Origin of the sequence: Streptomyces sp. NRRL F-5727 (assembly GCF_000719555.1) — a bacterium.
In the GTDB taxonomy this organism is placed as follows: Bacteria; Actinomycetota; Actinomycetes; order Streptomycetales; family Streptomycetaceae; genus Streptomyces.
Window position 1 is genome coordinate 57,137 of the sequence record NZ_JOGX01000010.1, and the last position, 56,482, is coordinate 113,618.

48 protein-coding genes and 2 pseudogenes (2 of these 50 cut by a window edge) are annotated in these 56,482 nt (G+C 74.3%); 27 read left to right on the forward strand and 23 right to left on the reverse strand.

What is annotated here, in order from left to right; all coding sequences use genetic code 11:
- The 3 genes in view from IF73_RS0110385 to IF73_RS0110395 are tightly spaced (each overlapping or abutting the next) and all read left to right on the forward strand, a layout consistent with a single transcriptional unit that may run on beyond the window.
- On the forward strand, positions 1-251 hold the final stretch of the coding sequence (locus IF73_RS0110385) for a Gfo/Idh/MocA family protein (protein ID WP_031005887.1). It extends 901 nt beyond the left edge of the window; 251 of the gene's 1,152 nt are visible here — the last part of the coding sequence; its start codon lies off the left edge, out of view; the stop codon is at positions 249-251.
- Entirely contained in the window at positions 248-1,402 is a 1,155-nt protein-coding gene (locus IF73_RS0110390) for a dihydrodipicolinate synthase family protein (RefSeq protein WP_031005889.1), read from the forward strand. Before IF73_RS0110385 ends, IF73_RS0110390 begins: the two co-directional genes overlap by 4 nt.
- Positions 1,399-2,202, forward strand: coding sequence for a sugar phosphate isomerase/epimerase family protein (locus IF73_RS0110395; RefSeq protein WP_031005891.1), 804 nt, complete (start codon positions 1,399-1,401; stop codon positions 2,200-2,202). The genes IF73_RS0110390 and IF73_RS0110395 overlap by 4 nt, the downstream gene beginning before the upstream one ends.
- Positions 2,203-2,280: 78 nt before the next feature.
- Here IF73_RS0110395 and IF73_RS0110400 read toward each other — a convergent pair whose 3' ends face one another.
- Entirely contained in the window at positions 2,281-2,745 is a 465-nt protein-coding gene (locus IF73_RS0110400) for a DUF937 domain-containing protein (protein WP_031005893.1), read from the reverse strand.
- Between the two features lie 100 nt (positions 2,746-2,845).
- On the opposite strand from IF73_RS0110400, the gene IF73_RS0110405 reads away from it, so the two are divergent.
- Together IF73_RS0110405 and IF73_RS0110410 are read left to right on the forward strand one after the other, a co-directional pair.
- Positions 2,846-5,077, forward strand: coding sequence for an ATP-dependent RecD-like DNA helicase (locus IF73_RS0110405; protein WP_031005895.1), 2,232 nt, complete (start codon positions 2,846-2,848; stop codon positions 5,075-5,077).
- Between the two features lie 178 nt (positions 5,078-5,255).
- Positions 5,256-6,545: a citrate synthase gene (locus IF73_RS0110410; protein WP_031005896.1), complete on the forward strand. Its 1,290-nt coding sequence runs from the start codon at positions 5,256-5,258 to the stop codon at positions 6,543-6,545.
- Positions 6,546-6,968: 423 nt separating this feature from the next.
- On the opposite strand, the gene IF73_RS0110415 is transcribed toward IF73_RS0110410, so the two are convergent.
- From IF73_RS0110415 to IF73_RS0110425, 3 genes are all read right to left on the reverse strand, one after another.
- Positions 6,969-9,173: a heavy metal translocating P-type ATPase gene (locus IF73_RS0110415; protein WP_031005897.1), complete on the reverse strand. Its 2,205-nt coding sequence runs from the start codon at positions 9,171-9,173 to the stop codon at positions 6,969-6,971.
- A 72-nt stretch (positions 9,174-9,245) separates the two neighbouring features.
- Positions 9,246-9,470 (reverse strand): heavy-metal-associated domain-containing protein, encoded by a 225-nt coding sequence (locus IF73_RS0110420; protein ID WP_031005898.1) that lies wholly within the window; start codon positions 9,468-9,470, stop codon positions 9,246-9,248.
- A gap of 47 nt (positions 9,471-9,517) precedes the next feature.
- Positions 9,518-10,465: a PrsW family intramembrane metalloprotease gene (locus IF73_RS0110425; protein ID WP_031005900.1), complete on the reverse strand. Its 948-nt coding sequence runs from the start codon at positions 10,463-10,465 to the stop codon at positions 9,518-9,520.
- A 64-nt stretch (positions 10,466-10,529) separates the two neighbouring features.
- On the opposite strand from IF73_RS0110425, the gene IF73_RS0110430 reads away from it, so the two are divergent.
- Positions 10,530-11,738, forward strand: coding sequence for a cation:proton antiporter (locus tag IF73_RS0110430; RefSeq protein WP_031005912.1), 1,209 nt, complete (start codon positions 10,530-10,532; stop codon positions 11,736-11,738).
- Here IF73_RS0110430 and IF73_RS0110435 read toward each other — a convergent pair.
- Positions 11,716-12,375, reverse strand: a complete 660-nt coding sequence (locus IF73_RS0110435; RefSeq protein WP_037878797.1) for a TetR/AcrR family transcriptional regulator — start codon at positions 12,373-12,375, stop codon at positions 11,716-11,718. The genes IF73_RS0110430 and IF73_RS0110435 overlap by 23 nt on opposite strands.
- A gap of 165 nt (positions 12,376-12,540) precedes the next feature.
- Between IF73_RS0110435 and IF73_RS0110440 the strand changes: the two genes are divergently transcribed.
- Positions 12,541-14,817: an MMPL family transporter gene (locus IF73_RS0110440; RefSeq protein ID WP_031005914.1), complete on the forward strand. Its 2,277-nt coding sequence runs from the start codon at positions 12,541-12,543 to the stop codon at positions 14,815-14,817.
- Positions 14,818-14,894: 77 nt separating this feature from the next.
- On the opposite strand, the gene IF73_RS0110445 is transcribed toward IF73_RS0110440, so the two are convergent.
- Positions 14,895-15,092 carry a helix-turn-helix transcriptional regulator gene (locus IF73_RS0110445; RefSeq protein WP_031005915.1) on the reverse strand — a complete coding sequence of 66 codons (198 nt, stop codon included), beginning with the start codon at positions 15,090-15,092 and terminating at the stop codon, positions 14,895-14,897.
- A gap of 275 nt (positions 15,093-15,367) precedes the next feature.
- Positions 15,368-16,282: a sugar phosphate isomerase/epimerase family protein gene (locus IF73_RS0110450; protein WP_031005916.1), complete on the reverse strand. Its 915-nt coding sequence runs from the start codon at positions 16,280-16,282 to the stop codon at positions 15,368-15,370.
- 179 nt (positions 16,283-16,461) lie between these two features.
- Between IF73_RS0110450 and iolC the strand changes: the two genes are divergently transcribed.
- Genes iolC through mmsA form a run of 4 tightly spaced genes read left to right on the forward strand, consistent with a single transcriptional unit; the run spans position 16,462 to position 21,648 of the window.
- Entirely contained in the window at positions 16,462-17,451 is a 990-nt protein-coding gene (gene iolC, locus IF73_RS0110455; RefSeq protein ID WP_051716670.1) for a 5-dehydro-2-deoxygluconokinase, read from the forward strand.
- Positions 17,448-18,263: a 5-deoxy-glucuronate isomerase gene (iolB, locus tag IF73_RS0110460; protein WP_031005921.1), complete on the forward strand. Its 816-nt coding sequence runs from the start codon at positions 17,448-17,450 to the stop codon at positions 18,261-18,263. The genes iolC and iolB overlap by 4 nt, the downstream gene beginning before the upstream one ends.
- Positions 18,260-20,122 carry a 3D-(3,5/4)-trihydroxycyclohexane-1,2-dione acylhydrolase (decyclizing) gene (iolD, locus tag IF73_RS0110465; RefSeq protein WP_031005923.1) on the forward strand — a complete coding sequence of 621 codons (1,863 nt, stop codon included), beginning with the start codon at positions 18,260-18,262 and terminating at the stop codon, positions 20,120-20,122. The genes iolB and iolD overlap by 4 nt, the downstream gene beginning before the upstream one ends.
- A 23-nt stretch (positions 20,123-20,145) precedes the next feature.
- Complete coding sequence (gene mmsA / locus IF73_RS0110470; protein ID WP_031005925.1) at positions 20,146-21,648, forward strand: CoA-acylating methylmalonate-semialdehyde dehydrogenase; 1,503 nt, start codon at positions 20,146-20,148, stop codon at positions 21,646-21,648.
- A 69-nt stretch (positions 21,649-21,717) separates the two neighbouring features.
- Here mmsA and IF73_RS40940 read toward each other — a convergent pair whose 3' ends face one another.
- A complete protein-coding gene (locus IF73_RS40940; protein WP_158821969.1) occupies positions 21,718-21,894 on the reverse strand; it encodes a hypothetical protein in 177 nt (58 codons plus the stop codon).
- Positions 21,895-22,117: 223 nt separating this feature from the next.
- Here IF73_RS40940 and IF73_RS0110480 point away from each other — a divergent pair, with 223 nt between their 5' ends.
- Both IF73_RS0110480 and IF73_RS0110485 read left to right on the forward strand, forming a co-directional pair.
- Positions 22,118-24,811 carry an alpha/beta fold hydrolase gene (locus IF73_RS0110480; RefSeq protein WP_031005926.1) on the forward strand — a complete coding sequence of 898 codons (2,694 nt, stop codon included), beginning with the start codon at positions 22,118-22,120 and terminating at the stop codon, positions 24,809-24,811.
- A complete protein-coding gene (locus IF73_RS0110485) occupies positions 24,808-25,683 on the forward strand; it encodes an ABC transporter permease (RefSeq protein WP_031005928.1) in 876 nt (291 codons plus the stop codon). Before IF73_RS0110480 ends, IF73_RS0110485 begins: the two co-directional genes overlap by 4 nt.
- A 19-nt stretch (positions 25,684-25,702) precedes the next feature.
- Here the strand turns inward: IF73_RS0110485 and IF73_RS0110490 are convergent, their stop codons facing one another.
- Positions 25,703-26,419 (reverse strand): hypothetical protein, encoded by a 717-nt coding sequence (locus IF73_RS0110490; protein ID WP_031005930.1) that lies wholly within the window; start codon positions 26,417-26,419, stop codon positions 25,703-25,705.
- 290 nt (positions 26,420-26,709) lie between these two features.
- On the opposite strand from IF73_RS0110490, the gene IF73_RS0110495 reads away from it, so the two are divergent.
- The 4 genes and pseudogenes from IF73_RS0110495 (at position 26,710) to IF73_RS0110510 (ending at position 32,455) form a co-directional block, all read left to right on the forward strand.
- Positions 26,710-28,311, forward strand: a complete 1,602-nt coding sequence (locus tag IF73_RS0110495) for a vWA domain-containing protein (protein WP_031005932.1) — start codon at positions 26,710-26,712, stop codon at positions 28,309-28,311.
- 86 nt (positions 28,312-28,397) lie between these two features.
- The gene (locus IF73_RS0110500) at positions 28,398-28,865 is read left to right on the forward strand and encodes a DUF1772 domain-containing protein (RefSeq protein ID WP_031005934.1); all 468 of its coding nucleotides are present in this window, start codon (positions 28,398-28,400) and stop codon (positions 28,863-28,865) included.
- Positions 28,866-29,193: 328 nt separating this feature from the next.
- A pseudogene (locus IF73_RS0110505) lies at positions 29,194-30,066 on the forward strand (AfsR/SARP family transcriptional regulator); the annotation flags it as partial.
- Positions 30,067-30,415: 349 nt separating this feature from the next.
- A complete protein-coding gene (locus IF73_RS0110510) occupies positions 30,416-32,455 on the forward strand; it encodes a helix-turn-helix domain-containing protein (RefSeq protein WP_031005939.1) in 2,040 nt (679 codons plus the stop codon).
- A gap of 18 nt (positions 32,456-32,473) precedes the next feature.
- Here IF73_RS0110510 and IF73_RS0110515 read toward each other — a convergent pair whose 3' ends face one another.
- A complete protein-coding gene (locus IF73_RS0110515) occupies positions 32,474-33,688 on the reverse strand; it encodes a transposase (protein WP_051716656.1) in 1,215 nt (404 codons plus the stop codon).
- A 548-nt stretch (positions 33,689-34,236) separates the two neighbouring features.
- Here IF73_RS0110515 and crcB (IF73_RS0110520) point away from each other — a divergent pair.
- Genes crcB (IF73_RS0110520) through crcB (IF73_RS0110530) form a run of 3 tightly spaced genes read left to right on the forward strand, consistent with a single transcriptional unit; the run spans position 34,237 to position 35,365 of the window.
- Positions 34,237-34,650 carry a fluoride efflux transporter CrcB gene (gene crcB, locus IF73_RS0110520; RefSeq protein WP_031005943.1) on the forward strand — a complete coding sequence of 138 codons (414 nt, stop codon included), beginning with the start codon at positions 34,237-34,239 and terminating at the stop codon, positions 34,648-34,650.
- Positions 34,647-35,015 (forward strand): DUF190 domain-containing protein, encoded by a 369-nt coding sequence (locus IF73_RS0110525; protein ID WP_031005944.1) that lies wholly within the window; start codon positions 34,647-34,649, stop codon positions 35,013-35,015. Before crcB (IF73_RS0110520) ends, IF73_RS0110525 begins: the two co-directional genes overlap by 4 nt.
- Entirely contained in the window at positions 35,012-35,365 is a 354-nt protein-coding gene (crcB, locus tag IF73_RS0110530) for a fluoride efflux transporter CrcB (protein WP_031005947.1), read from the forward strand. Before IF73_RS0110525 ends, crcB (IF73_RS0110530) begins: the two co-directional genes overlap by 4 nt.
- Positions 35,366-35,443: 78 nt before the next feature.
- On the opposite strand, the gene IF73_RS0110535 is transcribed toward crcB (IF73_RS0110530), so the two are convergent.
- Both IF73_RS0110535 and IF73_RS0110540 read right to left on the reverse strand, forming a co-directional pair.
- On the reverse strand, positions 35,444-36,616 hold the full coding sequence (locus IF73_RS0110535; protein WP_031005949.1) for a winged helix DNA-binding domain-containing protein: 1,173 nt from the start codon (positions 36,614-36,616) through the stop codon (positions 35,444-35,446).
- 45 nt (positions 36,617-36,661) lie between these two features.
- Positions 36,662-37,876 carry a saccharopine dehydrogenase family protein gene (locus IF73_RS0110540; RefSeq protein WP_031005952.1) on the reverse strand — a complete coding sequence of 405 codons (1,215 nt, stop codon included), beginning with the start codon at positions 37,874-37,876 and terminating at the stop codon, positions 36,662-36,664.
- 126 nt (positions 37,877-38,002) lie between these two features.
- Between IF73_RS0110540 and IF73_RS0110545 the strand changes: the two genes are divergently transcribed.
- The 4 genes from IF73_RS0110545 to IF73_RS0110560 all read left to right on the forward strand — a co-directional run bounded on the left by IF73_RS0110545 (position 38,003) and on the right by IF73_RS0110560 (position 41,864).
- Positions 38,003-38,722 (forward strand): TetR/AcrR family transcriptional regulator, encoded by a 720-nt coding sequence (locus IF73_RS0110545; protein ID WP_031005954.1) that lies wholly within the window; start codon positions 38,003-38,005, stop codon positions 38,720-38,722.
- Positions 38,723-38,873: 151 nt separating this feature from the next.
- On the forward strand, positions 38,874-39,725 hold the full coding sequence (locus IF73_RS0110550; protein ID WP_037878807.1) for an MBL fold metallo-hydrolase: 852 nt from the start codon (positions 38,874-38,876) through the stop codon (positions 39,723-39,725).
- Between the two features lie 394 nt (positions 39,726-40,119).
- Positions 40,120-41,220 (forward strand): sensor histidine kinase, encoded by a 1,101-nt coding sequence (locus tag IF73_RS0110555; protein ID WP_063833417.1) that lies wholly within the window; start codon positions 40,120-40,122, stop codon positions 41,218-41,220.
- Positions 41,217-41,864 (forward strand): response regulator, encoded by a 648-nt coding sequence (locus IF73_RS0110560; protein WP_031005960.1) that lies wholly within the window; start codon positions 41,217-41,219, stop codon positions 41,862-41,864. Before IF73_RS0110555 ends, IF73_RS0110560 begins: the two co-directional genes overlap by 4 nt.
- Before the next feature lie 38 nt (positions 41,865-41,902).
- On the opposite strand, the gene IF73_RS0110565 is transcribed toward IF73_RS0110560, so the two are convergent.
- Together IF73_RS0110565 and IF73_RS0110570 are read right to left on the reverse strand one after the other, a co-directional pair.
- A complete protein-coding gene (locus tag IF73_RS0110565) occupies positions 41,903-42,838 on the reverse strand; it encodes a UbiA prenyltransferase family protein (RefSeq protein WP_051716657.1) in 936 nt (311 codons plus the stop codon).
- A 123-nt stretch (positions 42,839-42,961) separates the two neighbouring features.
- Complete coding sequence (locus IF73_RS0110570) at positions 42,962-44,548, reverse strand: MFS transporter (RefSeq protein WP_031005964.1); 1,587 nt, start codon at positions 44,546-44,548, stop codon at positions 42,962-42,964.
- Between the two features lie 204 nt (positions 44,549-44,752).
- Here IF73_RS0110570 and IF73_RS42720 point away from each other — a divergent pair.
- A pseudogene (locus IF73_RS42720) lies at positions 44,753-44,920 on the forward strand (ArsR/SmtB family transcription factor); the annotation flags it as partial.
- Between the two features lie 13 nt (positions 44,921-44,933).
- Here IF73_RS42720 and IF73_RS39455 read toward each other — a convergent pair.
- The 8 genes from IF73_RS39455 to IF73_RS0110620 form a co-directional block, all read right to left on the reverse strand.
- On the reverse strand, positions 44,934-45,704 hold the full coding sequence (locus IF73_RS39455; RefSeq protein WP_158821971.1) for a 4'-phosphopantetheinyl transferase family protein: 771 nt from the start codon (positions 45,702-45,704) through the stop codon (positions 44,934-44,936).
- A complete protein-coding gene (locus IF73_RS0110590; RefSeq protein WP_031005972.1) occupies positions 45,701-46,507 on the reverse strand; it encodes an AfsR/SARP family transcriptional regulator in 807 nt (268 codons plus the stop codon). Before IF73_RS0110590 ends, IF73_RS39455 begins: the two co-directional genes overlap by 4 nt.
- A gap of 191 nt (positions 46,508-46,698) precedes the next feature.
- Positions 46,699-47,919 (reverse strand): cytochrome P450, encoded by a 1,221-nt coding sequence (locus IF73_RS0110595; protein ID WP_031005974.1) that lies wholly within the window; start codon positions 47,917-47,919, stop codon positions 46,699-46,701.
- Positions 47,920-47,953: 34 nt separating this feature from the next.
- Positions 47,954-48,622, reverse strand: coding sequence for an HAD-IA family hydrolase (locus IF73_RS0110600; RefSeq protein WP_031005976.1), 669 nt, complete (start codon positions 48,620-48,622; stop codon positions 47,954-47,956).
- 59 nt (positions 48,623-48,681) lie between these two features.
- Positions 48,682-49,671 (reverse strand): AfsA-related hotdog domain-containing protein, encoded by a 990-nt coding sequence (locus IF73_RS0110605; protein WP_051716658.1) that lies wholly within the window; start codon positions 49,669-49,671, stop codon positions 48,682-48,684.
- Between the two features lie 101 nt (positions 49,672-49,772).
- Complete coding sequence (locus IF73_RS37575; RefSeq protein ID WP_037878810.1) at positions 49,773-50,963, reverse strand: beta-ketoacyl synthase N-terminal-like domain-containing protein; 1,191 nt, start codon at positions 50,961-50,963, stop codon at positions 49,773-49,775.
- On the reverse strand, positions 50,960-52,198 hold the full coding sequence (locus IF73_RS0110615) for a beta-ketoacyl-[acyl-carrier-protein] synthase family protein (RefSeq protein ID WP_051716659.1): 1,239 nt from the start codon (positions 52,196-52,198) through the stop codon (positions 50,960-50,962). The genes IF73_RS37575 and IF73_RS0110615 overlap by 4 nt, the downstream gene beginning before the upstream one ends.
- Positions 52,191-52,463: an acyl carrier protein gene (locus IF73_RS0110620; RefSeq protein ID WP_031005983.1), complete on the reverse strand. Its 273-nt coding sequence runs from the start codon at positions 52,461-52,463 to the stop codon at positions 52,191-52,193. Before IF73_RS0110620 ends, IF73_RS0110615 begins: the two co-directional genes overlap by 8 nt.
- Before the next feature lie 318 nt (positions 52,464-52,781).
- Between IF73_RS0110620 and IF73_RS0110625 the strand changes: the two genes are divergently transcribed.
- Together IF73_RS0110625 and IF73_RS0110630 are read left to right on the forward strand one after the other, a co-directional pair.
- Positions 52,782-53,834, forward strand: coding sequence for a ketoacyl-ACP synthase III family protein (locus IF73_RS0110625; RefSeq protein ID WP_031005985.1), 1,053 nt, complete (start codon positions 52,782-52,784; stop codon positions 53,832-53,834).
- A 71-nt stretch (positions 53,835-53,905) separates the two neighbouring features.
- Positions 53,906-54,610: an SDR family oxidoreductase gene (locus IF73_RS0110630; protein ID WP_031005986.1), complete on the forward strand. Its 705-nt coding sequence runs from the start codon at positions 53,906-53,908 to the stop codon at positions 54,608-54,610.
- Positions 54,611-54,808: 198 nt separating this feature from the next.
- On the opposite strand, the gene IF73_RS0110635 is transcribed toward IF73_RS0110630, so the two are convergent.
- Positions 54,809-56,482, reverse strand: the 3' portion of a protein-coding gene (locus IF73_RS0110635; RefSeq protein ID WP_078868006.1) for a heavy metal translocating P-type ATPase. The gene runs 372 nt beyond the window's last position; 1,674 of the gene's 2,046 nt are visible here — the last part of the coding sequence; the start codon falls outside the window, past its right edge — the gene reads right to left on this strand; its stop codon occupies positions 54,809-54,811.

Here is a 56,482-nt window from a genome sequence, read left to right on the forward strand (position 1 = left end):
CCAAGCCGGTCTGGAACCCCGACATCCCCGCCACCTACTCCTTCCGCGAGCAGTGGCAGGAGGTCCCCGACAACGCCGACTTCGACAACGGCTTCAAGGCCCAGTGGGAGCTCTTCCTCCGGCACGTCGCCCTCGACGAGCCCTACCACTGGGACCTGCTCGCCGGCGCCCGCGGCGTCCAGCTCGCCGAACTCGGCCTGAAGTCCGCCGCCGAGGGCCGACGCCTCGACGTCCCGGAGGTGTCGCTGTGACCCTCCGCCTCCCGATCCCCGGCGGCGGCACGCGCGCGTACCAGCCCCGCACCGAGCCGCTCGCGCCCGCCGCGGCCGGCCCGCTCACCTCCCGTACGGTCTTCTCCGCCGCGCACGTCGTCGCCGACCCGTACGCCGACACCACCCCCGACGGCCCCGCCGCCGTCGACTGGGACGCCACCCTCGCCTTCCGCCGCCACCTGTGGTCCCACGGCCTCGGCGTCGCGGAGGCCATGGACACCGCCCAGCGCGGCATGGGCCTCGACTGGTCCGGCGCCGCCGAACTGATCCGCCGCAGCGCCGCCGAGGCGAGGGCCGAGGGCGGCCGGATCGCCTGCGGCGTCGGCACCGACCAGCTCACCGGCCCGGCCTCGCTGCCGGAGATCCGGGCCGCGTACGAGGAGCAGCTCGCCCTCGTCGAGGAGTCCGGCGCCCAGGCCGTCCTCATGGCCTCCCGCGCCCTCGCCGCCGCGGCGACCGGCCCCGAGGACTACCTCGACCTCTACGGCCACCTGCTGCGCCAGGCCGCCGAACCGGTGGTCCTGCACTGGCTGGGCCCGATGTTCGACCCGGCCCTGGAGGGCTACTGGGGCTCCGCCGACCTCGACGCGGCCACCGAGACCTTCCTCGACGTCATCGCCGCGCACCCCGACAAGGTCGACGGCGTCAAGATCTCCCTCCTCGACGCGGGCCGCGAGATCGCACTCCGCCGCCGCCTCCCCGAGGGCGTCCGCTGCTACACCGGCGACGACTTCCACTACCCGGAACTGATCGCGGGCGACGACCAGGGCTTCAGCCACGCCCTGCTCGGCATCTTCGACCCGCTCGGCCCGCTGGCCGCGGAGGCCGTCCGGGTCCTGGACACCGGCGACACGGCGGGCTTCCGCAAGCTCCTCGACCCGACCGTCGCCCTCTCCCGGCACCTCTTCGAGCCGCCGACCCGCTACTACAAGACGGGCGTGGTCCTCCTCGCCTGGCTCGCCGGCCACCAGGAGCACTTCACCATGGTCGGCGGCCTCCACTCGGCCCGCTCCCTGCCGCACCTGGCCCGCGCCTACGAACTCGCCGACGGACTCGGCCTCTTCCCGGACCCGGCCCGCGCGGAGTCCCGGATGCGCGCCCTCCTCACCGTCCACGGAGTGCCCCAGTGAACCCCGACCGCTTCAGCATCAACCAGATGACGGTGCAGCAGCTCCCGCTCCCCGAACTGGTCGCGGAGTGCGTCCGCCTCGGCGTCCCCGGGATCGGCCTGTGGCGCGATCCGGTGAAGGAGTACGGCGTCGACGAGACCGCGGCCCTGATCCAGGAGGCGGGGCTGACCGTCACCACCCTCTGCCGGGGCGGCTTCTTCACCAGCGACGGCTGGGAGGCCGACAACCGGGCGGCGATCGACGAGGCGGCGGCGCTCGGCACCGACACCCTCGTCCTGGTCTCCGGCGGCCTGCCCGCCGGCAGCCGCGACCTGCCCGGCGCCCGCGCGCGCATAGCCGACGCGATCGGCGTCCTCGCCCCCTACGCGGGCGAACGCGGGGTGCGGCTCGCCATCGAACCCCTCCACCCCATGTACGCCTCCGACCGGTGCGCGATCTCCACCCTGGACCAGGCCCTGGACATCGCCGAGCGCCACCCGGCGGAGCAGGTGGGCGTCACCGTCGACACGTACCACCTGTGGTGGGACGAGAACGCCCCGGCCGCGGTCGAACGCGCCGCCGCCGGCGGCCGCGTCCACTCCTTCCAGCTCGCCGACTGGACGACCCCCCTCCCGGAGGGCGTCCTCAACGGCCGGGGTCAGCTCGGCACGGGGGCCATCGACCTCACCTGGTGGGCGGCCCTCCTCGAACGGGTCGGCTACACGGGCCCGGTAGAGGTCGAACTCTTCAACGACGCGCTGTGGGCGAGGGACGGCGTCGAGGTCCTGGAGGAGACCCTGGAGGCATTCCTCAAGGTCTGACCCGCGCCCACCGGAACCAGGCCCCCGCGTGCGCGGCGGGGGCCCTCCCGGCCCGGCCCCGTGTGCGGCGGGGCCGGGCTACTTCGTCCCGCCGTCCAGCAGGCCGCCGAGGCCGCCGCCCTTCTTCGCGGCGGCCCGCCTGGTCAGCACCGCCAGGACGACCGGGACCAGCAGGTCGACCGCGCGGCGGGCGGTCGCGGGCGGCAGGCCGGTGCGCCGGGCGACCGCGTCGGCGGCGGGCTTCGCCAGCCTGCCGAGGACGCCGGCCAGCAGGCCGCCGGCCGCGAGGCCCCCGAAGCCGGCGACGCCCTGGAGGGGCGCCTCCGCCGACGCGGCCTCGTCGACGGCGGCCTGCACGTCGGCGGCGCTGCCCGGTTCGGCCGCCGCCTCCCGCAGGTTGCCCGAGAGTTCCGCGACCGAGCCGTCCACCAGGGCCCGGGCGCCGGCCGGGTCGGTGCCGGCGAGGTCGGCGATCTCCGCCAGACGGTCCTCGCCGAGTTCGGCCAGGACCTCGTCGCGGAAGGAGTCAGTGCTGTCGCTCATGTCCGAAACGCTACGGTCCCTCCCCGTGTCCGGCACCCCGGCCCGGGAGTTGTCCACAGCCCCGCCCCCCGCTGTCGGCGGCCTTCGCTACGGTCGGTGCATGTCCAACGAGGGTCAGCCGTACCGCCCCGCCGTCCTGGAGGGCGTGCTGGAGAGGATCACGTACGCCAACGAGGAGAGCGGCTACACGGTCGCCCGGGTCGACACCGGCCGGGGCGCCGGGGAGCTGCTCACCGTCGTCGGCGCGCTGCTCGGCGCCCAGCCGGGGGAGTCGCTGCGGATGGAGGGGCGGTGGGGGTCGCACCCGCAGTACGGGCGCCAGTTCCACGTGGACAACTACCAGACCGTGCTCCCCGCGACCATCCAGGGCATCCGCCGCTATCTCGGCTCCGGCCTGGTCAAGGGCATCGGCCCGGTCTTCGCCGACCGGATCACCACCCACTTCGGCCTGGACACCCTCGACATCCTGGAGGAGGCCCCGGGCCGGCTGATCGAGGTCCCCGGCCTCGGGCCGAAGCGGACGAAGAACATCACCGCCGCCTGGGAGGAGCAGAAGGCGATCAAGGAGGTGATGGTCTTCCTCCAGACCGTCGGCGTCTCCACGTCCATCGCCGTCCGCATCTACAAGCAGTACGGCGACGAGTCGATCTCCGTCGTGCGCGAGCGGCCCTACCGGCTCGCCGCCGACGTCTGGGGCATCGGCTTCCTCACCGCCGACCGGATCGCCCAGTCCGTCGGCATCCCGCACGACAGCCCGGAGCGGGTGAAGGCCGGCCTGCAGTACGCCCTCTCCCAGTCCGCCGACCAGGGGCACTGCTTCCTCCCCGAGGAGCGGCTGATCGCCGACTCGGTGAAGCTGCTCCAGGTGGACACGGGGCTCGTCATCGAGTGCCTCGCCGAGCTGGCCGAGGACCCGGAGGGGGTCGTCCGGGAGGCGGTCCCCGGCCCGGAGGGCGAGCCGGTCACGGCCGTCTACCTGATCCCCTTCCACCGGGCCGAGCTCTCCCTCGCCGGGCAGCTGCGGCGCCTGCTGCGCGCCCCGGAGGACCGGATGCCGGCCTTCCGGGACGTGGCCTGGGACAAGGCGCTGGCGTGGCTCGCGGACCGCACGGGGGCCACGCTGGCGCCCGAGCAGGAGCAGGCCGTCCGGCTGGCCCTGACGGAGAAGGTCGCGGTCCTCACCGGCGGCCCCGGCTGCGGCAAGTCCTTCACGGTGCGGTCCGTCGTGGAGCTGGCCCGGGCCAAGAAGGCCAAGGTGGTCCTCGCGGCGCCGACCGGTCGCGCGGCCAAGCGGCTCGCCGAGCTGACCGGCGCCGAGGCGTCCACCGTCCACCGGCTGCTGGAGCTGAAGCCGGGCGGGGACGCGGCGTACGACCGGGACCGGCCGCTCGACGCCGACCTCGTGGTGGTCGACGAGGCGTCGATGCTCGACCTGCTGCTCGCCAACAAGCTGGTCAAGGCGGTCGCGCCGGGAGCCCATCTGCTTCTGGTGGGGGACGTGGACCAGCTGCCCTCGGTCGGCGCCGGGGAGGTCCTGGGCGACCTGCTGGCCCCCGGCAGCCCGGTCCCCGCCGTCCGGCTGACCCGGATCTTCCGCCAGGCCCAGCAGTCCGGCGTGGTCACCAACGCCCACCGGATCAACGGCGGGCTGCCGCCCACCACCACCGGCCTGCCGGACTTCTTCCTCTTCGCGGAGGAGGAGACGGAGGACGCGGCCCGGGTCGCCGTCGAGGTCGCCGCGCGGCGCATTCCGGCCAGATTCGGCCTCGACCCGCGCCGGGACGTGCAGGTCCTGGCCCCCATGCACCGCGGCCCGGCCGGCGCGGGCGCGCTGAACGGGCTGCTCCAGCAGGCCATCACCCCGGCCCGCCCGGACCTCCCGGAGAAGCGGTTCGGCGGCCGGGTGTTCCGGGTGGGTGACAAAGTGACCCAGATCAGGAACAACTACGAGAAGGGGGCGAACGGGGTCTTCAACGGTACGGTCGGGGTGGTGACGGCGCTGGACCCCGTGGAGCAGCGCCTGACCGTCCGGACGGACGAGGACGAGGAGGTGCCGTACGGCTTCGACGAACTGGACGAGCTGTCCCACGCGTACGCGGTCACCATCCACCGTTCGCAGGGCAGTGAGTATCCGGCCGTGGTGATCCCGGTCACCATGAGTGCGTGGATGATGCTCCAGCGGAACCTGCTCTACACGGCCGTGACCCGGGCGCGGAAGCTCGTCGTCCTGGTCGGTTCGCGTCGCGCGATCGCCCAGGCGGTCCGTACGGTCTCGGCCGGCCGGCGCTTTACCGCACTGGCTCACCGGCTCACAGGGCCTGCCCCCGTGTGAAAGATCACGGAGGACTACCGGAACCGGGGCGAAGGGGGCAGGATGAGCAGGTTGGCGGCACTGAGTGCCGCCGATTGGCCCAATGGCGACCCCGAGTGCACTCTCCTGAGCCAAGTGGGGGATGGTAGAGACAGTCAGGGCACCTCGAAGAAGAGGCACTACGTCGGTGAGGGATGACGTGAGCGACAACTCTGTAGTACTGCGGTACGCGGACGGTGAATACACCTACCCGGTGGTCGAGAGCACCGTCGGCGACCAGGGCTTCGACATCGGGAAGCTGCGAGCCCAGACGGGCCTGGTCACCCTGGACAGCGGATACGGCAACACCGCCGCCTACAAATCCGCGATCACCTACCTCGATGGTGAGCAGGGCATCCTGCGGTACCGCGGTTACCCCATCGAGCAGCTGGCCGAGCAGTCCACCTTCCTGGAGGTGGCGTACCTGCTGATCAACGGCGAGCTGCCGAAGGCCGACGAGCTCGCCGTCTTCCAGAACGAGATCACCCAGCACACGCTGGTCCACGAGGACGTCAAGAACTTCTTCCGCGGCTTCCCGCGGGACGCCCACCCGATGGCGATGCTGTCCTCGGTGGTCTCCGCGCTGTCCACCTTCTACCAGGACAGCCACAACCCGTTCGACGAGCGTCAGCGTCACCTGTCGACGATCCGGCTGCTCGCGAAGCTGCCGACGATCGCGGCGTACGCCTACAAGAAGTCGATCGGCCACCCGTTCGTCTACCCGCGGAACGACCTCGGCTACGTCGAGAACTTCCTGCGCATGACGTTCTCCGTCCCGGCCCAGGAGTACGAGCTCGACCCGGTCGTCGTGTCGGCGCTCGACAAGCTCCTCATCCTGCACGCGGACCACGAGCAGAACTGTTCGACCTCCACCGTGCGTCTGGTCGGCTCCTCGCAGGCGAACATGTTCGCCTCGATCTCGGCCGGCATCTCCGCGCTGTGGGGCCCCCTGCACGGCGGCGCCAACCAGTCCGTGCTGGAGATGCTGGAGGGCATCCAGGCCAACGGCGGCGATGTCGACTCCTTCATCCGCAAGGTGAAGAACAAGGAGGACGGCGTCCGCCTGATGGGCTTCGGCCACCGGGTGTACAAGTCCTTCGACCCGCGCGCCAAGATCATCAAGGCGGCGGCGCACGACGTCCTCTCGGCCCTCGGCAAGTCCGACGAGCTGCTGGACATCGCGCTCAAGCTGGAGGAGCACGCGCTCTCCGACGACTACTTCGTCTCGCGCAACCTCTACCCGAACGTGGACTTCTACACGGGCCTCATCTACCGCGCGATGGGCTTCCCGACCGAGATGTTCACCGTGCTCTTCGCGCTCGGCCGCCTCCCCGGCTGGATCGCCCAGTGGCACGAGATGATCAAGGAGCCCGGCTCCCGCATCGGCCGTCCGCGCCAGATCTACACCGGCGAGGTCCTCCGCGACTTCGTCCCGGTCGACGAGCGCTGAGCCGACCCCGCACAGGTCTGCTGAGAGCTCCGGAGCGCCCCGGAGGCGAACCGAGCCTCGAGAAACGCCCCGGAGGCGAACCGAGCCCCGAAAACAAAGAAGCGCCCCGCTCTCCGATCCCCCCACGGGTCGGCGAGCGGGGCGCTTCCCATATCCCCGGTGCGGATTCCCCCCACGGGATCCGGGCCGGGCGTCCGGTGCGCGGTCTGCCGGGGTACGTACGGGAGGGCCGCTCAAGCTCCCCGCTGCACGTGCCCCGGCCGCGCTTGCCTGTCGGGACGTCCCCCAAGACATCCCGGCGAACGTCCCCCAAGACGTTCTGGCATCGCCCACTTAGACTCGCGAACAGCCCAGATGGTTACCCCCCAATATCTGTGATCTAGGTCTCTTTGTGAAGGACTTGTGCGTCACGTGTAGGTGAAATCAACGGAACCGCCGCAGGCGCAGGCTGTTCGTCACGACGAACACGGACGAGAAAGCCATGGTCAGACCGGCGATCATCGGGTTGAGCAGACCGGCCGCGGCGAGCGGCAGCGCGGCCACGTTGTAGCCGAAGGCCCACGCCAGGTTTCCCTTGATCGTCGCCAGGGTGCGGCGGGAGAGCCGGATCGCGTCGGCGGCCACCCGCAGGTCGCCCCGGACCAGGGTGAGGTCGCTCGCCTCGATGGCGGCGTCCGTCCCGGTGCCCATCGCGAGCCCCAGGTCGGCGGTGGCGAGCGCGGCGGCGTCGTTGACGCCGTCGCCGACCATGGCGACGGTACGGCCCTCGGCCTGGAGCCGCCGGACCACGGCGGCCTTCTCCTCGGGCAGCACCTCGGCGATCACCTCGTCGATGCCGACCTGGGCCGCGACGGTCCCGGCGACGGTCCGGTGGTCGCCGGTGAGGAGCACCGGCCGCAGCCCGAGGGCGCGGAGCCGGGTGACGGCCTCGGCGCTGGTGTCCTTGACGGCGTCGGCGACGGTGAGGGAGCCGCGCAGCACCCCGTCCCAGGCGACGAGCACCGCCCCGGCCTCGACGCCGTCCGGCACCGGCACCTCCTCGGCGGCGAGCAGCGCGGCCCGCCCGGCGAGGACGAGCCGGCCGTCGACGGAGCCGCGGACGCCGAGCCCGGGGACGTTCTCGAAGCCCTTGGGGACGGGCAGCTCGCCGACGGGGATCCCGAGCCGTTCGGCGGCCCCGGCGGCGACGGCGCGGGCGACGGGGTGCTCGGAGGAGTGCTCCAGGGCCCCGGCGAGCCGCAGCAGCTCCCGCTCGTCGGTGGAGCCGGCCGGGTGGACGCCGGTGAGGGTCATCCGGCCGGTGGTGACGGTGCCGGTCTTGTCGAGGACGACGGTGTCGACGCGGCGGGTGGACTCCAGGACCTCGGGGCCCTTGATGAGGATGCCGAGCTGGGCGCCGCGGCCGGTGCCGACGAGCAGCGCGGTGGGGGTGGCGAGGCCGAGGGCGCAGGGGCAGGCGATGATCAGGACGGCGACGGCGGCGGTGAACGCGGCGGTCGCGCCGGCGCCGGAGCCGAGCCAGAAGCCGAGGGTGGCGAGGGCGATCAGCAGGACGACGGGGACGAAGACGGCGGAGACCCGGTCGGCGAGCCGCTGCACCTCGGCCTTGCCGCTCTGCGCCTCCTCGACGAGCTGTGCCATCCGGGCGAGCCGGGTGTCGGCGCCGACCCGGGTGGCCCGGACGACGAGCCGGCCGGAGACGTTGACGCAGCCGCCGCTGACGGGGGAGCCGGCGGTGACGTCGACGGGCAGCGACTCGCCGGTGAGCAGGGAGGCGTCGACGGCGGAGGCGCCCTCGGCGACGGTGCCGTCGGTGGCGATCTTCTCGCCGGGGCGTACGACGAAGAGCTCGCCGGTCCGCAGGTCGGCCACCGGCACCCGTACCTCGCCGGCTTCCCTGAGGACGGCGACGTCCTTGGCGCCGAGGTCCATCAGAGCGCGGAGGGCGGCGCCGGCCTTCCGTTTGGCGCGGGCCTCCAGATAGCGGCCGAGGAGGATGAAGACGGTGACGCCGGCGGCGACCTCCAGGTAGATCGTGGAGGAGGCGTCGGCGCGGTCGACGGTGAGGTCGAAGCCGTGCCGCATCCCGGGCATGCCGGCGTCGCCGAGGAAGAGCGCCCACAGGGACCAGCCGTAGGCGGCGAGGGTGCCGACCGAGACGAGGGTGTCCATGGTGGCGGCGCCGTGCCGGAGGTTGGTCCAGGCGGCCCGGTGGAAGGGGAGGCCGCCCCAGACGACGACGGGGGAGGCGAGGACGAGGGAGAGCCACTGCCAGTTGTCGAACTGGAGGGCGGGGACCATGGCGAGCAGGACGACGGGGGCGGCGAGGACGGCGGAGACGGTGAGCCGGCCGCGCAGCGCGGCGAGCTCGGGGTCGGCGTCCGGTTCCGCGGGCGCCTCGGGCTCCGGCGGTGCGGGCTCCTCCGCGGTGTAGCCGGTCTTCACCACGGTGGCGATGAGCGCGTCGACGCCGACCTCGGGGGCGTGTTCGACGTGCGCCTTCTCGGTGGCGTAGTTGACGGTCGCGGTGACGCCGTCCATCCGGTTGAGCTTCTTCTCGATGCGGGCCGCGCAGGAGGCGCAGGTCATTCCGCCGATGGTCAGCTCGGTGACGGTGGTGCTGGGCATGTGCGGTTCCAAAGGGGAGCAGGGCCGTACCCGTAACGGTACGACCCTGCTCGGACAGTCGGCGGCCGGCGGTCAGACCAGCTCGTAGCCGGCCTCGTCGACGGCGGCGGCGACGGCCTCGCGGTCCAGGGGGGCGGTGGAGACCACGGTGACCTCGCCGGTCTTGGCGACGGCGGTGACGGAGGAGACGCCGGGGATCGCGGAGATCTCGCCGGAGACGGCGCCCTCGCAGTGGCCGCAGGTCATGCCCTTGACCTGGTAGACGGTGGTGAGTTCGGTCTGCGTCTCGGCGGCCATGGTGGTCTCCTCGTTCGGTCGGAGTCGTACGACTCGATGCTATACCCCTAGGGGGTATAAATTCCAGTCCGGTCGGGCTCGCGCCGCGCCAGCGATCTCAGCCACGCCAGCCCCACCAGCGTCACCAGCACCAGGCCGCCCACCGAGAAGAGGGTGAAGAGGTGCTCCTGCTCGGAGGTGGGCCGCGGGATGTAGCCCTGGGCGAAGAGGGAGCGGTCCAGGTCCGTGGTGGTCAGCTGGAGGACGAGCCAGAGCGCGATCCCGTGCATCGAGTCCCAGAGCGCGTGCAGCACCGCCACCCCCAGGTAGGTGCCGACGACGGGGCCGGTGAGGCGGAAGCGGCCGTCGGGGCGGCGGTGGGAGAAGAGCACCGCGCCCGCGACGGCCGTCCACAGGCCGTGGCCGAAGGGGGCGAGCAGTCCGCGGAGGACCTCCGTCTCCAGGAGGGAGCGCAGGTCGATGCCGTCCATGGTGACCGCGGCGTTGAAGGCGTACCCCGCGCTCTCGAAGGCGGCGAAGCCGAAGCCGACCGTGCCGCCGAGCACCAGACCGGCGCGCCGGCCGCGCAGATACGGGCGGTGCCGGACGACGAACATCAGGGCGGCCAGCTTCACCGCCTCCTCGATCAGCCCGACCCCGAGGAACATCCACAGGGAGGGGTGGAGGAGGTAGTACTCCATGACCGAGGCGCCGAGGACGCCCAGGACGCCGCCGGTGACGAAGCAGCCGAGGATCACCGGCAGCCCGAGGTCGCGGCCGTGCCGCTCGTACGCCCACAGGACGAAGACGCCCGGGACCAGGAAGCTGCCCAGCAGGATCAGGGTGGGCAGCAGGGTGGTGTTGGCGGTGGCGTACGTGACCACCGCGGTCAGCGCCCACAGGGCCAGGCCGCCCCCCAGGCACCGCTTCCACAGCCCGGGCCGCGGCCCGGCGGGCTCGGGGGGAGCCGGAGGCGGCGGGGGAGGGGTCTGGGGGGTGGACCGGTACTCGTACATCCGCGGGCCTCCAAGTCCCTCCGCCGACAGGGCATCTGACCGGAGCTTATGGTAGATACCCGATATGTCGCATTCGGGGAGCACGCTCGTCCTGATCATGGTGATCGCCGTCCTGGCGCCCCTGCTGGCGTACTGGGTGGGGCGCCGGATCCCCGTGCCGCTCGCCGTCTTCGAGATCCTCCTCGGCATCGTCATCGGCCCCGACGTCCTCGGCTGGGCCCACTCGGACGAGCTGATCGACGGCCTCTCGGAGCTCGGGCTCACCATGCTGATCTTCCTCGCCGGGTACGAGATCGAGTTCGGCAAGGTCCGCGGCGACACGCTCAGGCGCTCGGTGTGGGCGTGGCTGGCCGCGCTCGCCCTCGGGCTCACCGCCGGCGTCCTACTCGGCGGCGGCTACTCCACCGGGGTCTTCATCGGCGTGGCCCTCACCAGCACCGCCCTCGGCACCGTCCTGCCCGTGCTGCGGGACTCCGGCGGGCTGCGCGGCCGCTTCGGCTCGGTCGTCATGGCCTTCGGCGCGGTCGGCGAGTTCGGGCCGATCATCGCCATGGCGCTGCTGCTCAGCGGGCGCACCGCCGCCGAGTCCACGGTGCTGCTCGCGGTCTTCGCCGCGCTCACCGCGGCCGCCGTCTCCTGGGCACTGCGGCCCCGCCCGCCGTGGTTCGCCGCCGTCATCGCCAGGACCCTGCACACCAGCGGCCAGTTCGCGGTCCGCTTCGTCTTCCTGCTGCTCGCCCTGATGCTCGGGGCCTCGACGGCGCTCGGCCTCGACGTCCTGCTCGGCGCCTTCGCCGCCGGGCTCATCACCCGGCTGGTGCTCACCGGGGCGGCGCCCGAGGCCGGCCCGGAGATCCTGGCGAAGGTCGAGGGGGTCGGCTTCGGCTTCCTCGTGCCGGTCTTCTTCGTCGTCACCGGCATCGAGTTCGATCTGGACTCGCTGCTCTCCGGCGGCCGGGCGCTGCTGCTCCTGCCGGTCTTCCTGCTGCTCTTCCTGGTGGTGCGCGGCGGTCCGATGTGGTTCCTCGCCCCGCGCGACCTCGACCGGACGGACCGCGGCGCGCTGGTGCTGTACGGCTCCACCGCGCTGCCGCTCGTCGTCGCCATCACCACCATCGGCCTGGACGACAGGGCCCTGTCGGCGGGCGAGGCGGCGGCGCTGGTGGGCGCCGGGATGGTCTCCGTCCTGGTCTTCCCGCTGCTCGCGATGCGGCTGCGGGCAGGCCGGGAGCCGGTGCCGGAGGAGGTGGTCAGTGAGTCGGAGCCGTGGTGACCGCCGCGCCGGCCGGCGTCTCGCCGACGATCGGGGCCAGATAGCGGAACAGCACCTTCTTCAGCTCGGCCACGGCCGCGTCCCGCACCGGGCCCTCGGGGGCGGCGACGATCAGCGCGAGCCCGCCCTTGAAGACGGCGAAGGCCATGTCGGCGACCCGGTCCAGCTCGGCGGCGCCGAGCGGCGGGACGGCCCGCGCGCCGATCGTCTCGCGGACCTGGGAGAGCAGCGAGGCGTGCAGCTCGTCGTGCTCCTCGGCGATCCGGCCGGGGACCTCGGAGCCGTGCATCAGGGCGAGGAAGGCCGGGTTGAGGCAGTTGAACTCGATCATCGGGTCGAGCACCGCGTCGATCAGCTCCGGCAGCGGCAGCGCCATGTTGGCCGGGGTGAAGACCTGGCCGTGGGTCTCGCGCATCTGCTGGATGAGCCGGCCGCCGAGCTCGATCGCGATCGCTTCCTTGTTCGGGAAGTACTGGTAGAGCGTGCCCGGCGAGACCTGGGCCTCTCGGGCGATCGCGTTGGTGCTGGTGGCCGTGTAGCCGTTGGCGCAGAACACGTCGGCGGCCGCCTGGAGCAGCTGGGAGATGCGGCGCTCGCCGCGGGCCTGTCGGCGGCGCGGCTTCGGGTCCTCGGGCATGGCTGTCCCCAGTCCTCCTCGATACGCGTTGACAAATGCGAGAGGTCGCTCGCATTCTTGGATAACGCGAGCGATCACTCGTGTTTGCCAGTCTATGGCAATGGGCGGCCCCCGCGACCTGCCGGGAAGCGAGAGCGGGGGCCACGGTGAAGGGGACACCGCGTGATGTCCGAAGTCAAGAAAACACCCCCCGCACCGGGCGGGGGAGCGGGGGAAAGCCCTGGTGGGCGCCGGGATCCGGGCGGGGGATGGACGCGGTTCGTGACCGCGCGGCCCCGGCTCACCCTGCTCGTCGCCCTCGTCCTCACCGCCCTCGCGGTCCTCGCCGGCGGCGGTGTCGCCGACCGGATGGGCAGCGGCGGCTGGGAGGACCCGGCCGCCGAGTCCAGCTACGCCACCGGGGCCCTGGAGCGGGAGTTCCCCGGCTCCCAACCGAACGTGCTGCTCCTCGTCGACGCCGGGAAGGCCGGGGTCGACGACCCCGCCGTGGCCGCCGAGGCCCGCCGGCTCACCGCACGGCTCGCCGCCGAGCCCGGCGTCGAGGGCGTCGGCTCCTACTGGGCCGGCGGCTCGCCCGCCCTCCGCTCCGAGGACGGCACCAAGGCCGTCGTCGCCGCCCGGATCGCCGGCGAGGAGAAGGCCGCCGGCGACATCCTCGACCGCATCGCCCCCGCCTACCGGGGCACCCACGGGCCCGTCGAGGTCACCCTCGGCGGCGGCCTCGCCGTCCGCCACGAGATGCAGACGATCATCCAGGAGGACCTGCTGCGGGCCGAGCTGATCGCCCTGCCCGTCACCCTGGTCCTGCTCGTCATGGTCTTCGGCAGCGCCGTCGCCGCCCTGCTGCCGCTCGGCGTCGGCATCGTCGCCATCCTCGGCACCAACGCGGTGCTGCGCGGGATCACCGAGTTCACCGACGTCTCCGTCTTCGCGCAGAACCTCACCACCGCGCTCGGCCTCGGACTCGCCATCGACTACGCCCTCTTCGTCGTCCGCCGCTACCGCGAGGAACTGGCCGCCGGAGCCGAGCCGCCCGCCGCCGTCCGCACCACCCTGCGCACCGCCGGGCGGACCGTGCTCTTCTCCGCCCTCACCGTCGCCGTCTCGCTCGCCGCCATGCTCGTCTTCCCGCAGTACTTCCTGCGCTCCTTCGCCTACGCGGGCATCGCCGTCGTCCTGCTCGCCGCGGCCGCCGCCCTCACCCTGCTGCCGGCCGCCCTCGTGCTCCTCGGCCACCGCGTCGACGCCCTCGACCTGCGCCGGCTCCTCCGGCGCCGCCGGGCCCCCGCGCGGGACACCGGGGCGGCCACCGGCTGGTCCCGGGCGGCCGACCTGGTGATGCGCCGGGCCCCCGTCTTCGCCGTCCTCACCACCGCCGGCCTCGTCCTGCTCGGACTGCCCTTCCTCGGGGTGAAGTTCGGCACCGCCGACGACCGGCAGCTGCCCGCCACCGCCACCTCCCGGATCGTCCAGGAGGAGCTCCGCGCCGGCTTCCCCGGCGACCCCGGCGGCAGCCTCACCGTCCTCGCCGAGGGCCCCGCCACCCCCGCCGAGTACGGCGCCTACCGCGAGCGCGTCGCCGCCCTCGACGGCATCGTGCGGGTCGACGGCCCCGTGGTCTCCGGCACCGGCGCGGACACCCACGCCTACTACAGCGTCGTCCCCGACGGCCCGGCCACCGGCGAAGGGGCCCAGCGCGCGGTCGGTGAACTGCGCGCCGCCGACGCCCCCTTCACCACCTCCGTCACCGGCCAGGCCGCCGTCCTCGTCGACTCCAAGGACGCCATCGCCGACCGGCTTCCCTGGGCCGCCGGCATCATCGTCCTCGTCACCCTGCTGCTGGTCTTCCTGCTCACCGGCAGCGTCCTCATCCCCGTCCAGGCCGTCGTCCTCAACGCGCTCAGCCTCACCGCCATGTTCGGCGCCGTCGTCTGGGTCTTCCAGGACGGACACCTCTCCGGCCTCCTCGGCTTCACCGCCACCGGCGACATCGAGACGACCCTGCCGGTCCTCATGTTCTGCGTCGCCTTCGGCCTCTCCATGGACTACGGCGTCTTCCTGCTCTCCCGCATCAAGGAGGAGTACGACACCACCGGCGACCACGAGGGCGCCGTCCGCTTCGGCCTCGCCCGCACCGGCGGGCTCATCACCGCCGCCGCCGTCATCCTCGCCGTCGTCATGGTCGCCATCGGCACCTCACGGGTCACCAACACCAAGATGCTCGGCCTCGGCGTCGCCCTCGCCGTCCTCATGGACGCCATGGTGGTCCGCAGCCTCCTCGTCCCCGCGGTCATGAAGCTCACCGGCCGGCTCACCTGGTGGGCCCCCGGCCCGCTGCGCCGCTTCCACGACCGCTTCGGCATCAGCGAGTCCGGGCAGCCGCCCGCCGCCGCGACCGACACCCCCGAGGAGAGACGCGAACCCGTCGGCGCCCGCGGCTAGCGCCCGTCCCGCACGCGACGCGGCGCCGCCCCCGGGCTCCACCGGAGGACGGCGCCGCGCGCGGCGGACGGAGCGGATCAGTCGCGGCGCGCCCGGTTGCCGGGACGGCTCGCGACCCAGGCACGGACGGTGTCCGCGTACCAGAAGGGCTTGCCCGACTCGACGTGATCGGGCGGCGGCAGCAGCCCGTGCTTCCGGTAGGACCGCACCGTGTCCGGCTGCACCCGGATGTGCGCGGCGATGTCCTTGTACGACCAGAGGCTTCTGTCCGTCATGCCTGTACCTCCCTCACGCCCCGTGCCGCGCAGCGGTGGCGGGGGTGCCGTTCGGGGGCGCTGCGGGCGGTGGCGTCGGTGATCACTGAGCCTGTGCCCCGAGAACGACCCGCCCGGACGGCCGGGCCGCGGCTGTCGAACGCCTGTGACGAGGAACCCGCGTAACCGCGACATGTGTGACCGGGTCGCGACCCCCGTGACGGAAGTGACGAACGGTCACGACGGCGCGCCCGCGTGCGCCGGAGCGCGCGAGGGGTCCGCGGCGGGCCGTGCGGCTACAGACCGCAGGAGCGGAGGTAGTCGCGGGTGCGCAGCGCGATCGGGAAGGGCGCGTCCGGCTCGCACGGGTACATGTCCTGCTCCACGATCGCGAAGAGCTCCACGTCCAGCGCCGCCGCGGCCGCGAGCACCGGCTCCAGGGCCGGCACCCCCGCCGGCGGCTCGCACATCACCCCCCGCGCCACCGCCGGGCCGAACGGCAGGCCCTCGGCCCGCACCGCCGCCAGCACCGCCGGATCCACCTGCTTCAGATGGAGGTAGCCGATGCGCTCCCCGTAGCTCTCGATCAGCTTGACGCTGTCCCCGCCCGCGTACGCGTAGTGCCCGGTGTCCAGACAGAGCGCCACCGCCTCCGGATCGGTGGCGTCCAGGAAACGGGTCACGCTCTCCTCGTCGTCGAGATGGGTGTCGGCGTGCGGATGGACCACGATCCGCAGCCCGTACCGCTCCCGCACCTCCCGGCCCAGGCGCTCCGTCAGCGCGGTCAGATCCCGCCACTGCCCCGCCGTCAGCACCCGGTCCTCCAGGACCTCGCCGGTCCTGTCGTCCCGCCAGAAGGACGGGATCACCACCAGATGCCCCGCGCCCATCGCCTGCGCCAGCGCCGCGTTCTCCGCGACGTGCGCCCAGGTCCGCTCCCACACGGCGGGACCGTGGTGCAGCCCGGTGAAGACCGTGCCGGCCGACACCCGCAGCCCCCGCCGCGAGGTCTCCTCGGCGAGCAGCGCCGGATCGGTGGGCAGATAGCCGTACGGACCCAGCTCGATCCACTCGTAGCCGGCCCCCGCCACCTCGTCCAGGAACCGCTGCCACGGCACCTGCCGGGGATCGTCGGGGAACCACACCCCCCAGGAGTCCGGGGCGGAACCGATCCGGATGCGGGCGGGCGACGGCGGCGACGGCTTCGTCATGCCAGCCACCTTGACCGCGCCCCGGAGCAGCGTCAAGACACCCGCCGGACCCACGGGGCATCCGTCCGAATGTCCGGACATATCGTTGACACGCCGCCCGGCGGAGGGCTAGACCTGGGAAGGGACACCGGAGTCGAGAGGTGGCACGGGTGGAGTCGGAGCCGTACGACCTGATCACCATGGGGCGGCTCGGCGTGGACCTCTACCCCCTCCAGAGCGGCGTCGGACTCGACCGGGTCGAGACCTTCCGGCGCTTCCTCGGCGGCTCCCCGGCCAACGTGGCCGTCGCCGCCGCCCGCCTCGGCCGGCGCACCGCCCTCGTCAGCCGCACCGGAGCCGACGCCTTCGGCGGCTACCTCCGGCGCGAGCTCAAGGAGTTCGGGGTGGACGGCCGCTGGGTCACCGAGGTCCCCGACCTCCCCACCCCCGTCACCTTCTGCGCCCTCTTCCCGCCCGACGACTTCCCCCTCACCTTCTACCGCCGCCCCAAGGCCCCCGACCTGGAGATCCACCCGCACGAGCTCGACCTCGACGCGATCCGCGCCGCCCGCGTCCTGTGGACCACCGGCACCGGGCTCAGCGAGGAACCCAGCCGCGCCGCCACCCTCACCGCCCTGCGGGCCCGCGCCGGCCGCGCCCCCACCGTCCTCGACCTCGACTGGCGGCCCGCCTTCTGGTCCGACCCGGCCACCGCCCGCCCCCACTACGCCGAGGCCCTGCGACACGCCACCGTCGCCGTCGGCAACGCCGAGGAGTGCGAGGTCGCCACCGGCGAACGCGACCCGGAGGCCGCCGCCCGCGCCCTCCTCCGCCTGCTCGCCCCCGGCACCCCCGGCGACCCTGCCGGCGTCCCCCTCGCCGTCGTCAAACGCGGACCCGAAGGCGTCCTCGCGCTCGCCGCCGACGGGCGCCGCGCCGCCGTCCCCCCACTGCCCGTCGACGTCGTCAACGGCCTCGGCGCCGGGGACGCCTTCGGCGGCGCCCTCGTCCACGGCCTCCTCGCCGGCCTCCCCCTGGAGGACACCCTCCGCCGCGCCGGCGCCGCCGGCTCGATCGTCGCCGGCCGGCTGGCCTGCGCCCCCGCCATGCCCGACGCCGCCGAGATCGACCGCGCCCTCGCCGCCGGCTCGGGCACCCTCCCCCAGCGTCCGGAGGACGACCCCCGGTGACCACCCGCCGCCTCCACCTCCCCGCCGGGACCGCCGCGCGGGGGCCGTACGCCCTGGACATCGACCCCGGGACGGCCGGATGGAGCCGCTCCGCACTCCGCGTCCTCGACCTGCCGCCCGGCGCTACTCACAGCTTCGACAGCGCGGATGCCGAATGGGTGGTGCTTCCCCTCGCCGGGGGCGGTACCGTGCGCGTCGACGGGGAGTTCTTCGAACTCGGGGGCCGCGCCGACGTGTTCGCCTCCGTGACCGACTTCGTCTACGTACCGCGCGACGCCCACGCCCAGATCGCCTCCGGCGCGGGAGGCCGCTTCGCTTTGGCAGGAGCGAACTGCGAGCGACGACTCCCCGCCCGCTACGGCCCCGCGCCGGAGGTTCCCGTGGAGGACCGCGGCAGCGGCGACCGCGCCCGCCGGGTGCGGAACTTCGCCTCCGCCGACGCCTTCCCCTGCGACCGGCTGATCGCCGTCGAGGTGATCACCCCCGGCGGCCACTGGTCCTCCTACCCGCCGCACAAGCACGACGAGCACCGCCCCGGGACCGAGTCCGTCCTGGAGGAGATCTACTACTACGAGATCGCGGACCCGCGCGGCTACGCCTACCAGCGGATCTCGCCCTCGCGGGCGGGCGGCGCCGACCTCCTCGCCGAGGTCCGGCACGGCGACGCCGTCCTCGTCCCCGACGGCTGGCACGGCCCCTCCATCGCCCAGCCGGGCCACGACCTCTACTACCTCAACGTCATGGCGGGCCCCGGCCCCGAACGGGAGTGGAAGATCAGTTTCCACCCCGACCACACGGAGGGATACGCATGAGGCTCACCGTGGCCCAGGCCCTCGTCCGCTTCCTCGCCGCCCAGTACACCGAACGCGACGGCGAACGGCACCGGCTGATCGCCGCCACCTGGGGCGTCTTCGGCCACGGCAACGTCGCCGGGATCGGCCAGGCGCTGATCGAGGAAGACGGCATGCCCTTCCACCAGGGCCGCAACGAACAGGCCATGGTGCACGCCGCCGTCGGCTACGCCCGCCAGCGGAACCGGCTCTCCGCGCACGCCGTCACCACCTCCATCGGCCCCGGCGCCACCAACCTCGTCACCGGCGCCGCCCTCGCCACGATCAACCACCTCCCGGTCCTGCTCCTGCCCGGCGACACCTTCGCCACCCGCCCCGCCGACCCCGTCCTCCAGCAGCTCCAGGTGCCGCACGCCGGCGACGTCTCCGTCAACGACTGCCTGCGCCCCGTCTCCCGCTCCTTCGACCGGATCGTCCGCCCCGAGGCCCTGATCCCGGCCGCGCTGGAAGCCATGCGGGTCCTCGCCGACCCGGCCGCCACCGGCGCCGTCACCCTCGCCCTCCCGCAGGACGTGCAGGCCGAGGCGTACGACTGGCCCGCGAGGTTCTTCGCCGAGCGGACCTGGCGGATCCGCCGGGCCTCGCCCGACGAGGCCGAACTCGACGCGGCCGTCGCGGCGATCGCCGGGGCCGCCCGGCCGCTGATCGTCGCCGGCGGCGGCGTCCGGCACAGCCGCGCCGAGGAGGCGCTCGCCGACCTCGCCTCGCTCACCGGCATCCCCGTCGCCTCCACCCAGGCGGGCAAGGGCGTCCTGCCCCACGGCCACCCCCAGGACGTCGGGGCCGTCGGCCACACCGGTACCGCCGTCGCGAACCACCTGGCCCGCACCGCCGACGTCGTCCTCGGCGTCGGCACCCGCTGGACCGACTTCACCACCGCCTCCGGAACCCTCTTCGGCCACCCCTCCGTCCGCTTCGTCAACCTCAACACCGCCGCCTTCGACGCGCACAAACAGACCGCCCTGCCGCTGGTCGCGGACGCCCGCGAGGGGATCGAACAGCTCCACGCGCTCCTCGACCCGCACCACGTGCCCGCCCACTACGTCCACGAGTACGCCGAGGAGAAGCTGCGCTGGGAGGCCCGCGTCACCGCCGCCTACGCCGCCCCCGACGAGGACGCCCGCCCCACCCAGACCCAGGTCCTCGGCGTGCTCGACACCCTGGTCGACGCCGACGACATCCTGATCAACGCCGCCGGCTCCCTCCCCGGCGACCTCCACAAGCTCTGGCGGACCCGCTCCCGCGACCAGTACCACGTCGAGTACGGCTACTCCTGCATGGGCTACGAGATCCCCGCCGCGATTGGCGTCCTCCTCGCCGCCCCCGGCCGGCCCGTCTGGGCCCTCGTCGGCGACGGCACGTATCTGATGAACCCCACCGAGATCGTCACCGCGGTCCAGGAACGCCTCCCGCTGAAGCTGGTGATCCTCCAGAACCACGGCTACGCCTCCATCGGCGGCCTCTCCGAGGCCGTCGGCGCCGAGCGGTACGGCACCGACTACCGGCTGCGGGCCGCCGACGGAGGCTTCACCGGCCCCCCGCTCCCCGTCGACCTCGGGGCCAACGCGGCGTCCCTCGGGATGCGGGTGCTGCGCCCCCGCACCATCCGTGACCTGCGGGAAGCCCTCGCCGACGCCCGGGCCGCCACGGATCCCACATGTGTCTACGTCGAGACCGAAACGGCAGACAGTGTGTCGGGCCCGCCCCCGGCCCAGGCGTGGTGGGATGTGCCCGTGGCCGAGATCTCGACCCGCCCGTCGGCGGTCAAGGCCCGCGAGGAGTACGACCGGCACGTCACCGCCCGACGCCGCCATCTCTGAAGGCCCCGAAGGAGTAACACGTCATGACGAAGAGCGTCCACCACTGGATCGGTGGCAAGACCGTCGAGGGCACGTCGGGCAACTGGGGCCCGGTCACCGACCCGGCCACCGGTGCCGTCACCACCCAGGTCGCCCTCGCCTCCGTGGAGGAGGTCGACGCGGCCGTCGCCGCCGCGAAGGACGCCTTCGCCACCTGGGGCACCTCCTCGCTGGCCCAGCGCACCACGATCCTCTTCAAGTTCCGCGCGCTGCTCGACGCCAACCGCGACGCGATCGCCGAGCTGATCGTCGCCGAGCACGGCAAGGTCCACTCCGACGCCCTCGGCGAGGTCGCCCGCGGCCTGGAGATCGTCGACCTGGCCTGCGGCATCACCACCCAGCTCAAGGGCGAGCTCTCCACCCAGGTGTCGAACCGGGTGGACGTGGCGTCGATCCGCCAGCCCGTCGGCGTCGTCGCCGGCATCACGCCCTTCAACTTCCCGGCCATGGTGCCGATGTGGATGTTCCCGATCGCCATCGCGACCGGCAACACCTTCGTCCTCAAGCCGAGCGAGAAGGACCCGTCGCCGTCCCTGAAGATCGCCGAGCTGCTCGCCGAGGCCGGCCTGCCGGACGGCGTCTTCAACGTCGTCCACGGCGACAAGGTCGCCGTCGACCGCCTCCTGGAGCACCCGGACGTCGCCGCGATCTCCTTCGTCGGCTCGACCCCGATCGCCCGGTACATCCACACCACCGCCTCCGCGAACGGCAAGCGCGTCCAGGCGCTCGGCGGCGCCAAGAACCACATGCTGGTCCTCCCGGACGCCGACCTCGACGCCGCCGCCGACGCCGCCGTCTCCGCCGCCTACGGCTCCGCCGGCGAGCGCTGCATGGCGATCTCCGCCGTCGTGGCCGTCGGCGCGATCGGCGACGAGCTGGTCGAGAAGATCCGCGAGCGCGCCGAGAAGATCAAGATCGGCCCCGGCACCGACCCGACCTCCGAGATGGGCCCGCTCATCACGGCCGTCCACCGCGACAAGGTCGCCTCCTACGTGCACGGCGCCGAGGCCGAGGGCTGCCGGGTCGTCCTCGACGGCACCGGCTACACCGTCGAGGGCCACGAGAACGGCCACTGGATCGGCCTCTCCCTCCTCGACCACGTGCCGACCACCGCCAAGGCGTACCAGGACGAGATCTTCGGCCCGGTCCTGTGCGTGCTGCGCGCCGAGACGTACGAGGAGGGCCTCGCCCTCATCAACGCCTCGAAGTTCGGCAACGGCACCGCGATCTTCACCCGCGACGGCGGCGCCGCCCGCCGCTTCCAGCTGGAGGTCGAGGCCGGCATGGTCGGCGTCAACGTGCCGATCCCGGTGCCCGTCGGCTACCACTCCTTCGGCGGCTGGAAGGACTCCCTCTTCGGCGACCACCACATCTACGGCAACGACGGGGTGCACTTCTACACCCGCGGCAAGGTTGTCACCACCCGCTGGCCCGACCCGGCCGACGCCCCCGCCGGCGTCGACCTGGGCTTCCCGCGCAACCACTGACCCCGCGCAGGACGTACGGCGGCCCCCGGTGCGCACTCCGCACCGGGGGCCGCCGGCCCGACCGGGGGCTCAGCCCACGTGCCAGCAGGTGGCGTCGAAGTCCGACACGTGGACGCTGCCCGCCGAGGCTTCGACCGCGCTGAACCAGCAGCCGTCCACGTCACCGGCGTGCGCGGCCGCGGGGGAGGCGGCGATGAAGCCGACCGCGAGCAGACCGGCCAGAGCGATCGAGATGCGCCGAAGCATGTTCTCTCCTTCGAGTGGGGGGGGACTCGCCACGACTCTTCGGTACTCTCCGGCCCGCCGCACCCCGGGGGGTGCGATCGGGTGGACCCCACCGCCCTGCGGCGGGTTTCCGGCGTACCGCGACCGCTGTACGCGGACCGTGCCGCGTACGACTCCAGGAGGCGGCGGATCTCCGCCCCGGGGCCGCAGCCCGTCCCCGGCCCGTCCGCCTAGGCTCGGGGGCATGCGACTCCGACTTCCCCGGTGGGCCGCGGTCACCGCCGTCCTCACCGTCCTCGCGGGCGCCGGCACCTTCACCGCCGTCGCCCAGGACGAACCCCCGCCCGTGCAGCGCGAGGACCGGGCCCTCGACCTCGACGGGGTGCGGATCGACACCTCGTACTTCACCGGCGCCGGTACCGGCCGCCGGCCCGCCGTGCTGCTCGCGCACGGCTTCGGCGGCTCCAAGGACGACGTCCGCCCGCAGGCCGAACGGCTCGCCCGCGACGGCTACGCGGTCCTCACCTGGTCCGCCCGCGGCTTCGGCGCCTCCGGCGGGAAGATCGGCCTCAACGACCCCGAGCACGAGGTCCGGGACGTCCGGAAGCTCCTCGACTGGCTCGCCGCCCGCCCCGAGGTCCTCCTCGACAAGCCCGGCGACCCGCGCGTCGGCGTCTCCGGCGCCTCCTACGGCGGCGCGATCTCCCTCCTGGCCGCCGGACACGACCCCCGCGTCGACGCGATCGCCCCCGAGATCACCTACTGGAACCTGGCCGACGCCCTCTTCCCCCAGGGCGTCTACAAGAAGCTGTGGTCCGGCATCCTCTTCTCGATGGGCACCGGCCCCGGCGGCGACGCCTGCGGCCGCTTCGCCCCCGAGATCTGCGCCCTCAAGGAGCGCGTCGCCGTCTCCGGCCGGCCCGACGCCGCCGCCCGCGCCCTCCTGGAGGCCCGCAGCCCCTCCGCCGTCGGCGACCGCATCAAGGTCCCCACCCTCATCGTCCAGGGCCAGACCGACTCCCTCTTCACCCTCGACCAGTCCGACGCCATGGCCCGCGCCGTCGCCGCCAACGGCGCCCCCGTCGCCGTCGACTGGGCCGCCGGCGGACACGACGGCGGCGACCGCGAGACCGGCCGCGTCGAGGACCGCGTCGGCGCCTGGTTCGACCGCTGGCTGAAGCGGGACGCCTCCGTCGACACCGGCCCCGCCTTCCGGGTCAGCCGCACCGGCGGCGTCGACTCCACCGACGGCCGCGCCACCCTCCGCGCCGCCACCGCCGACCGCTACCCGGGCCTGCGCGCGGGCACCCGCGAGCTCGCCCTGGCCGGACCGTCGCAGCGCTTCACCAACCCGGCCGGCGGCGCCCCGCCCGCCGTCTCGGCCGTCCCCGGCCTCGGCGGCGGCCTCTCCGGCCTCTCCTCCTCCCTCGGCGTCGGCATCGCCCTCGACTTCCCCGGCCAGCACGCCCGCTTCGACGCGGCCCCGCAGACCGCGCCGCTCCGCGTCACCGGCACCCCGACCGTCCGCGTCAGGGTCACCTCCACCGCCGCCGACGGCTCCGCCGTCCTCTTCGCCAAGGTGTACGACGTCGGGCCCGACGGACGGCAGCAGGTGCTGCCCGCCCAGCTGGTCACCCCGGTCCGCGTCGACGACGCCGCCGAGGGCCGCCCGGTCACCCTCACCCTGCCCGCGATCGACCACGAGGTGGAGGCCGGCCACCGGCTGCGGCTGGTCGTCTCGGCCACCGACCTCGGCTACGCCTCCCCGGTCACCACCGCCGGCTACACCGTCGCCGTCGAGGGCCCCCTCACCGTGCCCACCGCGCCCGCCGTCACCACCCAGGCCGCCGCCCTGCCCTGGTGGGTGTGGGGCCTGCCGCTCGCCGGCCTCGTCGTCGCCGCGGCCCTCCTGCTGACCGCCCGCCGCCGCACGGCGACCCCGGCCCCGGACCCGGAACTCGCCTCCGTGCCCCTCCAGATCACCGGCCTGTCGAAGAAGTACAAGGGCGGCGAACGGTACTCGGTCCGCGAGCTCTCCTTCCGGGTCGAACAGGGCCAGGTCCTCGGCCTCCTCGGCCCCAACGGGGCCGGGAAGACCACCACCCTGCGCATGCTGATGGGTCTGATCACCCCCGACGAGGGCGAGATCCGCGTCTTCGGCCAGGCCATCCGCCCCGGCGCCCCGGTCCTCTCCCGGGTCGGCTCCTTCGTCGAGGGCGCCGGCTTCCTGCCGCACCTCACCGGCCGGGAGAACCTGGAGCTGTACTGGAAGGCCACCGGCCGCCCCGCCGAGGACGCCCACCTGGACGAGGCCCTGCGCATCGCCAACCTGGGCGGCGCCCTCGAACGCGCCGTCCGCACCTACTCGCAGGGCATGCGGCAGCGCCTCGCCATCGCCCAGGCCATGCTCGGCCTGCCCGACCTCCTCATCCTCGACGAACCCACCAACGGCCTCGACCCGCCGCAGATCCGCGAGATGCGGGAGGTGATGATCCGGTACGCCGCCGGCGGCCGTACCGTCATCGTCTCCAGCCACCTCCTCGCGGAGGTCGAGCAGTCCTGCACCCACCTCGTCGTCATGGACCGCGGACAGCTCGTCCAGGCCGGCCCGGTCGCCGAGATCACCGGCGCCGGCGACTCCCTCCTGGTCTCCCTGGGCGCCCCCGTGTCCGACGCGCTCGTCGAGAAGATCGCCGCCCTGCCCGGCGTCGGTTCGGCGGTCCGCGCCGACGGCGGCCTCCTGGTCCGCCTCGACAGCCGCGACGGCACCACCGACGACACCCCCGACGGCGTCCCCGTCGGCACGGCCGCCGACACGGCCGCCGGCACGACCGCGCTGATCGGCGAACTCGTCCGCCTGGACGTCCCGCTGACCGGCGTCGGGCCGCACCGCCGCCTGGAGGACGCCTTCCTCACCCTGATCGGAGGATCCGCATGACCGCGACGGCCACCGGCCCCGGCCCCGAGGCCCTCGCCCCCGGCTACCGCCCCGGGCGCACCCTGCCGCTGCGCGTCGAGGCCCTGCGCCAGTGGAAGCGCCGCCGCACCCTGGTGATGGCCGGGGTGCTCGCCGCCCTGCCCTTCGTGCTGATCGTCGCCTTCGCCATCGGCGGCCCCGACGCCGACGACCGCGGCGGCCGGATCACCCTCATCGACACGGCGACCGCCTCGGGCGCCAACTTCGCGGCGACCTGCCTGTTCGTCTCGGCCGGTTTCCTCCTCGTCATCCCCGTGGCGCTCTTCTGCGGCGACACCGTCGCCTCCGAGGCCGGCTGGTCCTCGCTCCGCTATCTGCTGGCCGCGCCCGTGCCGCGCTCCCGGCTGCTCGCCGCCAAGCTGACGGTCGCGCTCGGCTACAGCGCCGCGGCGCTCTTCCTCCTTCCGCTGCTGGCCCTCGGCGCCGGCACGGTCGCCTATGGCTGGGGCCCGCTCCAGCTGCCCACCGGCGGCTCGCTCCCGGCGGGGGAGTCCGTCCTCCGGCTGCTCATCGCCACCTCCTTCGTCCTCGTCTCCCAACTGGTCACCGCGGGGCTCGCCTTCTGGCTGTCGACCCGCACCGACGCCCCGCTCGGCGCGGTCGGCGGCGCCGTCGGCCTGACCATCGTCGGCAACGTCCTGGACGCGATCACGGCCCTCGGCGACTGGCGCGACTTCCTGCCCGCGCACTGGCAGTTCGCCTGGATCGACGCGCTCCAGCCCCGCCTGGAGTGGGGCGGGATGGCGCAGGGCGCGGCGGTCTCCGTCACCTACGCCCTGGTCCTCTTCGCGCTCGCCTTCCGCGGCTTCGCCCGCAAGGACATCGTGTCCTGAGACGGGACCCCGGCCGGTCTCACAACCACCCCCTCCGAGCCGCTTCCGCGCCCGCGCGGAAGCGGCTCGTCGTCCCCAGGGCCGCCATCAGCTCGCCCACCCGCCGGCTGTACGTCCGCGCCGACATGCCGAGCCGGGCCGCGGCCGTCTCGTCCGTCAGCCCCGACAGCAGCGCCTCCAGGACCGGCCGCAGCTGTTCCGGCGGCCCGCCCGGAGGCCGCGGCGGCGGGAGGTGGCTCAGCTCCTCGGCCATCGTCCAGCAGGCGTGATGGGCCCGTACCAGGGCCTGCACCACCACCGGGTCCCGGATGAGCAGCAGCCCGTTGTAGAGCAGCTCCAGATCGAGCGGGACCGCCGCGACCGTCCGGTCCACCACGATCAGCTTGAACGGGATCGCGTCGGCGAACCGCGCCCGCCCCGGTATCGGCGGCCCGTCCTCCAGCCGGGGCAGCGCGTGCCGGGGCACGATCCTCCGCACCTCCCCGGCCCGCTCCGCCGCCGCGCGCATGCACGCTCCCGCCAGCTCCAGGAACGGCTCGGGGATCGCGCGGTCCGCCGAGGCCACCGGATCGTCGAAGGTCAGCAGCTCGTGCCGGGTCGAGGCGGCCAGCCCGGCGAGCGCCGCGCTGATGCGCCGCGCCCCCCGGACCGGGCGCCCCGCCGGCCGCTGTCCCTCGGTCGCGGCCCGGTTCATCGCCGAACGGGCGAGCACCACGGAGCCCGCGCTCTCTGCCACCGCTGACCACCCCCGCCCGATCGATGTCCACTCCATGTACGCATGTGACTCCGCACGGTGACAAGCCCTGTGGACAAACCTGGCGTCTCCATGCCATGACCCCCCTATCCGGCCCACTCTTCCCTTCCCCGTCCGCGTCCCGTTGCCACATCGAGATCCATCCGCAACTCCTTCGCGGGGTCCGCGCGCGCCTCCCGTTCGTCACAGTCGCAGGAGCCGGGCGCGGCTCCCGCCGCCCCGGCGGATTCCCGCGCCCGGCACAAGGTCCGTACCGAAACGGGGAGTTGTCCATGAACCGTGCTCACAGGAGAACCGGCGTCCTCGCCGCGGCGCTCGCCGCCGGGCTCCTCCTCGGCGGCTGCGCCGGCGGGGCGAAAGACGCGAGCGGCGACCACCGGAAGGCGGCCCCCGACGGCGGCCGCACCGCCGCGCCCGCCCCCTCGGCCGCCGCCCCCTCCGCCCCCGCCGACGGACGGCAGGCCGACGGGAGCGCCACCCGCGGCCCCGAGGGCGAGCAGCGGGCGCCCAGCCCCGCCCCCGACTACCTCTCCACCTTCGCCCTGGACGTCGACACCGCCTCGTACGGCTACGTCCGCCGCGCGCTCGCCGACGGCCGGCTGCCCGACCCGTCCACCGTGCGGCCCGAGGAGTTCGTCAACAGCTTCCGCCCCGACTACCCGCGCCCGGCCGACGACGGCTTCAGCGTCACCGTCGACGGCGCCGACACCGGCGCCGAGGGCTGGTCGCTGGTCCGGGTCGGCCTCGCCACCCGGGCCGCGGACCGCGAGGGCGAACGCCCGCCCGCCGCGCTCACCTTCGTCGTCGACGTCTCCGGCTCGATGGGCGAGCCCGGCCGCCTCGGCCTCGTCCAGCACTCCCTGCGGCTCGCCGCCGACGAGCTCCGCGACGACGACTCGGTCGCCCTGGTCGCCTTCAGCGACGAGGCCGAGACCCTTCTGCCGATGACCCGGCTCGGCGAGGCCCGCCACCGTCTCCGCGAGGCCGTCGACTCGCTCGCCGTCCGCTCCTCCACCAACCTGGAGGCGGGTCTGCGCACCGGCTACGACGTGGCGTCCGAGGGGCGCCGCGAGGGCGCCACCAACCGGGTCGTGCTGCTCTCCGACGCCCTCGCCAACTCCGGCGAGACATCGGCCGACGCCCTCCTCGCCCGCGTCGACGAACAGCGCAGGGAGCATGGCATCACCCTCTTCGGGGTGGGCGTCGGCAGCGACTACGGCGACGCGCTGATGGAGCGGCTCGCCGACCGGGGCGACGGCCAGACCGCGTACGTCTCCACCCAGGAGCAGGCCCGCAAGGTCTTCGTCGACCAGCTGCCCGCCCAGGTCGAGCTGCGCGCCCGGGACGCCAAGGCGCAGGTCGCCTTCGACCGGGCGACCGTGGAGCGGTTCCGGCTGATCGGCTACGAGAACCGCGAGGTCGCCGACGAGGACTTCCGGGACGACCGGACCGACGGCGGCGAGGTCGGCGCCGGCCACACCGTGACCGCCCTGTACGTGGTGAAGACCCGGCCCGGCGCGAGCGGCCGGATCGCCACCGCCACCGTCCGCTGGCTGGACCCCGACTCCCGCTCCCCGCGGGAGCGTTCGGGCACCGTCGAGGCCGCCGCGCTGCGCGCCGGGCTCTGGGGCCCCGGCCACGACAGCCTGCAACTCTCCGCGATCTCCGCCTACTTCGCGGAGCAGCTGCGCGGCGGCTCGCTGCCCGGGGCCCCGCGCCTCGGTGAACTGGCCGCGCACGCGGACGGCATCCGGGACCGGTCGGGCTCGGCGGTGGTGGGGGAGCTGGCCGAGGCGGTGCGCCAGGCGGACCGGCTGATCGGCGAACGTCCTTCGGAGGAAGGGGAGTTCCGGTCCTCGGACCCGTACGCCTGAGCGTCGGGGCGGCTCCTCACGCGCGCGTGGGCGAGCCGCCCGGAGGGGAACGGGCGGCTCCGCCCGAGGGGCGGCATCATGAGCCCATGGCCACCCTGCTGCTCGCCCTCGCCGTCGGAAGCACCGGCCTCTACGCCGGATTCATGCTCATCTTCCTCACCGGGATCATGCCCGCCCTGGCCCGCCTCACGGACGCCGCGTTCGTCACCGCGATGCGCCGGGTGAACGAGGCGGTGCCCCGGGCCGTCTTCCTGGCCGTCTTCGCCGGGGTCGCGGTGCTGCCCCTCGCCGCCTATCTCGTCCCGGTGGACGGCCGGACCGGTACGCAGCGCTGGCTGGTCCTGGCCGGCTTCGTCTGCGCGGTCCTCAACCACCTGGTCACCGTCGTCGGCAACGTCCCCCTCAACACCGCGCTCGCCGCAGCCGAGGGGCCCGACGAGGACCCGGCCGCGTCCCGCGCCGCCTTCGAACCGCGCTGGAACGCCTTCCACCGGGTGCGCACGGCCCTGATCGTCGTGGCCTTCGGCCTGCTCACGGCCGCCGCCGTCGGCTGAGCCGGAGGAGGCACCGGCCCGGCGGAGGGGAAACCGACCGCCGGGTCCGCTTGCCCTCCCGGATGGCGCGATCTCGTCCAAGATCGCCTTCCGCGCATCCACAGGGACCCTTCAAAACCAAACTACCGAGTCCGAAAGCTGCCTCTGACACGCATCGACTTTCAGCCCCTGGCGGGAAGGTGGCGTCCTTATATCCCGGCAAAGAGGGTGAATCACCCCGATTTCAGGGACCCGGATTCCATACCTTCCGGTTTCTTATTGACATGACCGGGGGGGTCTTTTTTTAATCAACCCGAGGATCCGCGTGCGCAGACACCGAGGGGGCATAGTGGACGTCCACATCCTGGGGGGACTGTCGGTCCGTGAGGGCGGGGTATCGATCACCCCGACCGCCGCCGCGCCACGCCAGGTGCTGGCCCTGCTCACCGCCTTCGCCGGGCAGGTCGTCCCCGTCACCGTCCTCACCGAGGAGCTCTGGCCCTCCGGGGCCCCGCGCGGCGCGCGTGCCGAACTCGCCGCCCACATAGCCGAGCTGCGCGGGCTCATCGCCCGCGCCCTGCACGCGTCCGAGGGCGGCGACGCGCCGGGCGGCTGGACCGAGGAGCGCACGGCCGAGGCGGTCCTCGTCTCGCTCCCCGGCGGCTACCGCCTCGACACCGGCGTCGGCGTCCACGACATCGGGCAGTTCGAGCGCGCGGCCGGCGCAGGCTACCGCGCCATGGACGCCGGCGACCTGACCCGCGCCTCGATGCGGCTCGGCGAGGCCCTCGCCCTCTGGCGCGGCGACCCGTACGCGGGCGTGGCCGCGGGCCCGTGCCTGCGCCGCGAGATCGAACGGCTGGAGACCGCCCGCCTCAGCGTCCTCGACCAGTGGGTCGAGGCCCAGCTCGGCCTCGGCCGGCACGAGGAGATCCTCTCCGAACTCCCCGGCCTCGCCGCCCGCTACGCCACCAACGAACCGCTCCACGCCCACCTCATGGTCGCCCTGCTCCGCTGCGGCCGCCACGAGGAGGCCCTCGCCGTCTACGAGCGGCTGCGCACGGTCCTCCACCGGGAGACCGGCATGGAGCCCTCCGCGCGGCTCCGCCGCCTCCAGCACTCGGTCCTCGCCGTCCGCCACACGCGCGTGGGCGCCGGAACCGGCGGCCCGACCCCTCGCGCCGAGGTCCGCGCCGCCGACGTCTTCGGCCCCGGACGCGCGCCCGCCGCCGTGTCCACCGTGACCACCGCAGTGGCCACCGCGCCCGCCGTCGCGGCCGCCGTCACGGCCACCGCGCGCGCCGAGGGGACACCGCCGGTCATCTGGTACGGTCCGGCCGTCCCTCGCGTCCCCGTCCAGCCCCAGACCGGCCGTGCCGAGGCCGCCATCAAGGGTGTGGCGATCGCCGTCTGACGGCGCCTCGCCTCCGCCCTCGGAGGGAATCGGGACCGCGGGGAACGAAGTGCCGCACGTCACCGTTGACCCACTCCCGGGGCCGAATTAGTTTCGGCCGCCAGGACGGGTTTCCGCCGAGGTGCCCGATTTAAGCTCGACGACGGGGGTGGGGGCCATGGACACGTACGGCGTGGACGGGGGCGCGGGCGCCGACGCGCTGCTCGCCGTCCTGGAGCTGCTCGCCGGAGAGGGACTGCCCGGCCAGTTCGAGGCCCTCCTCGACGAGGCCCGCATCGCCGGGCTCGACGGAGCCGGACTCGCCCGACTGGAGCGGGCCGTCACCCTCGCCCGCACCCTCCACACCGAGCGCGCCGTCGGCCGCGCCCGCGCCGACCAGCGGGGCGCCTCCCTCGCCGCGCTCACCGACACCGCGCGGGATCTGACGCTCAGCTACGACCTCGACGGCCTGCTCCGGATCGTCACCCGCCGCGCCCGCCGCCTCCTCGACCTCGACATGGCGTACGTGACCCTGCGCGGCCCCCAGGGCGCCTGCTACATCCGCGTCACCGAGGGCTCCCGCACCGGCGGCGACACCGGCGAGGCCACCGGGCCCGGGCTCAGCGTCGGACTGCGGATCGGCGCCGGCAACTGCCTCGGCGGTGTCGTCCAGCGCTCCGGCGAACCCGTCTGGACCCCCGACTATCCGGCCGACGAGCGGTTCACCAGCGGCCAGGCACCCGACCCGGCCGCCGCCCTCGACGACGCCGAGGTCGTCGACCCCGGCGACGAGGCCGTCCGCGCCGAAGGACTGCGCGCCATCGTCGCCGTCCCGCTCCGCAGCGGCGACTCCGTCATCGGCGCCCTCTTCGGCGCCGACCGCCGGGTCCGCGAGCACACCCCGCAGGAGATCGCCCTCCTCGGCGCCCTCGCCGACCTGGCCGCCCTCGCCGTCGAGAAGGCCGGCCTCCTCGACCGCACCCGCGCCGAACTCACCGAACTGGAGCGGGACAGCGCCCGCGTGCGCACCAGCCTCACCCGGATGCGGCACGTCAGCGAGGCCCACGGCCGGATCATGAACCTGGTCCTCGCCGGCGGCGACCTCCCGCACGTCGCCAAGGCCGCCGGCGACGCCCTCGACGCCACCGTGATGGTCTGCGACCCCGGCGGCCGCCGCCTCGCCGCCAGCGGCGACTTCCCCGGCCTCGACGAGGACGCCGTCGCCAAGGCGTCCCTCGACGCCCACGCGCTGCGCCGGCCCGTCCTCGCCGCCGACGCCGTCTGGGTCGCCCCCGTCATCGCCGGCTCCGAGGACCTCGGCGGCCTGGTGGTCCGCGCCGAGGGCGGCCTCACCGAGGAGGACGAACGGCTCCTCGAACTCGTCGCCCAGTCCGTCGCCCTGCTCCTGCTCATGCAGCGCTCCAGCGCCGTCGCCGAGGGCCCCGTCCGCGACGAACTCCTCGACGACCTCATCGCCGACCCGCCGCACGCCCCGCAGCAGAGCGCCCGGCGCGCCCGCCGCCTCGGAGTGGACCTGCGCAAACCGCACGTCCTCGTGGTCGCCCGGCCGGAGGGCGGCGAACAGGGCCGGGCGGTCGTCTGGGCGTCCTCGTACGCGTACCGGCTCGCCGGCCTCAAGACCGTGCAGGGCGGCTGCATCGTGCTGCTGCTCCCCGGCGTGGACGCCTCCGCCGCCGCCGCGGCCGTCTCCGAGGAGCTCACCCCGCTCCTCGGCCACCCGGTCTCGGTCGCCGCCGCGGGACCCGGCGGCAGCCCCGACGCCGTCGGACCGCTGTACGCGGAGGCGCTGCGCTGCCTGGACGCGATGAGCGCCCTCGGCGGTACGGGCTCCGCCGCGGCCGTCACCGACCTCGGCTTCCTCGGCATGCTGCTCTCCGACGACCACGACGTGGACGGCTTCGTGGAGAACGCGATCGGGCCCGTCCTCGACTACGACGCCGAGCGGCTCACCGACCTGACCCGCACCCTGGAGGCGTACTTCGCCTCCGGCGCCAGCCCCACCAACGCGGCCGAGGCGCTGCACGTCCACCCCAACACGGTCTCCCGCCGGCTGGAGCGGATCGGCGAACTCCTCGGCCCCGAATGGCAGAAGCCCGGCCAGGTCCTGGAGGTGCAGCTCGCCCTGCGGCTCCAGCGCACCCGCGAGGTGCTGGCCCGCCGCAGGGCCGCCACGGCCCCGGTCCGCCCGGCCGACTGACCCGCGCCCGACGCGCGGTCAGCCGGCCGCGCGGCGCGTGCCGTAGCCCGTTCCGTACCCCGCCGCCTCCCACGCCGACCCGAGCACCGTCGCCGTGTGCGCGGCCGAGGCCAGCGTGATGTGCCGGTGCCAGCCCCGGTACGAGCGGCCCACGAAGTCCCGCAGCCCCGCCTCCTCGCCGACCGCGGCGAAGTCCCGGTCCACCCGCTGCGCCAGCTTCGTCAGCCGCAGCAGCGAACCGACCGTCGCCTGCGTCAGATCGCTGATCCACACCCGGGCCGGGCCCCGGCGCGGGTCGTCCCACTCGCCGAGCAGCATCAGCGGCCGCATCCGCTCCCCGCCGGGGGACGGCAGCGCCACCCGCACGGCGGTGGCCAGCGAGGTGCGCGAGGTCCGCGCGCCGCCGACCGTGTCCACCCAGCTCACCGGCCTGCGCAGTCCCTTCAGGGACTCCAGTATCTGGGCCGCCGGCAGCGGGCCCGCGCCGAAACCGGGCAGCGAGCGGTCCGCGATCGCCAGCCGCGAACCGGCCCCGATCCGCGCCACCACCGGCACCCCGGCGGCCGCGAGCCGGGTCAGCGCCGACCGGCCCGCGCCGCCCCGGATGTCCAGCAGCACCGGCTTGCGGGTGATGTCCGTCCAGCGGGCGGTGTCGAGGGCGGCGGCCACCGCGCACTCCTCCAGCGTCTCCTCGCCGGCCTCGTCGGGAACCTCCGCGCGGTCGCGCCGCGTGCGGTCCTTCACCCACGGGTCCGGCAGGAACAGCCGCCAGTTGACCGGCGCGCTCAGCTCCTCGCCGGCGAACCACACGCCGAACGCCTGCTGACCCTGGAAGACCTGCCCGCGCTCCGGGTCGAAGCGCCGGTCCACGCCCACCGAGTGCTCGCCGGCCTTCGGGATCGGCATCGGCCGCACCACCCACGCCTGCGGATGCCCGGCGCGCTCCAGGAACCGCCCGAGGGAGGCGCGCATCGGCTGCCAGTCCCAGGTGGAGCTGGAGATGAAGTGGTGCAGGCTCTGCTCGGCGGCCGGGCCGCCGATCTGCGCGGCGATGTTCCGGATCGACTTGCGGCCCTGCGCGGTGAGCAGCCCGTGCAGGTACTGCTCCGCCTTCAGCCGCTGGTCGCGGCGGGCGAAGCCGGAGAAGAGCGCGGTGGACAGCTCGGCGAAGACGTCATCGCCGGGACGGGGCGCGGCGGCCCGGGGGACGGCGCGGACCCGGGGCCGCGGCACGGTCAGCGGCGCGGCCGCGGCGGCGGTCCCGTACTTGATGGCGACGGATGTACTTACGACACTCCTGCCCGTCCTGTCCGAAGGATGCGCAGCTGCCTCCTGCTGCTCCTCCACCGTCGCCCGGTCACCCCCTCGCCGACGAGGTGGACCCGGCACCCGATTCGGCCGCCGGATGGTGGCCGGACCACCGTCCCGCCCCTGACCTGCGCTTCCGCCGCTCCAGCGGGGCCGTCACGGACACGTGAACGGCCCCGGGAGGTGCCCGTTCACCACTCCGTCACCCGGCGACGGTGGTCCGGCCACCACCCCCTGGCCGCCGCCTCCGATGGCCGGTACCCACCCGCCGGCGGCGGGTTCCGGACAGCTCCCGGGCGCGCCACGGGGTGAGCTGACAGACTCCGCGGACGGGCTTTGACCGGTCGCTCTCCGTCGCCGGACCATCGCAGAGCGAGGCGACACGGGCCCCGGTTAATGCCCCAGGCCGGCAGCGCCCGTGGCGCCTCGCACCATGCCGCGTCCACGCCCGCGCGCCCCTCTAACCTGGGGGTATGGGAACGCGTGAGCAGGCACCGGTGGTCGCCGCGGTCGCGGCCGGCGGGGTGCTCGGCGCGTCCGCCCGCTACGCGGCCACCCTCCTCTGGCCCACCGCGCCCGGCACCTTCCCCTGGACGATCCTCCTGGTGAACGCGCTCGGCTGCGCCGCGATCGGCCTGCTGACGGTCTTCGCCACGGAGGCCCCGACCGCACCGCACCCGCTCCTGAGACCCTTCCTCGGCACCGGGTTCTGCGGCGGCTTCACCACCTTCTCGACGTACGCGCTCGACACCCGGGTCCTGTTCGGCGCGGGCAGCCCCGTCGCGGGCGTCCTCTACCTCGGCGGGACCCTGCTCACCGCGCTCGCCGCCGTCGTCGCTGGCGTCGCCGCGGGCCGGGCCCTGTGGGTGCGGAGGGAGACGGCATGACACCGCCGCACACCGGTCCGGCGCTCCGGCTCACGGTCGTCGTCGGCGAGAACGACACCTGGCACCACCGCCCGCTCTCCACCGAGATCGTGCACCGCGCCCACGCGGCCGGACTCGCCGGCGCCTCCGTCTTCCGGGGTGTCGAGGGCTTCGGCGCCTCCTCCCGCATCCACACCGCGCGGATCCTCTCGCTCAGCGAGAACCTGCCGGTGGCGATCCTGATCGTCGACGAGGAGGAGCGGATCCGCGCCTTCCTGCCGGAGCTCGACGAGCTGGTGACGGACGGTCTGGTGGTCCTCGACGCCTGCGAGGTGGTGCGCCGGCCGGGCTCCGCCGGCCCCCCGGAAGGGACACCGGCGGAGTGAACTGGCTGTTCGTGGCCCTCGGCGCCGCCGTGGGCGCGCCGCTGCGCTACCTCACCGACCGGGCCGTGCAGGCCCGCCACGACTCGGTCCTCCCCTGGGGGACCCTCGTCGTGAACGTCGTGGGCTCGTTCGTGCTCGGGCTGCTCACCGGCGTCACCTCGGCGCAGGCACAGCTGCTGCTCGGCACCGGTCTGTGCGGCGCCCTCACCACGTACTCGACCTTCTCGTACGAGACGCTGAAGCTGTACGAGGGCGGCGCGAAGGGGTACGCGGTGCTGAACGTGGCGGTCAGCCTGGCCGCCGGGCTCGGGGCCGTATGGCTCGGAACCGGGGCGGCCGGGCTGTTCTGACCCTCCGTCATCCCGGTCCGTAGGTTGCGGCTCGAAGACAAGGGCCTCCAGGGAACCGGCAAGGGGGGCCGCGCGCCGTCAGCGGGGCAGCACCCGCGTCTCCACCGCGGGCAGGCCCTTCGCCCACCAGTGGTCGTACCGCCCGTACACCCGCGGATCGCGGGCGGCGAGCAGCCGTCCCAGGGACGCCGCCTCGGCCGCGAGGCCGTCCCAGTCGGCGGCCGTCAGCGGGTGGAAGGCGGCCGCCTCGATCCCGCCCTCGACCGGCCGCCAGGCGCCGGCCACGTATCCGTCGACCAGCAGCGTGGGCAGCACGTCGCCGTTGATCCGTATGACGTGCTTGCGGTACGCGGCCGGCACGATCCGGCTCCGGTCCGCGTACGCCAGCAGCGTGCTGTCCCACATCGCCATCAGGCGCGGCGGGGCCGGCGCGTCCCCGTCCGGGCGGACCGCGCCCGGCAGGTCGTACAGCACCGCCCCGGCCGGGCCCGCCAGGAGCTCGGCCGCGCCCTGCCGGACCAGCGCGTCGAGCGCCGCCCGGGCCCGGCCGCGCTGCACCAGGCCGAACTGGGCCAGGTCCGCCGCCGACGCGGGCCCGAAGCCCGCCAGATAGCGGCGGGCCAGCGTCTCCAGGCCCTCGGCCGCCGCCTCCGGCCCCGTCCGCACCGGCTCGGGCCCCGCCGCGACGAAGCCGGGCGAGGCGGTGTACTGCCACGGCGGGCCGCTCGGCACGTGCCACAGCGGCGCGTACTGCCGCAGCAGCCGTCCGGCCGCCGGGGTGAGGCTCCCGCCGCCCCACGACTCCTCGGCCCGGGCCCGCAGTTCGTCGCCGGTGCGGGGCCGGGCCGCGTAGGCGAGGAGCCCGGGCAGCAGCGCGTCCGCGTCCTCCGGGGTGATCCCGGTGTCCGTGAACCGCCGGTCGCGCAGCCGGCTGCCGCGCAGCGTCGGCTCGACCGCCTCCCGGAAGGGCCGGTAGTCGTCGGCGTGGACGAGGTGCAGGGTGATCCGCATCAGGGTCGAGCGGACCAGCCGGAACCCCTCGGCGGCCGCGTCGAGTCCGGCCGGGTCGAAGTCCGCCACCCGGTTCCACAGCGCCACGTACGGCGAGCCGGGCTGCTGCGCCTGGAGCGCCACCGCCCGCCGGACCGCCTCCTCGACGCCGACGCGCTCCCGGGCCAGCAGCGACTGGCGGGCGAGCGTGGCCCGGTTGAGGGCGCGGGCGGTGAGGGCGGGCGGCGCGGTCGCGGTCATGGCTCCGATTGTGGCGCGTGGCACCGACAGTCCCGGTGCGGCGCCCTACTGCTCGCGCAGCCCCCAGGGGGACCCGTACTCCGTGAGGAGGTCCAGGAAGGGGCGCGGGTCGAGGGCCTCGGCGCCGAGCACGCCCGAGCCGGTCCAGACGCCGGTGGCCAGCAGTTCGAGCGCGACGACCGGGTTGACGGCGGTCTGCCAGACGACGGCCTGGGAGCCGTACTCGCGCATCGACCACTCGTTGTCGACGACGTGGTAGAGGTACACCTCGCGCGGCGCCCCGTCCTTCACGCCCTTCACCCAGGTGCCGGCGCAGGTCTTGCCGCGCATCCGGTCGCCGAGCGTGGCCGGGTCGGGCAGGCAGGCCGCGACGACGTCGCGGGGGGAGACCCGGGTGCCGTCCGGGAGCGTCACCGGCTCGGTGCGGTCGAGCCCCACCCGGTGCAGTTCCTTCAGCGTCCGGATGAACTCCTCGCCCAGGCCGTACTTGAAGGTGACGCGGCGGGCGTCGACCCAGCGGGGGATCAGCAGCACCTCCTCGTGCTCCACGTTCACGCACTCCACCGGGCCGATGCCCTCCGGGAAGTCGAAGACCTCCGGTTCGCTGAACGGCGGGGTGGTGAACCAGCCGCGGTCCGCCTCCCACACCACCGGCGGGTTCAGGCACTCCTCGATGGTCGTCCAGATGGAGAACGACGGTGCGAAGTCGTAGCCGTCGACGGTCAGGTTGGCGCCGTCGCGGACCCCGATCTCCTCGACGGAGTCGAAGAGCTCCTCGGCGGCGTAGCGGGCGAAGACGTCCGAGAGGCCCGGCTCCACGCCGAGGCCGACGAGCGCGAGCCGGCCCGCCTTCTCCCACTCCGCGGCCCGCTCGAACTGGGCGTCGCCGAGCTTCACCCCGCACTCCTCGTAGGGGCGCTCCGGGTGCGGCCGGGACAGCGACATCGCCATGTCCAGGTAGTGCGCGCCGGCCGCCAGCGCGGCCTCGAAGAGCGGCAGCACGAAGCGCGGGTCGGTCGCGTTCAGCAGGACGTCGCAGCGCTCGCGCTCCAGGAGGGCGGTGACCGCGGCCTGGTCGGAGGCGTCGATCCGGGCGGCGCTGAACCGGCCGCCGCCCTCGTCGCCGAGCGCGGCGACGGCCGCCTCGGCGCGGGACAGGTCGTAGTCGGCCACCACCATGTGCCCGAGGAAGGAGCGGCGGGCGGCGATCCGGGTGACGGCGGTCCCCACCCCACCGGCACCGACGAGCAGGACGCGCATATCGACAAACCACCTCTCATCGTGATGAAAAGACAGGTCCCGGGAGTGCGCCCATGAAAGCCGTCCGCCCGGAGACGGGTCAACGGCGTTGGCATAACCTGAGAAGAAGAGGGGAGAGGGGCTCCTATGCCTAAGAAAGTGGTGCCAGAGGAGGAGCGGCGCCGTCGAAAGCCGGTCAGGGCGGGAGGTGTCGTCCTCTCCGAGCGGCTCTACATCGAGACAGCCCTGCGCATGCTCCAGGAGCACGGCAGGGAGGGGCTGACCGTGCGCAGGCTCGGCGCGGCCCTCGGCGCCGACCCCAGCAGCCTCTACCGCTACTTCCGCGGCACCGACGACCTCCTGCTCGCCGTCGGCGACGAACTCGCCGGCCGCGCCCTGCGCGGCTGGGCGCCCACCGGGGACTGGCGGACCGATCTGCGCGAGCTCGGCCTGCGCGTCCACGCCGCCTATCTCGCCCACCCGCAGGCGGCGATCCTCACCGCCAGCCGGGTCAGCGGCCGGTCCCACGAGATCGCCGTCGACGAGGCCGTCCTCGGTGTGCTGCGCACCGCCGGGCTCCCCGACGCCGAAGCGGCCCGCGTCTACCACGCCTTCATCGACCAGGCCCTCGCCTTCGCCGCCCTCGACGCGGCGGCCCTCGCGCTCCCGCACACCGCCCGCGCCGCGGACGAGGCCGTCTGGCAGGCCACGTACGCGCGTCTCCCCGCCACCACCCACCCGCACATCGCCGCCACCGCCCCCCGGCTGGTCGCCCGCATGAACACCAGCGCCTACCCGACGGCGCTGGAGATGCTGCTGGACAGTGCGGCGGCGACCCTGGCGCGGACGGCGGGCCCCGCGGAGTGACGGACGTGGGCGAGCCCACGGAAACACGTCTTGTCGATGCAGGGGTCTTCCCACTAACGTCGTTGACGTGTTATCAGACGCGCATGACCCGGGGCGGCGGCCGGACGGAACGCCGAGTGGACACGGCGAGCGGCTCCACCGCCCCTCGCCCGTGCGCTCCCTCGACTTCGGCGAGCACCGTCTGACCTACCTCGCCGACGGCTTCGTCCAGCTCGCGCCGCGGGCCTGGTTCCCTGGCACCACCGGGGAGACCTGGGAGCGGTACGCGGCCCATCTCGACGGCGACGGGCATCTGATGGCGTCCGTGGGCGGCCTGCTGGTGGAGTACCGCGGCCGAGCCCTGCTCATCGACACCGGGTACGGCCGACGGCGGACCGAGTCCGCCGACAGCTACCCGTTCCTCGGCGTCGAGGAGGGCGGCCGGCTGCCCGCGAACCTGGCCGGGTGCGGGGTGGACGTCGAGGCGATCGACACGGTCGCCTTCACCCACCTCCACGAGGACCACGTCGGCTGGGCCTTCAGCCCGGCCGCCGACGGTCCCGGACTCCACTTCCCCCGGGCGCGGTACGTCACCTCCCGGTACGAGTGGGCGCACTGGCGCGGCACCTTCTCGGACGCCCTCGCCCAGGAGCTGCGGGGCAAGGCCGTCGGTGTCGTGGACGGCGAGGAGATCTTCCCGGGCGTCACGGCCTGGGCGACCCCCGGACACACGGACGGGCACACCTCGTACGTGATCACCTCGGGCGACCGCCGGATGCTGGTCCTCGGCGACGCGCTGCACAGCGCCGTGCAGATCGAGCGCCCCGAGTGGCGGGTGCTCGTCGACGCGGGCCGCGACATCGCCGTGGAGACGCGGCTGCGGATCCTGAAGGAGCTGACCCGGCCTGACACGGTGGGGTTCGCGGGACACTTCGCCGACGTCGTCTTCGGACGGGTCGTCACCGACGGCGGCCGGCACCGCTGGGAGCCGCTGGCGACCACCGCCGGCGGGGACTGTTGCTGACGCACACGTCACTCTGAGCGCATCGACGCCTCGCGACCCGCCGCAAGCGGGGCCCCCGGAGTCCTCCGGTGTCCCTTCTCACGTCCGCGGCGGTGAACCGGGAGGTCCCCGGTGGCGTCTCTCCGCGCGGTGGGGCAAGGGGGCCCGGACCGCTTCGGGAGGAGTCCCGTCCGGCCCGGCCGGACGGGCCGCCGTCGTACCCGCAGCACGCCCATGACCTGCGAACTAACGGGGTTGTCCGGGGAGATCGGCGCATGTAACCGTAGGGCTATGCATTCGTGGAGTGACTGACACACATCTATATGATGATCAGTCGACCAACCATGTGTTCGGAGGGCCGCACAGCCTCCCGGGACCATGGCCGGTCGCGGATAGCGCTGAGGGGGAAGCTGTCATGACCGCAATGAGATGTGGCGTCTGCTCGCCAGAAGTCACGAACGCAATCATCGCCGAATACGCCGATCGCCTCCGGGCCGTCGGCAGTGTCCTCGTCTCGGACGAGAACGTCTGGTCGGAGTGCGCGCAGCAGGCCCGGCACATCGTGGCGGAGTGCCAGCGCACCCTCCACGACGACTGCGCGGAGCTGCCCGCCGGACAGGTCGACGCCGAGTTCGCCTCGCTGGAACTCGGCGCCCGGCGCGCCGTCCAGCACATCCCCGCCCGGGAGTCGCTCAGAGCCGCCCGCATCCTGCGGGACGTCGTCCTCGACGCGCTGCCCGGCATGCTCGCCGGACTGAGCCCCGCCGAGGCCCTGCCCCGCGGCCTCGCCGCCGTCCGGGCGCTCACCCACGCCATCGACGCCCGGGTGACCGCGGCCGAGATCGGCTACGACGCCTTCCTCATGCGCGGCACCGACCTGCCCTCCGTCGACCGCGGAACCCGGCTGGCCCGCGAGGTCCACGACCGGATCGGCAGCAACCTCGGCCTCGCCCTGAGGTATCTGGAGCTCCACGAGCTGGAACAGGACCGCCCGGACGACGCCCAGGACCGGATCGACTCCGCGAAGGCCGCCCTCCTGGACACCTTCGGCTTCGTCCGCGAACTCGTCAGCGGCCTCCGGGTGCCGCAGCAGGGCGGAGCGGGGCTGCGCAGCCACCTGATGAACTACGCGGCCGTCACCCGGCCGGCCGGCACCGAGGTCGACATCCAGGTGAGCGGCCCCGTCGACCGGCTGCCCCCGCTCCACCAGGACGAGGTCTTCCTCGTCCTGCGGGAGTGCCTGCGCAACAGCTTCGCCCACTCCGGCGCCGCCGAGGTGCGCGTCCGGGTCACCGTGGACCGCCACGGCCTGGAGGCCCGGGTCACCGACGACGGCAAGGGGATCGGCGCCCCGGCGGCGGCGCTGCTCCGGGGCAACGGCCTGGCGTCCATGCGGGAGCGGATCGCCGCGCTCGGCGGCACCCTGACGCTCAGCGGCCCGCCCGGCCGGGGCACCCGCGTCGTCTTCCGCGTCCCGCTGCGCAGTACCGAGGGCGCGCTGGGGATCAGCGCATGAGCGAGGACGCCCCCGGGGTGGTGCGGATCCTCGCCGCCGACGACCACACGCTGCTGCGCAGCGCGCTCTGCACCATGCTCGCCAAGGAGCCGGACATCGAGGTGGTCGGGCAGGCCGTGGACGGCCCGACCACCGTCCGGCTCGCCACCCGGCTGCAGCCCGACATCGTCCTGCTCGACCTGGAGATGCCGGGCCCCGGCCCGCAGGCCACCCTGCGCCAGCTCCGGGCCGTCGCGCCCGGGGCCCGCGTCGTCGTGCTCACCATGCACGACGACGGGGACCTGGTGCAGACCCTGCTCGCCGACGGCGCCTCCGGCTACCTCCACAAGTCGGCCAGCCGCGACATGCTGCTCTCGGCCATCCACAGCACGGTGGCCGGCGGCACCACCGTCTTCACGCCCCGGAGGCCGGCCGTCCCGCGCCGGACCGCGGACGCCCCGGAGGCGCCCGTCCTCACCTCGCGCGAGCGCGAGGTGCTCCAGTGCGTGGCGCAGGCCATGAGCAACCGTCAGATCGGGCGCCGGCTCGGCATCACCGAGGGGACGGTCAAGCGCCACCTGCGCAACATCTTCGCCAAGCTGGAGGCCACCACCCGGCTCGACGCGGTCAACCGGGCGCTCGCCGCCCGTCTCATCGGCTGGTGAGACGGGCGCACCGGCCGTGAGACGGGCGGGGCCGTCCGTCAGGAGCACCCCACGACCAGCAGGCCCGCGGCGAGCCCGGCGTTGGCCGCGTACTGCGTGACCATGAACGCCTGGTACGGGGCCCGGGCCCGGTCCGGCCGGGGGTGGAGGCAGCGCCACACCACCCAGCCGGAGCCCGCCGCCAGCGGCACCGCGCCCGCGAACACCACCGGGTCGCCCAGGGCGGCGACCGCGAGGCCGGCCGCCCCGAGGACGGGCGCGGCGACCGCCACGAAGCGGCGCGCCGCCCGCTCGCCGCGGACCACGGCGAAGGTGACCCGGCCGGCCAGCGCGTCGCCGCGGACGTCGCTCAGGTCCTTGGAGACGGCGCCGACCGCGCCCATCCACAGGGCGAGCACCCCGCACAGGGCGAGCGGGCCGGCCGCCAGGGACCCGTGGACGGCGACGGCGCCCGCGAGATAGGCGGCGAGGCCCGCCACCGTCACCACGAACGCGCCGGCCCAGGTCCGGCGCTTCGCGGTGAACGGGGGCATCGAGTAGGCCCAGCCGAGCAGCAGCAGGACGGCGACCGGCGCGGCGAGGCCGGGGACCGTGGCCGTGAGCAGCAGCGAGACCACCGCGCTGCCGGCCACCACCAGGGCGCCGGTGCGGGCCGGCAGGTCGCCGCGCGCGATGGGCCGCCGCGAGCCGTTGGCCCGGTCCTCGGCGATGTCCATCACGCCGTTGAGCAGGTACGTGGCCAGCACCGCCAGGTAGAGGGCGGCCGCGCCGGCCAGGACGTCCGGTACCGCCGGGCGGGCGCCGCCCGCGATGGTGGCGCAGAGCGCGCCGAGCAGGAAGCGGGTGAGGAAGACGAGCTGGACGACGGGCCGGGCCTCCGCGACACAGTGACGGGCGACGGTGAACAGACGTCCGGGGAGGGAAACGGCCGGCAGGGCGCCGGCGGATGGGCCGGGGTGGGGGGTGACGGTCACGGGTCGGCTCCAGGGGACGGGGGCATTCGCCGAGAGGCGCCTCTGCCGTACAGAGGCGCCTCGGGGTGCGCGGGTTCCTTTCGGGGGACGCCGGCGCGGGTGGGCGGGGGACCGGCGGCGCGGTCAGCTCGCCGAGGGGGACGCGGACTTGCCGCCCCGCAGCAGGAGGGCGATGACCGCGAGCAGCACCAGGCAGGTCGCGGCGAGCACCCAGAGGACGGTGTGGAAGGAGCCGTCGTACGCCTCGACCAGGAAGTCGACGAAGCCGTCGCGCTCGGACGCGGCGACCGCCTCGGCCGGGCCGCTGATGTTGCCGCCGGCCGCGGTGCCGGCCACCGTGGCCGCGTCTCCGGCGCCCGGGAAGGCGGCGATGCCGTCGCTGGTGCGGCCGGTGAGGAGGGTGGCGAGCAGCGAGCCGTAGACGGCGACCGCGATGGCCTCGCTGCCGAGGCGCAGGGTGTTGAGGAAGCCCGCGGCCATGCCGGCCCGCTCCGGGGCGATCAGGCTCAGGGCCTCGCCGTCGACGAGACCGGCGGCCAGCGCGTACCCGGCGCCGGTGATGAGCATCGGCAGGGCGACCAGCGCGAGGTTCACGTCCGGGGAGAAGAGGGAGAGGCCGGCGACGCCGACCACCAGGCAGACCAGGCTGACGAAGATGATGGTCATCGCGGAGATGCCCTTGGCCACCAGCTTGGCGGCGATCAGCGGGAAGACCAGCATCGGGAAGGTGAGCAGCACCATGATCAGACCGGCCGAGCCGCTGGAGTAGCCGCCGGCCGCGGTGAGGTAGCTGGGCAGGTACGTCAGCATGGTGACGAAGGCGAAGGAGCCGGCCACCGGCACCAGGCACAGGGCGAGGAAGCGGCGGTTGGCGACGGCGCCCAGGTCGAGCATGGGGTGCGGGTGGCGCTTCTCCACGGCGGCGAAGGCGATCAGCGCCACGATCGTGCCGGCGAAGAGGCCGAGCACGCCGGGGCTGGCCCAGCCCCACTGCGAGCCCTGGGCGATGCCGGTGGTGAGCAGCAGCATCGCGACGACGAAGAGGGCGGTGCCGGGGACGTCGACGCGGGCGTCCGGGTTGCGGGTCTCGGTGACGCCCTTGCTCATCGCGGGGATGGCGAGCAGCACCAGGCCGAGGACGACGGCGTGCAGGGCGAAGACCCAGCGCCAGCCGGCGGTCTCGATGAGCAGGCCGGAGAGGGAGGGGCCGAAGGAGACGCCGAGTCCGGCGACGGTGCCGAAGAGGGCGAACGCCCGGCCGCGGGCGGGGCCTTCGAAGACGGTGGAGAGCAGGGCCGCGCCGCAGGCGAAGATCGCCGCGCCGCCGATTCCGGCGAGGGCGCGGGCCGCGTCCAGGACGTAGACGTTGGCGGCGAAGACGCTGACGAGCGAGGCGACCGCGTAGACGGCGGCGCCGATGGTGAAGGCGCGGATGCGGCCGATGATGTCGGCGATCGAGCCCCAGGCGAGGGTCAGGCAGGCGAAGGCCACGTTGAAGGCGTTCACCACCCACTGCAGCGGCACCAGGCTCGCGTCGGTGTCGGCGCCGATGTAGGGCAGGGCCACGCCGGTGCCGGAGATCGAGGTGGGGACGACGAAGATCGCCAGCAGCACCGCGGTGAGGATCAGCGTCTGCCGCTGGGGGGCGGCCTGACCCGGAGCGGGTGAGGCGGTCTCGCCCCCGGCGGGGACGGACTCGGTCTGTGTCATGGGAGGAAACTCCTGTAGTTCCAGCGGCGTTGGGGGAGGTTCGGAATTTTTCGAACCTAGGTTGGCAGAGGCGGAGGTACGATGCAAGTGAAACCTGACAACGGCGGCGGCTTCCGGACGAGACGCCTCCGCCGGCCGGTGGCGGACCCGAGCGAAGGAGCCGAAGCGATGCCCGACGAGGAAGGCCATCCGACCCGGAGCGAGATGGACCTGCTGACGGTCCTGAACGCGCTCTCCGACCCCCTCCGGTACGAGGTGATCCAGACCTTCCTGACGCTCCCGGAGGGAACCGAGCGGACCTGCCTGTCCTTCGGCTTCCCGGTGTCCAAGTCGACGCTCAGCCACCACTTCCGGATCCTGCGCGAGTCCGGCCTGGTGCAGCAGGTCAACCGGGGCAACAGCCGCAAGGCGCACCTGCGCAGGGAGGACCTGGAGGCCCGCTTCCCGGGCCTGCTGGAGCTGCTGGCGGACAACCCGCCGGCCCCTCCGGCCGGGTCGGACCCCGGGCCGGACGCCACAGCACCAGCGCCGTCACGAGCAGCCCGTCCCGGGCGAGCCACCGGCCGCTGACCACCGGGCACCGGCGGCCGCGCCCCGGCGCGGCGACCCGGGCCCGGAAGGTGCCCGCCGCCGCGTCCACCGTGATCAGCGCGTCCGCGAAGCCCAGTTCGCCGAAGACCGGCGAACACGCCTTGTAGACGCACTCCTTGGCGCTGAACAGCAGCCGGTCCCAGCTCACCCCGGGCCGCTCGGCGGCCAGCCGCGCCACCCAGGCCCGCTCCGCGGCCAGCGACACCCGGGGCAGCATCCCCGGGTGCCGCAGCGGCTCGTCCGGTTCGGCGTCCACCCCGAGCGACAGCACCTCGCCGGAGCGGGCGACCGCGGCCGCGTGGTAGCCGCGCGTGTGGGTCATGCTGCCGGTCAGACCGGCGGGCCACAGCGGCGCGCCGCGCGGCCCGCGCGGGACGGCCGCGGGCGGCTCCCCGAGCCGGCGCATGCCCCGGCGGGCACAGTCGCGGACCGCGGCGAAGCGGGCCCGCCGCACCGCCGACATGCCGGCCGCCGCGGCCTCCTCCCCGGGGAGGAGCCGGATCTCCTCGGGCAGCCGGACGCCGTCGAAGGCCGCCACCGGCGCCGGGAACAGTTCCTGGATCACGGCCGCGCCGGGCTTCCGGTCGCCGGCTCCGCGCCGCTGAGCAGCCGGTCCCGCAGCAGCAGGACCTCCCGGGACGGCTCCATCCCGAGCTCCCGCCGCAGCAGGACGCGCAGCTCCTCGTACGCGGCGAGCGCCTCGGCCCGCCGGCCCGAGCCGTGCAGCGCGCTGATCAGCCGCGCGTGCCGCCACTCGTCGAACGGATGGCGCGCGACCAGGGCCCGCAGCTCGTCCACGATCTCCCGGTGCCGGCCGCGCCGCAGGTCCGCCTCCAGGCGGGCCTCCAGCGCCTGCTCCCGCAGCGCCGTCAGCCCGGCGGCCAGCGGCTCCAGGACCGGACCCGGCGGTACGTCGGACAGGACCGGCCCGCGCCACAGCGCGAGGGCGCCGCGTAACTCGCGGGCCGCCTCCTCCACCCGCCCCTCGGCGAGCAGCCGGCCGCCGCGCAGATGCGCCGCCCGGAACAGACCGGCGTCCACACCGCCCGCCGGGGTTTCCAGGAGGTAGCCGTGCGGGCGGCCGGCGAGCCGGGGCCTCAGCTCCTCCTCGACCGGCAGCGAGGCGAACCACTTCCGCAGGTGGTACACGTGCGTCCGGGCCGTCATGACGGCGCTGCCCGGCGGAGCGCCCGCCCACAGCTCGGCGACCAGGTCGTCGAGGCTCACCAGCTCGTCCGCCCGGACGGCGAGGAGCGCGAACACCTTCCGCAGCTTCGGCCCGCGGAGCGTGAACTCCCGGTCGCCCACCGACAGGCGCAGGGCGCCGAGGACGCCGAACCGTACCGTTCCGGTCCCGTTCTCCGTCATGCCCCCGCGCCCCCGAATCCGCTCCGCGCCCGCTCCGAAGCCCTTCCGGAGGCGCCTTCCGACGCTAACGAGACCGCCGGCGGGAACTCCATGCCTCTACCGCCCAGGAGACATCGGGAGTACGTCCAAAGGAACATGCCGGGCGGTGCCCCGGCCAGGCCGGGGCACCGCCCGAGGAAGCGCGCGCGGAGCTACCAGCGCACCGGCAGCGAGACGGGCCGGCGCAGCAGCGCGCCCTCGTCCCACGGCAGCGCGGCCGGGTCGGCGTCGAGGGTCAGCCCCGGGAACTCGCGGACCAGCCGGGTCAGGATCCCGCCGATCTCCAGCCGGGCCAGGGCGGCGCCCAGGCAGTGGTGCATGCCGTAGCCGAACTGGAGGTGCCGCTTGCCCTTGCGGTCCGGGTCGATGACCAGCGGACGCTCGTACACCGACGGGTCCCGGTTGGCGGCGAACGCGTCCGCGTAGACGACGTCGCCCGGCAGGATCGTCCCCTCGCTGGTCACCACCTCGCGGTGCGCGACCCGCGGGAAGGTCGACATGGTGCCCAGCGGGACCAGCCGGATCACCTCCTCGACCAGCTGCGGCACCACGTCCGGGTCCGCCACCGCCCGCTGCCACAGCGAGGGCGCGCTCAGCAGCACCAGGGCCGCCTTCGAGAGCACCGACAGCACGTTCTGGTCGATCGCCACCAGCGCGGCGAAGACCAGCCCGACCAGCTCCTTGTCCTCCAGCGGGGGCTCCGCCTCGTCCCGGGTGGCGAGGAACCGCTCGATCAGCCCGCCGGGCACCACCGGCCGCTTCCCCGTCACCAGGTCGGTGACATAACCGTACGAGGTGAAGAACTCCTCCATCAGGCCCGGCACGTCGTCGTGCAGCGCCTTCTGGATGGTGGGGGAGTGCGGGCGGAAGTACGCCACGTCCTCCTCCGGGATGCCGAGGAAGCGGCAGGTCACCTCGATCGGGATCGGGTCGAGCACCGCCGTGTACAGGTCGGGGCGCTCCTGGGCCCGCAGGTCGGCGAAGCGCCGGGTGACGAGCTCGTCGAGGAACGGGGCCAGCCGGGCCACCGCGTTGGCGCTGTAGTCCGCCGTCACGAACCGCCGCATCCGCGAGTGGTCCGGGCCGTCCAGGTTGATCAGCATCTCGGGCGGCAGCGTGGTCGGGAAGAACGTCGGCCCGCCCTCGACGTTGGTCTCGGCGCGGCCGAAGGTCGAGTCGGTCAGCACCTTGTGCACGTCGGCGTACCGGGTCAGGTGCACCACGTGGTGCCCGCTCGGCAGCTTCACCTGCGGCAGGCCGCCGGCCGAGCGCTCGGGGACCGGGACGTACGGCGGCAGGGGGTCGAGGTGGGGGACGTCGGCGACGGTGACGCCGTCCTCGCGCTCCTCCACCGCTTCCAGCGAGGTGGTCATGTCAGGCTCCTTCGGCCGTCCGGGCGGATGGGGGTCACAGCAGGCCGGACAGGCCGGCCAGGCCCGTCACGGACCGCAGGTCGGCCAGCGTCTGCTCGTCGTCGCGGAACAGCACCGTCTGCCAGCCCTGGGCGCGGGCCGCGACGAGGTTCTCCTCGACGTCGTCGATGAGGAGGCAGTCGGCCGGGGCGACACCGGCGGCCTTCGCGGCGATCTCGAAGATCTCCGCGTCGGGCTTGCGGCAGCCGACGTCCGAGGAGTCGATGAGGACGTCGACCTCGCCGACCGGCGCGATGATCGCCTTCCAGTACGGGCCCCACTCGACGACGTTGTTGGAGAGGACGCCGGTGCGGAAGCCGTTCTCCTGCAGGTGCAGGTAGGCGCGGACCATCACCGGGTTGGCGACCACGCCGTCGAACCACTGCTCGCCGAAGGTCTGCAGCCGGGCCCGGGAGAGGTCGATGCCGGGGTTCTGGGCGGCCAGCACCCGCGCCAGCCGGGTGCCCCACTCGGGCTCGGTGAGCGCGCCGATCTCGACGGGCGCCATGGTGGGCATGCCGAGTTCGTCGGCCACGCCCTTGATGGCGGCCTTGAGCTGGGACGGCGTGATCCCGGTCTTGACCTCGTACGCCTCGTAGATGCGCTCCAGCGGCGGGGACAGGACGCCGCCGAAGTCGAACCAGATCATGGAGGGCTGAGCCATGGAAGTGCCTTTCAGGGGGGAGGGGTTCAGGGAGAGCCGGGGCGGGGCCGGCGGGACGGTCAGGCGAGGGTGAGCGAGACGGACGCGACGGTCTGGCCGTCCTGCTCCGCCCGCATCAGCCAGGAGCCGGCGCCGTGTTCCGGCGCGGCCGCGGCCGACAGCCGTACGGGCCGGTCGAGTTCGGCGAACCGGTCGAAGGAGCCGTCCAGGCGCACCACCCGCGCCGGACCGGCGGCGCCGTCCGCGAGGAGCAGCCCGCACTGCCGGGCCGCCTCGCTGAACACCATCGCCGGGACGTGGTCGTAGGGGTGGTCGTACATGCTGCGGTTGCGGAAGCTGCGGGGGCTGAGCGCGGCCGTCACGGCCCCGTCCGCCGTCCGTACGTCGTCGAGGACGGCGTTCACCGGGTCCAGCCGGCCGACCGCGGCGGGCGCGACCGGCTCGCCGGCCGGCTCGGCGGGCAGCCCGAACGCGGTCGGCACCTCGCCGCCCCGCTGCATGTACCGCAGGTCGTGGTACTGGTCCGTCGGCGTGGACCGGACGTCCATGGTGAGCCGGCCCAGCGGCCGGCCGTCGAGGGCCAGGTCCATCGCGAACTCCAGCCGCCGCAGCCGCCCGCCGCGTTCGTGCCGGCCGGTGACGTCGCCGGCGATGGCCAGCTCGCCCGGCCGGGTGCCGCAGGCCAGTGCCTCCGGGTCGGTGATCTCCAGGGACCACGCCGTCACCATGAAGGTCGTCGCGGCCGGGACGCCCTGGTGGAGATGGGCGGCGCAGGTCACGGACTGCCGGCACGCCTCCAGCACCAGCAGCACGTCATGGTGCTCGCCGCGCCCCACGTGGTCCCGGAAGTAGGCGTGTGACAGCGGCAGTTGGGCGGCGGCCTCGAAGCGCCGCTCGTCCAGGCCGCGTGAACCGGTCAGGAAGACCTCGGACAGCGACCACCGGTGGACCAGGCCGCGCGGCACGGTCTGCTCGTAGCTGAGCGCGGGCCGCTCCTCGGCCTCCGCGGCCTCCCCGCCCTGCGGGTCGAGGAGGGAGCTGCTCTTCACGTCGGAATCTCCAGTCGTTTCGGTGCGAGGGGGCGGACAGTGAGCGGACATCGAGCGGACAGGTGGTGAGGGGACGGGACGGTGAGGGGCCGGGCGGCGGGTCAGCTGTGCGCCGGCCGGGTGACGACGGCCGCGCCGACCGAGCCGTCCTGGCCGACGGCGGTCAGCACGGCGGCCCGCTCGTCGCCGGCGCCGGCCTGCCAGCGGGCGAGCACGGCCGCCAGCCGGAGCGCGCCGGACGCCGCGTGCGTCTCGCCGAGGGCGCCGTCGACGCGCAGCACCCGGGAGGCCGACAGCGGCCCGAACACCTCGCGCAGCGCGCGGAGTTCCACCGCCGCCCAGCCGCGCCGGGCCCCCGCGCCGGGAACGACGAGCGGACGCTCGTCGTCGCCGGTGAGACCGCTGCGCAGCAGCGCCGTACGGACGCACTCCGCGAGCCGCCCCGCCACCCCGAGCGGGCCCTCGGCCACGGGATCGGCGTAACCGGTCTCGCAGGCGAGCAGCCGCCCGAGCGGCTCCCCGCCCCCGGCGTGCCCGTCCGTGCCGCCGCGCGTCCCGTCCCGCAGGACGAGGACCGCGCAGCCCTCGCCGAGCGCGGCCCCGGGCCGGAGCGCGCCGGCGCGGTGCCAGGCCCAGGCGCCCGCGGCGGACGCCTCCTCGACGCCGCCCACGAGCAGCCGGTCGGCGTGCCCGTTGACCAGCGCGTTCCGGGCGTACCGCAGGGCGTGCAGGGAGGCGAGCGCGCCGCCCGACACCGTCGCGTTCAGCCCGGTGAGGCCCAGCCGGATCGCGGTCCGGCCGGCCGCCGAGTTCATCAGCGTGCCCGGGAACGCCGAGGGGTTGACCAGGTACGGCCGTTCCCGCGTGAACGTGTCGCGGAAGAAGTCCGCCTGCGCGGCGGTGCTGCCGACGTCGGTGCCGAGCACGATCCCGGTCCGCTCCCCGGCGTCGGCGGGGGCGGCCGTGGCGGCCGCCAGACAGGCGGCCATCGCCAGCCGGTCGGTGCGGGACAGCCCCCGCAGCCCCTTCCGGCCGAGGACGGCCTCCGCGTCGAAGCCGGTGACGCCGAGGACCGGCAGCGGCGGCCAGGAGCCGTCCGCGTCCGGCGCCGCCCCGGCGCTCGCCACGCCCGGACCGGCGAGGGCGGCCAGACCGGGGCCCGCCGCGCTGAACACGCCGGCGCCGACGATGTCGAGGGGGACGGCCCCGGGGAGCGGCGCCGCGCCGGCCGCCACCGCGGCTGCCGCGCCGGTCGCCGCGTCCGTCGGTCCGGTGACTGCGAGGGTGGTCATGTCCCGGCCTTCCCGAAGAGCACGACGGCGTTGTTGCCGCCGAAGGCGAATCCGTGGTTCTGCACGATCCGGGGGCTCTCGGCCCGGCCGACGCCGGGCACCACGTCCACCGCTCCGAGCTCCGGGTCCACCGTCCGCACCGTCGCGGTCGGCGGCAGGAACCCGTCGTGCAGCGCCGCGCAGGACACCAGGGCCCCGAAGGCGGCGGCCGCGCCCATGGTGTGGCCGAGCATCGACTTGACGGAGGAGATCGGCGGCAGGTCGTCGCCGAACACCTCCCGCACGGCGGTGACCTCGGTGATGTCGTTGGCCCGGGTCCCGGTGCCGTGGGCGCAGATGTAGTCCACGTCGGCGGGCGTGATCCCGGCCCGCTCGTGCGCGGCGCGCACACAGGCGGCGATCGTGCCGGCGTACGGGTTGGTCATGTGCCGGGCGTCGCAGGTCATGCCGTGGCCGAGGACCTCGGCGTAGATCCGGGCGCCGCGGGCGACCGCCCCGTCGAGCGGTTCGAGGACCAGCGCGGCGCCGCCCTCGGCCGTGACGATCCCGTCGCGGTGCTCGTCGAAGGGGCGCGGCACGTCCTCGGCGAGGGCGCCGAGGGCGTGGAAGCCGGCGTGGGTCGCGCGGTTGGAGGCGTCGGCGCCGCCGCAGACGGCCAGGTCGGCCTCGCCGGAGGCGATCAGGTCGAAGGCGTAGCCGACGGCGTAGTTGCCGGCCGCGCACGCGGTGCCGAAGGTCATGGTCTCGCCGGTGAGCCCCAGTTCGGCGGCGGCCGCCCCGGCGATGTTCCCCGGCGAGGTGCGGCCGAGGAGGGCCGGGTCCACGCTGCCGGGCCCCCGGTCGACCGACTGGGCGACGACCCGCTCGACCTCCTGGGACTCGCCGTTGGTCGTGCCGAAGACGCTGACGCCCCGGTGGCCGGCCAGGCTCTCCTCGCCCAGGCCGGCGTCCTCGGCGGCGAACCGGGCGGCGACGGCCGCGAACTGCCCGCTGCGGCCCCAGCGTTCCGGGGCGGTACGCCGCAGATGGGCCCCGGGCCGGAAGCCGCGGACCTCTCCGGCCAGGGTGTGTTCGAAGCCCGTCACGTCGAACTGCTCGGCGGGCCCGATGCCGTGCCGCCCGTACCGGACGGCGTCGACCAGCTCCCGGGCACCGAGCCCGAGGCTGCTCACGGCGCCGAGACCGGTGACGACGACCCGGCGGGAGGAGCGGGACGCGGTGGGCTGACTAGGCACCCACGACCCCCGCGGCGTAGTGCTTGCCCACGAGCTCGTACGCCTCCGGCAGGGTGTCCAGCTCGGCGAGCTCGTCCTTCGGGATCCTGATGTGCAGGTCGCGCTCGAAGCGGGAGATGATCTCGATCACCAGCAGCGAGTCGGCGTCGAAGTCGTTCACGAAGCTGCTGTCCTCGGTGAGGTCGGAGGCGTCCACCTCCAGCACCTCGGCGACGATCTCGCGGATGCCCGCCCGGACGTCCTCGGGAAGCTGAGTGCCGGCCATGTCTTTTCCCCTTCGCACTGGTCGCCGCGGCCGGTCCGCCCCCGCGGGGCATTCCGGCACCACCGGAATTCCGGCGACCCCGGAATTCCGGGGTCCGGCGCTTCGGGTTTCTTCTGCCGTGAGGAATGAAAGTCGCCGTGAACGCCTTCGGGCAAGGTTTCGATAGTGGTAGCGGACTGTGTCTCTAAGGAGGTACGCACCCCTCCCCACCTGCATGGACGCTGATCCGGGAGGGGGATTTACGAGCAACTTCCACGGCGCTTCTATATCGGCCCGGCATACTCCTCCAGCGAATCCCTCAGGAAAGGCGGAGCGGAGATGAAGCTGGCGGAACCGGTCGGTATTTCGGCCGCCGCGCTGTGGCTTCCGCGCGGACGGGACCAGGTCGAGGACGCGGTCGTGGAGGGCCGGCTGACCCGGCGCCACGCACAGGACCTCGGCCACACGGCCGTCCCCGCGGCCCTCGACGAGTCGGCCCCCGACATGGCCGTCTCCGCCGCGTCCGACGTCCTGGACGCGGCCGGGATCGAGCCCAAGGAACTCGACCTGACCTTCCACGCGAGCATGTACTACCAGGGCCACGACCTGTGGTCGCCCGCCCACTACGTCGCCCACCGCATCGGGGCCGAACGCGCCCTGCCCATCGGCATCCAGCAGGTGTGCAACGGCGGCAGCAGCGCCGTCCAGCTCGCCTCGGCCTATCTCACCGCCGCCCGGACCACCGGCTCGCCGCGGTCCCGCCGCGCCCTCGTCACCACCGCCGACCGCTTCGTCGCCCCCGGCTTCGACCGCTGGGCCAGCGACTACGGCGTGGCGTACGGGGACGGCGGCACGGCCCTCGTGCTCACCGCGCCCGCCGCCGACGAGGACCCGCTGCTGCTCCTCTCGGTGGCCAGCACCGCCGCGCCCGAACTGGAGGAGATGCACCGCGGCGCCGACCCCTTCGCGCCGGTCCCGCGCGGCGTCCGCGACCGCGTCGACATGCGCGTCACCAAACGCGCCTACCTGCGGGAGCACGGCAACGAGGGCTTCGTCGCCGCCAATCTGCGCGGCATCCGCACGGTCGTCGGCGAAGCCCTCGTCGACGCCGGCATGCACCCGTACGACCTGCGGCTGCGCTACGCGGTCCTGCCCCGCTTCGGCCGCAAGACCCTGCGCGACTCCTGGCGGGCCGTGCTCGCCGAACACACCTCCGCGGAACCGCTGGAGTACGGCCTGGCCACCGGGCACCTCGGCGCCGGCGACGCCGTCGCCGGCATCGCCGACCTGATGCGCGAGCGGGCGCTCGCGCCGGGGGAGGCGGCGCTGGTCTTCAGCGCGGGCGCCGGCTTCACCTGGTCCTGCCTGGTCGTCCAGGCGCCGGACCGCTGAACCGCCACCCCCGCCTCATCCCACCTCACCTCACCGCACCGCACGTACCAGGAAAGGACGGCCGGACAGCCGTGTCACGATCAGTGTTCATCACCGGAGCCAACCGGGGCATCGGACTCGCGGTGGCCCGCATGATGGCCGCCGACGGCGACCGGGTGGCCGTCGGCCACCGCGGCGGCGACGTCCCCGAGGGCTTCCTCGGGGTGCGCTGCGAGGTCACCGACCAGAGCTCCGTCGACGAGGCGTTCGAGACGGTCGCCCGCGAGCAGGGCCCCGTCGAGGTGCTCGTCGCCAACGCCGGCATCACCCGTGACACGCTGCTGCTGCGCATGGACGACGACACCTTCGACGAGGTGCTCGACACGAACCTGCGGGGCGTGTTCCGTACGGTGCGGGCGGCGGCCTCGGTGATGCTGGCCGAGCGGCGCGGCCGGATCGTGCTCCTCTCCTCCGCGCTCGGCTTCCTCGGCTCGCCCGGCCAGACCAACTACGCGGCCACCAAGACCGCCCTGCTCGGCTTCGCCCGCTCGCTGGCCTGGGAGCTCGGCCCCCGGGGCATCACGGTCAACCTGGTGGCGCCCGGCATCATCGAGACGGACATGACGAAGGACCTCAGCGACCGGCGCATGCGGGACACCATGCGGATGACCCCGGTCGGCCGCCCCGGCACCGACCGCGAGGTCGCCGCCGCCGTCCGCTTCCTCGCCTCCGAGGACGCCGGCTACATCACCGGGGCGGTGCTCCCGGTGGGCGGCGGCATCGGCATGGGCATCTGACCCGACTGTCCTCCGCACCCCCCAACTCCCGGCCAGAGCAAGTGTGTCGGGGGGCGTACTCACGAACTCCCGGTCCGCGCAGGCGTACCAGGGGCTCGTTCCTTCGAACTCCCGGTCCGGGCGGCCTTACCGGGGGTCGGCGTCCGCCGTCCCCCGGGTCGGTGCCCACCCGTGCCCGCTCGGACCGGGCGCCCGCCGTCAGCGTGCCGCGGGGCGCGGCCAGGCCGCCGACCGCAGCAGGCGGAGGCCGTTGAGGCCGACGAGGACCGTGGAGCCCTCGTGACCGGCGACGCCGAGCGGCAGCGGGAGCGTGCCGATCAGGTCCCAGGCGACCAGCACGGCGATGAAGACGCCCGCGATCACCAGGTTCTGCACGACCAGCCGGTGCGCGGTGCGGGAGAGCGCGACGACCGCGGGGACGGCGGCCAGTTCGTCGCGTACGACCACCGCGTCGGCCGTCTCCAGGGCGAGGTCGGAACCGGCCCGGCCCATCGCGACCCCGCAGTGCGCGGCGGCCAGCGCCGGCGCGTCGTTGACCCCGTCGCCGACGACCAGCACCCGGCGCCCCTCCGCCTCCCAGGCCCGTACGGCCGCCACCTTCTCCTCGGGCAGCAGCCCGGCGCGTACGTCGGTGATGCCGACGCGCTCGGCCACCTGCCGCGCGGCCCGCTCGTTGTCGCCGGTCAACAGGGCCGGGGCGCGGCCCGTCAGCCGGGTGAGGGCGGCGACGGTCGCGGCGGCGTCGGGGCGGAGCCGGTCGGCGACGCCGAGGACGCCCACGGGCTCCCCGTCGCGCAGCACGGCCACCGCCGTCCGCCCCGCCTCCTCCAACTCCCGCACCACGCGCGCGTGCTCACCGCCGGCACCCCCGGTGAGCAGCCTCGCCGGGGAGCCGACCTCGATCCGTCGGCCCTCGACGGTGGCGGTGACGCCCCGCCCGGGCGCGGCGGTGAAGCCCTCCGCGGCGGCCAGGGCGAGACCGCGCTCCCGCGCCGCGCCGACGACGGCCCGGGCCAGCGGGTGCTCGCTCTCGTGCTCGGCCGAGGCGGTGAGCCGGAGCAGGGCGTCGGCGTCGAGGCCGGCGCCGGCCAGCGGGCGCACGTCGGTGAGGCGCGGTGTGCCCTCGGTGAGGGTGCCCGTCTTGTCGAGGGCCACGGCGTCGACCTGTCCGAGGCGCTCCATGACGACGGCGGACTTGGCGAGGACGCCGTGCCGGCCGGCGTTGGCGATGGCGGAGAGCAGCGGCGGCATGGTGGAGAGCACCACCGCGCACGGCGAGGCGACGATCATGAAGGTCATCGCGCGGAGGAGGGCGGAGGTCAGGTCGTCGCCGAAGGCGAGCGGGACGCCGAAGACGGCGAGGGTCGCGAGGACCATCGACACCGAGTACCGCTGCTCGACCTTCTCGATGAACAGCTGGGTCGGCGCCTTGGTCCGGGACGCCTCCTCGACCATCCGCACGATCCGGGCGATCACCGAGTCCGAGGGGTCGCGCCCGACCCGTACGCGCAGGGCGCCGGTGCCGTTGACGGTCCCGGCGAACACCTCGTCGCCCGCCTCCTTGACCACCGGCAGCGGCTCGCCGGTGATCGTGGCCTGGTCGACCTCGCTCGCCCCGCCGACGACCCGCCCGTCCGCGCCGATCCGCTCCCCGGGCCGGACGAGGACGGTGTCGCCGACCGCGAGCGCCTCCGCCTCGACGGTCTCCTCGGAGCCGTCGGGGAGCAGCCGGGTCGCGGTGGCGGGCGCGAGGTCGAGCAGTCCGCGCACCGAGTCCGCGGTCCGGGCGGTCGCGACCGCCTCCAGGGCGCCGGAGGTCGCGAAGATGACGATGAGCAGCGCGCCGTCGAGGACCTGGCCGAGCGCGGCGGC

Bases quoted from the DNA above. Each gene is read 5' to 3' on its own strand.
- IF73_RS0110400 (WP_031005893.1), bottom strand. From the start codon at position 2,745: ATGAGCGACAGCACTGACTCCTTCCGCGACGAGGTCCTGGCCGAACTC.
- IF73_RS0110405 (WP_031005895.1), top strand. From the start codon at position 2,846: ATGTCCAACGAGGGTCAGCCGTACCGCCCCGCCGTCCTGGAGGGCGTG.
- IF73_RS0110415 (WP_031005897.1), bottom strand. From the start codon at position 9,173: ATGCCCAGCACCACCGTCACCGAGCTGACCATCGGCGGAATGACCTGC.
- IF73_RS0110420 (WP_031005898.1), bottom strand. From the start codon at position 9,470: ATGGCCGCCGAGACGCAGACCGAACTCACCACCGTCTACCAGGTCAAG.
- IF73_RS0110425 (WP_031005900.1), bottom strand. From the start codon at position 10,465: ATGTACGAGTACCGGTCCACCCCCCAGACCCCTCCCCCGCCGCCTCCG.
- IF73_RS0110430 (WP_031005912.1), top strand. From the start codon at position 10,530: ATGTCGCATTCGGGGAGCACGCTCGTCCTGATCATGGTGATCGCCGTC.
- IF73_RS0110435 (WP_037878797.1), bottom strand. From the start codon at position 12,375: ATGCCCGAGGACCCGAAGCCGCGCCGCCGACAGGCCCGCGGCGAGCGC.
- IF73_RS0110440 (WP_031005914.1), top strand. From the start codon at position 12,541: ATGTCCGAAGTCAAGAAAACACCCCCCGCACCGGGCGGGGGAGCGGGG.
- IF73_RS0110445 (WP_031005915.1), bottom strand. From the start codon at position 15,092: ATGACGGACAGAAGCCTCTGGTCGTACAAGGACATCGCCGCGCACATC.
- IF73_RS0110450 (WP_031005916.1), bottom strand. From the start codon at position 16,282: ATGACGAAGCCGTCGCCGCCGTCGCCCGCCCGCATCCGGATCGGTTCC.
- iolC (WP_051716670.1), top strand. From the start codon at position 16,462: ATGGGGCGGCTCGGCGTGGACCTCTACCCCCTCCAGAGCGGCGTCGGA.
- iolD (WP_031005923.1), top strand. From the start codon at position 18,260: ATGAGGCTCACCGTGGCCCAGGCCCTCGTCCGCTTCCTCGCCGCCCAG.
- mmsA (WP_031005925.1), top strand. From the start codon at position 20,146: ATGACGAAGAGCGTCCACCACTGGATCGGTGGCAAGACCGTCGAGGGC.
- IF73_RS40940 (WP_158821969.1), bottom strand. From the start codon at position 21,894: ATGCTTCGGCGCATCTCGATCGCTCTGGCCGGTCTGCTCGCGGTCGGC.
- IF73_RS0110480 (WP_031005926.1), top strand. From the start codon at position 22,118: ATGCGACTCCGACTTCCCCGGTGGGCCGCGGTCACCGCCGTCCTCACC.
- IF73_RS0110485 (WP_031005928.1), top strand. From the start codon at position 24,808: ATGACCGCGACGGCCACCGGCCCCGGCCCCGAGGCCCTCGCCCCCGGC.
- IF73_RS0110495 (WP_031005932.1), top strand. From the start codon at position 26,710: ATGAACCGTGCTCACAGGAGAACCGGCGTCCTCGCCGCGGCGCTCGCC.
- IF73_RS0110500 (WP_031005934.1), top strand. From the start codon at position 28,398: ATGGCCACCCTGCTGCTCGCCCTCGCCGTCGGAAGCACCGGCCTCTAC.
- IF73_RS0110510 (WP_031005939.1), top strand. From the start codon at position 30,416: ATGGACACGTACGGCGTGGACGGGGGCGCGGGCGCCGACGCGCTGCTC.
- crcB (WP_031005943.1), top strand. From the start codon at position 34,237: ATGGGAACGCGTGAGCAGGCACCGGTGGTCGCCGCGGTCGCGGCCGGC.
- IF73_RS0110525 (WP_031005944.1), top strand. From the start codon at position 34,647: ATGACACCGCCGCACACCGGTCCGGCGCTCCGGCTCACGGTCGTCGTC.
- IF73_RS0110535 (WP_031005949.1), bottom strand. From the start codon at position 36,616: ATGACCGCGACCGCGCCGCCCGCCCTCACCGCCCGCGCCCTCAACCGG.
- IF73_RS0110540 (WP_031005952.1), bottom strand. From the start codon at position 37,876: ATGCGCGTCCTGCTCGTCGGTGCCGGTGGGGTGGGGACCGCCGTCACC.
- IF73_RS0110545 (WP_031005954.1), top strand. From the start codon at position 38,003: ATGCCTAAGAAAGTGGTGCCAGAGGAGGAGCGGCGCCGTCGAAAGCCG.
- IF73_RS0110555 (WP_063833417.1), top strand. From the start codon at position 40,120: ATGACCGCAATGAGATGTGGCGTCTGCTCGCCAGAAGTCACGAACGCA.
- IF73_RS0110560 (WP_031005960.1), top strand. From the start codon at position 41,217: ATGAGCGAGGACGCCCCCGGGGTGGTGCGGATCCTCGCCGCCGACGAC.
- IF73_RS0110570 (WP_031005964.1), bottom strand. From the start codon at position 44,548: ATGACACAGACCGAGTCCGTCCCCGCCGGGGGCGAGACCGCCTCACCC.
- IF73_RS0110590 (WP_031005972.1), bottom strand. From the start codon at position 46,507: ATGACGGAGAACGGGACCGGAACGGTACGGTTCGGCGTCCTCGGCGCC.
- IF73_RS0110595 (WP_031005974.1), bottom strand. From the start codon at position 47,919: ATGACCACCTCGCTGGAAGCGGTGGAGGAGCGCGAGGACGGCGTCACC.
- IF73_RS0110600 (WP_031005976.1), bottom strand. From the start codon at position 48,622: ATGGCTCAGCCCTCCATGATCTGGTTCGACTTCGGCGGCGTCCTGTCC.
- IF73_RS37575 (WP_037878810.1), bottom strand. From the start codon at position 50,963: ATGACCACCCTCGCAGTCACCGGACCGACGGACGCGGCGACCGGCGCG.
- IF73_RS0110620 (WP_031005983.1), bottom strand. From the start codon at position 52,463: ATGGCCGGCACTCAGCTTCCCGAGGACGTCCGGGCGGGCATCCGCGAG.
- IF73_RS0110625 (WP_031005985.1), top strand. From the start codon at position 52,782: ATGAAGCTGGCGGAACCGGTCGGTATTTCGGCCGCCGCGCTGTGGCTT.